This window comes from Ruegeria meonggei, assembly GCF_900172215.1.
GTDB classification, from domain to species: Bacteria; Pseudomonadota; Alphaproteobacteria; order Rhodobacterales; family Rhodobacteraceae; genus Ruegeria; species Ruegeria meonggei.
Genome location: NZ_FWFP01000003.1, coordinates 337,981 through 395,651, shown reverse-complemented (window position 1 = coordinate 395,651; position 57,671 = coordinate 337,981). Strand labels below are relative to the sequence as shown.

The 57,671-nt window shown below is 55.0% G+C and carries 49 protein-coding genes and 4 pseudogenes (1 of these 53 running past the window's edge); 38 read left to right on the top strand and 15 right to left on the bottom strand.

The window, feature by feature from the left end; translation table 11 throughout:
- Positions 1 to 209: the 5' portion of an IS110 family transposase gene (locus tag RUM8411_RS22950; protein WP_234995150.1), read on the bottom strand. 118 nt of this gene lie to the left of the window's left edge; the window shows 209 of its 327 coding nt (coding positions 1-209); its start codon is at positions 207 to 209; its stop codon lies off the left edge, out of view.
- Positions 210 to 408: 199 nt separating this feature from the next.
- Between RUM8411_RS22950 and RUM8411_RS07070 the strand changes: the two genes are divergently transcribed.
- The gene (locus RUM8411_RS07070; RefSeq protein ID WP_159453860.1) at positions 409 to 1,335 is read left to right on the top strand and encodes a DMT family transporter; all 927 of its coding nucleotides are present in this window, start codon (positions 409 to 411) and stop codon (positions 1,333 to 1,335) included.
- Between the two features lie 99 nt (positions 1,336 to 1,434).
- Here the strand turns inward: RUM8411_RS07070 and RUM8411_RS07065 are convergent, their stop codons facing one another.
- Positions 1,435 to 3,933, bottom strand: a complete 2,499-nt coding sequence (locus tag RUM8411_RS07065; protein WP_085821967.1) for a phosphotransferase — start codon at positions 3,931 to 3,933, stop codon at positions 1,435 to 1,437.
- Between the two features lie 658 nt (positions 3,934 to 4,591).
- Between RUM8411_RS07065 and RUM8411_RS07060 the strand changes: the two genes are divergently transcribed.
- The 4 genes from RUM8411_RS07060 to RUM8411_RS07045 all read left to right on the top strand — a co-directional run bounded on the left by RUM8411_RS07060 (position 4,592) and on the right by RUM8411_RS07045 (position 7,228).
- Complete coding sequence (locus RUM8411_RS07060; protein WP_085821966.1) at positions 4,592 to 4,918, top strand: PepSY domain-containing protein; 327 nt, start codon at positions 4,592 to 4,594, stop codon at positions 4,916 to 4,918.
- Between the two features lie 83 nt (positions 4,919 to 5,001).
- Positions 5,002 to 5,685, top strand: a complete 684-nt coding sequence (locus RUM8411_RS07055; RefSeq protein ID WP_085821965.1) for a winged helix-turn-helix domain-containing protein — start codon at positions 5,002 to 5,004, stop codon at positions 5,683 to 5,685.
- Positions 5,669 to 6,940: a sensor histidine kinase gene (locus RUM8411_RS07050; protein WP_085821964.1), complete on the top strand. Its 1,272-nt coding sequence runs from the start codon at positions 5,669 to 5,671 to the stop codon at positions 6,938 to 6,940. The genes RUM8411_RS07055 and RUM8411_RS07050 overlap by 17 nt, the downstream gene beginning before the upstream one ends.
- Before the next feature lie 78 nt (positions 6,941 to 7,018).
- Positions 7,019 to 7,228: a hypothetical protein gene (locus tag RUM8411_RS07045; RefSeq protein WP_143534844.1), complete on the top strand. Its 210-nt coding sequence runs from the start codon at positions 7,019 to 7,021 to the stop codon at positions 7,226 to 7,228.
- A 143-nt stretch (positions 7,229 to 7,371) separates the two neighbouring features.
- Here RUM8411_RS07045 and RUM8411_RS07040 read toward each other — a convergent pair whose 3' ends face one another.
- Positions 7,372 to 8,298, bottom strand: a complete 927-nt coding sequence (locus RUM8411_RS07040) for a DMT family transporter (protein WP_085821962.1) — start codon at positions 8,296 to 8,298, stop codon at positions 7,372 to 7,374.
- Between the two features lie 333 nt (positions 8,299 to 8,631).
- Between RUM8411_RS07040 and RUM8411_RS07035 the strand changes: the two genes are divergently transcribed.
- Together RUM8411_RS07035 and RUM8411_RS22945 are read left to right on the top strand one after the other, a co-directional pair.
- Complete coding sequence (locus RUM8411_RS07035) at positions 8,632 to 9,360, top strand: IS6 family transposase (RefSeq protein ID WP_085822030.1); 729 nt, start codon at positions 8,632 to 8,634, stop codon at positions 9,358 to 9,360.
- 33 nt (positions 9,361 to 9,393) lie between these two features.
- Positions 9,394 to 9,486: pseudogene (locus RUM8411_RS22945) on the top strand (integrase); the annotation flags it as partial.
- A 114-nt stretch (positions 9,487 to 9,600) separates the two neighbouring features.
- Here the strand turns inward: RUM8411_RS22945 and RUM8411_RS07030 are convergent.
- A complete protein-coding gene (locus RUM8411_RS07030) occupies positions 9,601 to 10,293 on the bottom strand; it encodes a helix-turn-helix transcriptional regulator (RefSeq protein WP_085821961.1) in 693 nt (230 codons plus the stop codon).
- 100 nt (positions 10,294 to 10,393) lie between these two features.
- Here RUM8411_RS07030 and RUM8411_RS07025 point away from each other — a divergent pair, with 100 nt between their 5' ends.
- The 3 genes and pseudogenes from RUM8411_RS07025 to RUM8411_RS07015 form a co-directional block, all read left to right on the top strand.
- Complete coding sequence (locus RUM8411_RS07025; RefSeq protein WP_085821960.1) at positions 10,394 to 10,849, top strand: SRPBCC family protein; 456 nt, start codon at positions 10,394 to 10,396, stop codon at positions 10,847 to 10,849.
- Between the two features lie 211 nt (positions 10,850 to 11,060).
- On the top strand, positions 11,061 to 11,516 hold the full coding sequence (locus RUM8411_RS07020; protein ID WP_143534843.1) for a hypothetical protein: 456 nt from the start codon (positions 11,061 to 11,063) through the stop codon (positions 11,514 to 11,516).
- Between the two features lie 185 nt (positions 11,517 to 11,701).
- Positions 11,702 to 12,397, top strand: a pseudogene (locus tag RUM8411_RS07015) (IS6 family transposase); the annotation flags it as partial.
- 120 nt (positions 12,398 to 12,517) lie between these two features.
- On the opposite strand, the gene RUM8411_RS07010 reads toward RUM8411_RS07015, so the two are convergent.
- The 6 genes from RUM8411_RS07010 to RUM8411_RS06980 all read right to left on the bottom strand — a co-directional run bounded on the left by RUM8411_RS07010 (position 12,518) and on the right by RUM8411_RS06980 (position 23,020).
- Positions 12,518 to 12,970 (bottom strand): DUF1348 family protein, encoded by a 453-nt coding sequence (locus tag RUM8411_RS07010; RefSeq protein WP_268808318.1) that lies wholly within the window; start codon positions 12,968 to 12,970, stop codon positions 12,518 to 12,520.
- Between the two features lie 368 nt (positions 12,971 to 13,338).
- Positions 13,339 to 15,075, bottom strand: a complete 1,737-nt coding sequence (locus RUM8411_RS07000) for a Mur ligase family protein (RefSeq protein ID WP_085821957.1) — start codon at positions 15,073 to 15,075, stop codon at positions 13,339 to 13,341.
- Between the two features lie 14 nt (positions 15,076 to 15,089).
- Entirely contained in the window at positions 15,090 to 17,885 is a 2,796-nt protein-coding gene (gene cphA, locus RUM8411_RS06995; RefSeq protein ID WP_085821956.1) for a cyanophycin synthetase, read from the bottom strand.
- A 54-nt stretch (positions 17,886 to 17,939) separates the two neighbouring features.
- Complete coding sequence (locus RUM8411_RS06990; RefSeq protein WP_085821955.1) at positions 17,940 to 18,794, bottom strand: cyanophycinase; 855 nt, start codon at positions 18,792 to 18,794, stop codon at positions 17,940 to 17,942.
- Between the two features lie 54 nt (positions 18,795 to 18,848).
- Positions 18,849 to 20,015, bottom strand: a complete 1,167-nt coding sequence (iadA, locus tag RUM8411_RS06985) for a beta-aspartyl-peptidase (protein ID WP_085821954.1) — start codon at positions 20,013 to 20,015, stop codon at positions 18,849 to 18,851.
- Positions 20,016 to 20,374: 359 nt separating this feature from the next.
- Entirely contained in the window at positions 20,375 to 23,020 is a 2,646-nt protein-coding gene (locus tag RUM8411_RS06980) for an AsmA family protein (protein ID WP_085821953.1), read from the bottom strand.
- Between the two features lie 289 nt (positions 23,021 to 23,309).
- On the opposite strand from RUM8411_RS06980, the pseudogene RUM8411_RS06975 reads away from it, so the two are divergent.
- From RUM8411_RS06975 to RUM8411_RS22940, 3 genes and pseudogenes are all read left to right on the top strand, one after another.
- Positions 23,310 to 24,013 (top strand): annotated as a pseudogene (locus RUM8411_RS06975) (IS6 family transposase).
- A gap of 689 nt (positions 24,014 to 24,702) precedes the next feature.
- Entirely contained in the window at positions 24,703 to 25,020 is a 318-nt protein-coding gene (locus RUM8411_RS06970; RefSeq protein ID WP_085821952.1) for a bactofilin family protein, read from the top strand.
- 240 nt (positions 25,021 to 25,260) lie between these two features.
- Positions 25,261 to 25,371: pseudogene (locus RUM8411_RS22940) on the top strand (IS6 family transposase); the annotation flags it as partial.
- 179 nt (positions 25,372 to 25,550) lie between these two features.
- Here the strand turns inward: RUM8411_RS22940 and RUM8411_RS06960 are convergent.
- Positions 25,551 to 26,198, bottom strand: coding sequence for a TetR family transcriptional regulator C-terminal domain-containing protein (locus RUM8411_RS06960; protein ID WP_085821951.1), 648 nt, complete (start codon positions 26,196 to 26,198; stop codon positions 25,551 to 25,553).
- A 123-nt stretch (positions 26,199 to 26,321) separates the two neighbouring features.
- On the opposite strand from RUM8411_RS06960, the gene RUM8411_RS06955 reads away from it, so the two are divergent.
- The 12 genes from RUM8411_RS06955 to RUM8411_RS06900 all read left to right on the top strand — a co-directional run bounded on the left by RUM8411_RS06955 (position 26,322) and on the right by RUM8411_RS06900 (position 38,984).
- Positions 26,322 to 27,179, top strand: a complete 858-nt coding sequence (locus RUM8411_RS06955; RefSeq protein WP_085821950.1) for an ABC transporter permease — start codon at positions 26,322 to 26,324, stop codon at positions 27,177 to 27,179.
- The gene (locus RUM8411_RS06950; RefSeq protein WP_085821949.1) at positions 27,176 to 27,964 is read left to right on the top strand and encodes an ABC transporter permease; all 789 of its coding nucleotides are present in this window, start codon (positions 27,176 to 27,178) and stop codon (positions 27,962 to 27,964) included. Before RUM8411_RS06955 ends, RUM8411_RS06950 begins: the two co-directional genes overlap by 4 nt.
- Positions 27,961 to 29,058 carry an ABC transporter ATP-binding protein gene (locus tag RUM8411_RS06945; protein ID WP_085821948.1) on the top strand — a complete coding sequence of 366 codons (1,098 nt, stop codon included), beginning with the start codon at positions 27,961 to 27,963 and terminating at the stop codon, positions 29,056 to 29,058. The genes RUM8411_RS06950 and RUM8411_RS06945 overlap by 4 nt, the downstream gene beginning before the upstream one ends.
- Before the next feature lie 17 nt (positions 29,059 to 29,075).
- A complete protein-coding gene (locus RUM8411_RS06940; protein ID WP_085821947.1) occupies positions 29,076 to 30,137 on the top strand; it encodes an ABC transporter substrate-binding protein in 1,062 nt (353 codons plus the stop codon).
- A 60-nt stretch (positions 30,138 to 30,197) separates the two neighbouring features.
- Positions 30,198 to 32,264, top strand: coding sequence for an oxidoreductase (locus RUM8411_RS06935; RefSeq protein WP_085821946.1), 2,067 nt, complete (start codon positions 30,198 to 30,200; stop codon positions 32,262 to 32,264).
- The gene (locus RUM8411_RS06930; RefSeq protein WP_085821945.1) at positions 32,261 to 33,838 is read left to right on the top strand and encodes a trimethylamine methyltransferase family protein; all 1,578 of its coding nucleotides are present in this window, start codon (positions 32,261 to 32,263) and stop codon (positions 33,836 to 33,838) included. Before RUM8411_RS06935 ends, RUM8411_RS06930 begins: the two co-directional genes overlap by 4 nt.
- Entirely contained in the window at positions 33,831 to 35,177 is a 1,347-nt protein-coding gene (locus RUM8411_RS06925; protein WP_085821944.1) for an aminotransferase, read from the top strand. The genes RUM8411_RS06930 and RUM8411_RS06925 overlap by 8 nt, the downstream gene beginning before the upstream one ends.
- Before the next feature lie 149 nt (positions 35,178 to 35,326).
- Entirely contained in the window at positions 35,327 to 35,917 is a 591-nt protein-coding gene (locus RUM8411_RS06920; RefSeq protein WP_159453859.1) for a TetR/AcrR family transcriptional regulator, read from the top strand.
- Positions 35,914 to 36,177, top strand: coding sequence for a hypothetical protein (locus RUM8411_RS06915; RefSeq protein WP_085821942.1), 264 nt, complete (start codon positions 35,914 to 35,916; stop codon positions 36,175 to 36,177). Before RUM8411_RS06920 ends, RUM8411_RS06915 begins: the two co-directional genes overlap by 4 nt.
- Positions 36,178 to 36,186: 9 nt before the next feature.
- Positions 36,187 to 37,350 (top strand): aromatic ring-hydroxylating oxygenase subunit alpha, encoded by a 1,164-nt coding sequence (locus tag RUM8411_RS06910; protein WP_143534842.1) that lies wholly within the window; start codon positions 36,187 to 36,189, stop codon positions 37,348 to 37,350.
- Between the two features lie 82 nt (positions 37,351 to 37,432).
- Positions 37,433 to 37,918: a hypothetical protein gene (locus RUM8411_RS06905; protein ID WP_085821940.1), complete on the top strand. Its 486-nt coding sequence runs from the start codon at positions 37,433 to 37,435 to the stop codon at positions 37,916 to 37,918.
- Positions 37,919 to 37,994: 76 nt separating this feature from the next.
- Entirely contained in the window at positions 37,995 to 38,984 is a 990-nt protein-coding gene (locus RUM8411_RS06900) for a ferredoxin--NADP reductase (RefSeq protein WP_234995149.1), read from the top strand.
- Positions 38,985 to 39,262: 278 nt separating this feature from the next.
- Here the strand turns inward: RUM8411_RS06900 and RUM8411_RS06895 are convergent, their stop codons facing one another.
- Together RUM8411_RS06895 and RUM8411_RS06890 are read right to left on the bottom strand one after the other, a co-directional pair.
- On the bottom strand, positions 39,263 to 40,948 hold the full coding sequence (locus tag RUM8411_RS06895) for a tryptophan halogenase family protein (protein ID WP_085821938.1): 1,686 nt from the start codon (positions 40,946 to 40,948) through the stop codon (positions 39,263 to 39,265).
- 236 nt (positions 40,949 to 41,184) lie between these two features.
- On the bottom strand, positions 41,185 to 42,030 hold the full coding sequence (locus RUM8411_RS06890; protein WP_234995148.1) for a helix-turn-helix domain-containing protein: 846 nt from the start codon (positions 42,028 to 42,030) through the stop codon (positions 41,185 to 41,187).
- A gap of 361 nt (positions 42,031 to 42,391) precedes the next feature.
- On the opposite strand from RUM8411_RS06890, the gene RUM8411_RS06885 reads away from it, so the two are divergent.
- The 3 genes from RUM8411_RS06885 to RUM8411_RS06875 all read left to right on the top strand — a co-directional run bounded on the left by RUM8411_RS06885 (position 42,392) and on the right by RUM8411_RS06875 (position 45,416).
- Positions 42,392 to 43,171, top strand: coding sequence for a sterol desaturase family protein (locus RUM8411_RS06885; RefSeq protein ID WP_085821936.1), 780 nt, complete (start codon positions 42,392 to 42,394; stop codon positions 43,169 to 43,171).
- Positions 43,172 to 43,589: 418 nt separating this feature from the next.
- Positions 43,590 to 44,873 (top strand): NADH:flavin oxidoreductase/NADH oxidase family protein, encoded by a 1,284-nt coding sequence (locus RUM8411_RS06880; RefSeq protein ID WP_085821935.1) that lies wholly within the window; start codon positions 43,590 to 43,592, stop codon positions 44,871 to 44,873.
- Between the two features lie 12 nt (positions 44,874 to 44,885).
- On the top strand, positions 44,886 to 45,416 hold the full coding sequence (locus RUM8411_RS06875) for a GNAT family N-acetyltransferase (protein ID WP_085821934.1): 531 nt from the start codon (positions 44,886 to 44,888) through the stop codon (positions 45,414 to 45,416).
- A 7-nt stretch (positions 45,417 to 45,423) separates the two neighbouring features.
- Here the strand turns inward: RUM8411_RS06875 and RUM8411_RS06870 are convergent, their stop codons facing one another.
- Together RUM8411_RS06870 and RUM8411_RS06865 are read right to left on the bottom strand one after the other, a co-directional pair.
- A complete protein-coding gene (locus tag RUM8411_RS06870; RefSeq protein ID WP_085821933.1) occupies positions 45,424 to 45,873 on the bottom strand; it encodes a lipocalin-like domain-containing protein in 450 nt (149 codons plus the stop codon).
- Between the two features lie 37 nt (positions 45,874 to 45,910).
- Positions 45,911 to 46,513 (bottom strand): GNAT family N-acetyltransferase, encoded by a 603-nt coding sequence (locus RUM8411_RS06865; protein ID WP_085821932.1) that lies wholly within the window; start codon positions 46,511 to 46,513, stop codon positions 45,911 to 45,913.
- 660 nt (positions 46,514 to 47,173) lie between these two features.
- Here RUM8411_RS06865 and RUM8411_RS06860 point away from each other — a divergent pair.
- The 10 genes from RUM8411_RS06860 (at position 47,174) to RUM8411_RS06815 (ending at position 57,664) form a co-directional block, all read left to right on the top strand.
- Complete coding sequence (locus RUM8411_RS06860) at positions 47,174 to 48,493, top strand: ABC transporter substrate-binding protein (RefSeq protein WP_085821931.1); 1,320 nt, start codon at positions 47,174 to 47,176, stop codon at positions 48,491 to 48,493.
- A gap of 81 nt (positions 48,494 to 48,574) precedes the next feature.
- Positions 48,575 to 49,522, top strand: coding sequence for a carbohydrate ABC transporter permease (locus tag RUM8411_RS06855; protein WP_085821930.1), 948 nt, complete (start codon positions 48,575 to 48,577; stop codon positions 49,520 to 49,522).
- The gene (locus tag RUM8411_RS06850; RefSeq protein ID WP_085821929.1) at positions 49,519 to 50,457 is read left to right on the top strand and encodes a carbohydrate ABC transporter permease; all 939 of its coding nucleotides are present in this window, start codon (positions 49,519 to 49,521) and stop codon (positions 50,455 to 50,457) included. The genes RUM8411_RS06855 and RUM8411_RS06850 overlap by 4 nt, the downstream gene beginning before the upstream one ends.
- A complete protein-coding gene (locus tag RUM8411_RS06845; RefSeq protein WP_085821928.1) occupies positions 50,454 to 50,642 on the top strand; it encodes a hypothetical protein in 189 nt (62 codons plus the stop codon). Before RUM8411_RS06850 ends, RUM8411_RS06845 begins: the two co-directional genes overlap by 4 nt.
- Before the next feature lie 2 nt (positions 50,643 to 50,644).
- The gene (locus RUM8411_RS06840) at positions 50,645 to 51,742 is read left to right on the top strand and encodes an ABC transporter ATP-binding protein (protein ID WP_085821927.1); all 1,098 of its coding nucleotides are present in this window, start codon (positions 50,645 to 50,647) and stop codon (positions 51,740 to 51,742) included.
- The gene (locus tag RUM8411_RS06835) at positions 51,735 to 52,727 is read left to right on the top strand and encodes an ABC transporter ATP-binding protein (protein WP_085821926.1); all 993 of its coding nucleotides are present in this window, start codon (positions 51,735 to 51,737) and stop codon (positions 52,725 to 52,727) included. Before RUM8411_RS06840 ends, RUM8411_RS06835 begins: the two co-directional genes overlap by 8 nt.
- 11 nt (positions 52,728 to 52,738) lie before the next feature.
- The gene (locus RUM8411_RS06830) at positions 52,739 to 54,361 is read left to right on the top strand and encodes a dihydroxyacetone kinase subunit DhaK (RefSeq protein ID WP_085821925.1); all 1,623 of its coding nucleotides are present in this window, start codon (positions 52,739 to 52,741) and stop codon (positions 54,359 to 54,361) included.
- A 7-nt stretch (positions 54,362 to 54,368) separates the two neighbouring features.
- On the top strand, positions 54,369 to 55,427 hold the full coding sequence (locus RUM8411_RS06825; RefSeq protein ID WP_085821924.1) for a LacI family DNA-binding transcriptional regulator: 1,059 nt from the start codon (positions 54,369 to 54,371) through the stop codon (positions 55,425 to 55,427).
- Positions 55,428 to 55,454: 27 nt separating this feature from the next.
- Entirely contained in the window at positions 55,455 to 56,510 is a 1,056-nt protein-coding gene (locus RUM8411_RS06820) for a sugar phosphate isomerase/epimerase family protein (RefSeq protein WP_085821923.1), read from the top strand.
- Positions 56,510 to 57,664 (top strand): Gfo/Idh/MocA family protein, encoded by a 1,155-nt coding sequence (locus RUM8411_RS06815; protein ID WP_085821922.1) that lies wholly within the window; start codon positions 56,510 to 56,512, stop codon positions 57,662 to 57,664. The genes RUM8411_RS06820 and RUM8411_RS06815 overlap by 1 nt, the downstream gene beginning before the upstream one ends.
- Positions 57,665 to 57,671: the final 7 nt, after the last annotated feature.

Here is a 57,671-nt window from a genome sequence, read left to right as displayed (position 1 = left end):
TCATTCGTTAAGCCAAAAAACAGATGCTGACTCATCGTGCCCGCCTCGAACCCGATCCTAACAACAGGACGCCCGAAGCTCTTCAAAAAAGCGGTGATCTCATCAACATTGCAAACCAACTCGCGCTCAAGAACGGTGGCGCCTTTGCTATCCACAATACATAACGCACATGATCGCAGCGATACATCCAGTCCGGCAAAAAATTCCATCGTATTTCTCCCTTGTTCACAGATCTCCCGTGATCCTATCGGGAGCTCGACCTCAGAACAGGGTCAGCCCAATTACGCATGCTTGGGGCCGACTTTAACGACGAGGTTGACGCGATCTAAGCGTCACCCGGCGGTATACACGTAAGAGCCACATCGATTGATGCTATGTTTAAAAAGCCGGTCATGCTCTGATGCAATCATGAAAGTGAATAAACCTGCGTTGGCCTACGGAGCTTTGTTACTTGCAATGTTGATCAGTGCCGGGAACTTCTTGTGCGGTAATCTGGCCGTCAATGAAGTTCATCCGGTTGCACTGACATTTTGGCGCTGCCTGATTGCAGCAATATTTGTGTTGCCGCTTGTTCTGAGGGGACAGGGCCACCCGTTCCAGCATTTCAAGGGCAGTTGGCTCCGTATTACAGCCCTTGCTTGCATTGGCGTGGTCGCCACACCTTGGTTTGTTTATTCTGCGCTCCGCTCAAATGATCTCATAGATCTTGGGGCCGGTTACACCAGCGTACCCTTACTGACGATATTGTTTTCGGCACTATTGCTCGGTGAGCGGTTGCTGCTTGTTCAGTATCTGGGTGTTGTGATCGCCCTCGTTGGCGCACTGGTTTTTGCATTTCGCGGTGAATTCTCAAACCTAATCAATTTCGACCCGCATCTCGCCTTCCTGTTGATGATCGCCTCCAATGCCTGCCGAGGGTTCTACTTAGTTCTTCTTAAGAAATGGAACATGCACCCTAAGCCTGATGAAGGCTTGTTCGTTATATTCGTTGTTGGCATTATCGTCCTACTGCCGTTTGTTGTGATTCACGAAGTAGGCAAACTTCAACCATTAGACTACTCTTGGCAGGTCTGGGGCTCTATTCTCTTTATTGGAGTTGGCATGGGTGCCATCTACCTCCACATGCTCAATTTCGGTACAAACGAAGTTGGTGCGTCGACGGCTTCCTTGTTTGCATATCTCGTGCCGATACTCGTTACGGTCGAAGCCGTGGCCCTAAGGGGCATGAACCTTCAGCTCTATCAAGTCGTCGGCGGCGTGCTGATTATCGGTGGAGTTCTGATCGCAACCCAGTTGCATCTTCGACCAACCGCTGCGGACCATCCGCCTCATTGATGCACATGTTGCCAGAGACTAGGGGATTGGCATCGATTTGGATGGCGCGTTTTGAATTGAAATACCCAGCCGCGCTGCACAAACTGCCAGAGACGATAATCAATCCGGCAAGCCAGCTTTCTGAAGATCACTGACAAACCTGTCAAGATCACGTTGTTGAAAGTTCTCGAATGCCAGGCGGACGCGCGAACATGTCATGGCGGGGTAAATCTCTTTGCTCTGATAGACTATCTGCCTTGCCCCTTCTATGCGGTGTTGTCGTATCATAATTACCGCCAATACATAGTGCCCGAATGGGCCAACGGATCTACCTTCCAATGCTGTTCTTGCGCAGGCTTCAGCTTGTTCCAGATTATCAAGGAGGTAGAGGCACATGGCTTTTGATAACAATTTGACCTTGAAGTACGGTCCGGACGGTCCAAACCGGGTTGCCGTCTCAAAATGCGACAGTGCCCGTTTCGCCTGTCCATTTACAAGCTGAGTGTACCCAAGAACCAGGTGAGCGTTTGCTGCGCTTGGGTTGAGACTGACTGCAAGTTCTGCCTCTGCGATTGCAGCATCGTATCGGTTGTACACAGTATATGCCCGGGCGAGGGTGGCATGGGCAAAACTACTGTGTTCATCCAGGGCAACAGCGCGCTCTGCGTGATAGAGTGCACGTTCCTTTGCCCCTTTGCGGTCATCAACCTGGGTGAAAAACAGCTTTCGAAGCTCGGCATTTGCCATGACGGCATGCGCAAGCGCATAGTCCGGCGTCATGTCGATAGTCTTGGATAAAATGTCATTTGCCTTTTGAGTATCTTCGTCGGTGAACTTGAACAGATGCCACAGAGCTTTTTGAACCCTATCCCATACATTGACCTCACCACGTTTCAGACGGGCTTGCTCTCGCAAGTCGAACCGCAGTTCCCAGTCGATATGCCCGACGACGGCCGCGGCGATTTCCTCTTGCAAGGAAAAGACATCCTCAATTTTGTGATCCAGGCGATCGGCCCAAAGGTCATGCCCATTCGACGTATCTACCAGATGGGCGGTAACGCGAACGCGCTGGTCGTCATGGCGCACACTACCCTCTACCAAATAATGTGCCCCGACGCGTTGCGCGATTTCTTCGCCGGATAATGAAGCATCCTTGAGTAGTTTTGTCGAAGTAGGTGAAACCACCGACAGCCAATCCACCTTCGCAAGTTCGGTAACAAGCTCCTGGTTGATGCCAGCCACAAAGCCATTGCCATCGCCTTGTCGACTGAGGTCGTCGAACGGCAATACTGCAATTACGGGTTTTTGCGGTGCCGGAAGTTGAGTGACCATACGATCGAACAGACGTTCTTTTTCGGCTGGCAGTTCAGTCTTTGGTGCAAGCGTTTCGGTTTCAGTTTGAAAACCGGACAAAGATTCATGCGTTGTCGGGAAGTGGAACACCGGTCCGTGCCGCGGCCAATCAACATTGTTGAGCGTCATATAGTCTTTGAGATTGTGTGCTGCATATAGGAAAGCGTGGCCACGAGCACCATCGCCGATCTGCTTGTTTGCGAAGTTAAGGCCCACTGCGACGCGGGCCAACAAATATTGGCTTTCCATAAAACTTAGCCGATGGCTTTCGTGGCGTTCAACCCAGCTCATCACCCCACGCCGCAGAGTTCTGACGAACTCTACGATCCCAACGTCATCCTGCCAAAGTCCCAACGTGTGGTGTTTTGAGTGAAAGAGCCCGAGATCATCAAGGATGGCATCCCATTGAGCTGGCACGCAGTTTCCGCGTCTCGCCAACAAGTAAGCCAACTCGAAATACGCGTGATCATAAAACAGGAACTGATTATCTTCGTACAGCGCCAGATCAATCAGATAATATTCTGGGTCACTGCTTTGATGTGATCGTACCAGGACATTGTAACCGTGAAGATCTCCATGCAGTCGGCCTTTGGCCGCTCGGATGCTTAGGCGGCTTGGCAAGTCCTCGTTGCAGGCAAATGTCAATGGGTTTGGGTACCAATGTCCTTCAAACATAAGGCAACGCTCGTTCGGATCATGGCCGCAAACATCGGACAGGAACCGGTGTAATCGACTTTCCTCAGGATCCAGTCTGTAACCTAGCCAACCGGAAAGCATTTCCCGAGGCGACTGCATTCCCGGTGCCATCTGGTAGTCAGAATTCCAGTCATCAAGTAGGCTTCGCGAGAGCCGTTGGAGAACGTTCAAGGCCAGTTCGTAGCCACAGTCGTTCCAAGGAAGAGAATACTCAAGTCCTTGCGCCACGACCGTTGAAAGGATCGCGATCTTGCCTTCATGTTCCAGCGAGTTGACGATGCGAGCCAGGTGTTTGGATCCGAATACTGGTATTGCTTCGAACGCCTCGAGGTGTCTTTGGTTTTCGGTCTTTTCTTGCCATTCTGGATCGGGAAGGGCGTCAAGTTTGAGAATGGCCTGACCACTGAAGGCATCGCATGTAATGTCTACTATAAAGACAAGAGCGCCAGACTTGCCTGCACTTAGCCGTTGGTGAAAGTAAATTTCACCTTTTACCGACCAGCGGTCAGTTATCAGTGGTAGAAGCTCTTTGTAGGCTTCCGGCCAAGAGAGATCATCGATGGCGGACATTAACAACACTCCGCAGAAGTACCGCCAAGGACTGTGTAATTCTGCGCGGCGGAACTGTTCTTTTGCATGATACACAAGCAAACGTGTGAACCAAGTTGTTTGGATCCACCGGTCAGATCTTTCTGCGCGACAGCTTGACCTTCCCAGTAAGAGCCCGAAGTTCGCGCTTGCAGCGAATGACGGCAAAGCGAGCGGCGACCGCAGCATCTTGAAGGTAAGGCCAAGGTCCACAATGGGCCGTCCTCGATATGCCATGGCGGCATGAGTTTGTGGATGCTGCGCCGACCCCGAGGTCGGCTCAGAGCCCACTTTGACCGATGCTGCGCGACGCCCCAATGACAGCAACGCGCAGAAAGCTGACTTTGCAAACTTTAGCGGGCGGCCCAGAGCCAACTTGAAGCGCCTGGGCACATATCCGCAGTCGCAGCCTGTTTCCAAGAAGTTCGCTGCAACGTGAAAAATTCGCCAAAACTCAGGATTGGAAAACGAATATGTGGCTCGCCCGCTAGATATCGACCTAATGTTGGATAGTAATGCGCGGGATCGTCAGCTTACAAAATTGTAAACTTCGCCGCATTTTCCAGCAAAGCGCGGCTCCCATGTTGATCTCATCGGAAGGCAATAAAGCCTTCTAACAACTAAACTATGGAGAGAAAACATGGACAAGAAAAACGCAGCGCTCGGCGCACTGGCAGGTCTGGTTCTTACAGGAGCTGCCGTCGGTTCGGTTTCGGCACAAAGCACTACAGAGGCGACGGGACTCACTATGCAGCAGGCCATTGAAATCGCGCTTCAGGAAGTGTCCGGTGAGGTCCAAGAAGCGGAACTCGAAAACGAAGGCGGGACGAAGATCTATGAGGTTGAGATCCTCGATGCTAACGGTCAAGAGTTCGAAATCGAGATTGCCGCCGACACCGGTGCAGTGATTGAGGTTGAGGCTGAAGATGAAGGCGACGATGACGATGACGATGACGATGAAACATAGGTCGCGGCCAAGCTGCGAATGAATGGCCAATGCGGAGGTCGCTCACTAGAGTGGCCTCTGAATGCGTGACGGTAAGGGTCCACATGCGAATTTTGTTTCTGGAAGATGACAGCCAACTTGGGTCTTGGGTTACCAACGGCCTGCGCGAAGAAGGTCATGTCATCGACCATTTCGAGGATGGCAAAGACGCTTTGATGGCGGCTATGGCTCAGGAGTACGATCTTCTAATTCTGGACCGCATGGTCCCGGGCCTCGATGGGTTGGCGGTTTTGAAGTCCTTGCGCGCGTCGAAGAATACCACGCCCGCGCTTTTTCTAACGGCTGTGGGTGAGGTCGACGCCCGCGTCGAAGGCTTTGATGCTGGCGGCGATGATTATCTTACGAAACCTTTCGCCTTTGCCGAACTCTCTGCCCGCGTGGGCGCTTTGGGCCGCCGTCGTGAAGGCCTAGAGGCGAGACAAGCAGAAGCCACGGTCTTGCGCCATGGGGATTTGAGCCTCGACCTTCTAGCACGGACCTGCAAACGCCAGGATCAACAGATTGAGCTATTGGCCAAGGAGTTTAAACTTCTGGAATACTTGATGCGAAGACCGGGGCGATTGGTGACACGTACGATGCTGCTGGAACAGGTCTGGGATATGAGTTTTGACCCGACCACAAGTGTCGTAGAAACCCACATCAGCCGGTTGCGCACCAAAATCGACAAGCCGTTTGATACACCGCTGATCCGAACACGTCGTGGGGAAGGCTATGTCTTTGGACGGTAATCTGACCTGGCTTCGCCGCTCCTCGACCTTGCGGCTAGCGTTGATATTGTCAGCCATCTTCGCGCTTTGCATGGCTACCGCAGCCTATATCACGATTAAGGTTGGCTCGGATGTGTTCGAACGCCGTGTCGATACGACGCTGGATGCGTTGGCAAAGGCCTCAGCCCTTGAGGGTGCGCGCGGCGACCGGTTTGGCGTCATCTTGCGTCACCCAAATGATCTCGAAGACCTGCCAATTGCTTTGCAGCGTGTGGTTGCGCGCGGCGGGGGGACGGTGGAGCTGTCCCATGATTTTCGGGAATCCGAAGCCTGGCGCGTTCTTGTAGATACCGACAGTCAAGGCGCACCGGTCATGGCGGCTGTTCCGCTTGATGACGCGGAGGATGCGTTTGAACTCTTAGGCGGTGTTCTATGGACCACGATGTTGACAATGATTGTTCTGACATTGGTGGTTGGGTTTGCCACCGGTATCTTCGCCCAGCGACGTCTCAAGCGGATTAACAGCACGCTTTCGGCGTTGGCCTCTGGCGACCTCAGCGCGCGCACGGAGATCACGCGGAACAAGGATGACCTCGACGACATGGCACGCCAGGTGGATTTGACTGCTGCCGAGTTGGAGCGGTTGGTCGCCCAGACCCGCCATCTCAGCGCGAATTTGGCGCATGACCTGCGCACCCCGCTGGCCCGCCTGCGGTCTCGACTTGAAAGCTTGCCTGAAGGAGAGGAACGCGGTGCAGCCTTGGAAGAGTCAGAGCGGTTGTCTGGCATTTTCGATACGATCATGCGGGTCGCTCGGATTGAAGCCACCCACGGCACAGATGGTTTCGAAAGGGTTGATCTGGCGAACTTGATGACCGACCTGTCTTTGACCTTTGGCCCAGTGATTGAGGACACAGGCAAAGTGCTGAAATTTGATGCGAGCGACGCTGAAGCGGTTTTCGCTGATCGTCAGATGCTTGTTCAGGCAGTTGCAAATCTCATACAGAACGCAATGCGCTATGGCGGGGACAAGATCAATCTCGCAGCACGTGGTCGCACCATTAGCGTCGCCGACAACGGCCCCGGTGTGGCATCAGAGAAATACGCCGAGATCATCAAACCCATGGTTCGTCTTGACGCAACACGGCAAAGCGAGGGTACGGGTTTAGGTCTAGCCCTCGTCCGTGCGGTTGCAGATCGCCATGGTGCAGATCTGATCTTATCGCAAACCGATCCTCACGGGCTGACTGTGACGCTGAAGTTTGCAGATTTGTAAGTTTTGAATCAGGCGGACGTAAAGCCCGAACCACATATCAGTTTCATCAACTCAACAAATGAAGCTGGAGTTAAAGACATGAAAACGTACCTGAACAAAGTGACCTCTACTGCTGCTGGCGTGGGCCTCTTTCTTGTGGCCTGTGTCGTAGCGAGCCTCGGGCTGTCCATTATGGTCTTTTTGGCGATGTTTGCACTGGCCATTGTCGGCCTAGGGATCTTGGCTACACCCCTTCTGGCGTTGCTTCAATTCTCAGAACGCAAGGAAGTCGAGGGGGTTACCGCGTAATCCCGATTGCCTGCGGATGCGCCCGATTGGGGGCACAAAGTGCCGTGCGCTGTTCATTGGGGCTTTCAAGTTGGACATGTCCGCTTTGGGCTGCCACCAGTCTATCAAACTGACTGTAGAAAATGGTAAATCTGAGCCCGGTACTACTGCTTCGGCGATTTCGCGAGAACGGCAGATACTGTGCGTGTCTTGCGGCTTCTAGTGATCGCGATTGCACCCAGAACTAACGCACATGCCAAGGCTTGAGGTAAAGTAATGGTTTCGCCAAAGGCTAGAAATCCAACAGCAAACATCGTGGGTAACTCTATGCTTCCGACCACGGCAGTTTGGGAAGCCCCAATTACAGGCGAGCAGATCGTGTAGATAAGTTGGGGCACGAACGCGGTGACAAGTCCAATACCAACAATGAGAAGCCAATCGGATTGTTCCCCTGGGAGCAACTCTCCAACTTCAGCGCCAAGGATGAGCGGCGCAAGACCCAGTACAGACCCCAGAGAGACTGACGCGATGCGTGCCAACGGCGCAATCCGTGACAACCTGTGTACGAGCACGCAGATTCCGAAGCCAAACCCAAATGGGGCAGCAAGGGATAGCAGCAGAGTTGGTAGATGCTCCGCAGGCACTGATGCGGGCGAGCCAGCAATGACGGCTGCCACCACAATCAGACCAGCGGCCAACAATGCGCGCCTCGTTGGTGCATCAGCGAACACGGCCCAGGCAATGACCAGAGTGAATACTGGATAGGTCATGTAAAGCACACCCACTGTCGATGCGGGCAACTTCTCCAGCGCCGTTACATACCCGATCCACCCAAGCCCCATTACGGCTCCAACTGAAAGGCCCCAAGTGATCTCTCGCCATTCTTTTCGGTGCAAAATGAGAACAGGAAGCAGAAGAATCGCCGCAACAATGTAGCGGTAGAATGCGACTGCATAGGGTGCGACGCCCTGTTCGGTCAGGCTGCGGCTGAAATAGGGAACAAGTCCGAAACAGATTGAAGCAAAAAGAACACCAAAAACTGCAAATGCGTAAGGGATGGACGGTCGATTTCGCGCAGATGTCGTTGCCATAATCTGGAGCTATCACGCATTTGCTATTTCGTCTTTAGAGATTCGAAGAACGACAGCTTTGTCCCGCAATCTGTGGGTTTGCCCATCTCAAAACTTTGCACATGCGGCGAATGTCGGCAATGCGGACTGCGATCGCAGCATCTCAATACCCAGTCGAGTGACCGGTTTGGGCCGTTTTTAACGACCCAATTGTGATTGGGAATGCACTAACGTATGCAATGACATACTACATTAGTTGGATTGATTTAGTCTCTGGGCCGGGCAAGATGATTGAAGGGTCTTGTCAGAGGAACTTGGCTTGAGCGGTGCAGGGTGGTTGCGTAGTCATTGAGAATAACCAAACCTACCTCTTTCAAGTACTTCAAAACCAGTCCCGAGATCATCCGCCTTGCGGTGATGCCGTACATCAGATTTACGCTCTCGCTTCGGAATGTCGAGGATCTGTTGCATGAACGCGGGATCGATGTCAGCCATGAAACTGTCCGATATTGGTGGAACAGGTTTGGTCCAGTGTTCGCTGCAGAGATCCGCAGAAAACGCGTCCAGCAACTCCGCGCATTCTCAAAGTGGAAGTGGCACGTGGATGAGGTATTTGTGAAGGTCAATGGCAAGAGACACTACCTCTGGCGGGCCGTTGATCACGAAGGGGAGGTCCTTGAAGCCGTCGTCACCAAGCGCCGGAACAAACGGGCAGCATTGAAATTCCTCAAGAAACTGATGAAGCGACACGGCCAGGCGGAGGAAATAGTCACAGACTGCTTGGCGTCTTACCGTGCCGCGTTGAGAGAGCTCGGCGTGCTGGAAAAGCAACTGACAGGTAGGTGGTTGAACAACCGCGTCGAGAATTCGCATCTTCCGTTTCGACGAAGGGAACGTGCGATGCAACGTTTTAGGCGCATGCGAAGTTTACAGAAATTCGCCTCCGTCCATTCCTCCGTCTACAACCATTTTAACCAGGAAAGATCTCTTTCAAATCGAGACACCTTCAAGATGACGCGAAGCGCCGCTCTCGCCGAGTGGCGCGAACTTGGTGCGGCATACAGGGCAGCTATACTGGCCTAGCTGAGACTGGTTCGAATTTGTCTGACAGCACCTCTGCTCGGACACACAAAGGTTGACAGCACTGTCAGATACCTTGGCGTCGAACTTGAAGATGCACTGAGCATCGCCGAGCAAATCGACCTTTGAACCATTTTGGCGGGCGGCACTTGTCGTTCGCCAATTCGGGCCGGACCTATGTTTGCGCCGCAGCGGTGGTTTGAATCGAGCCCATTTTATCAGATGCAGCACAACCCACTAACGTCAGCTTTGCATCCGTTTCGCTGTCGCTTCTTCCCATCCCTTGAGCAACGCCGCCCGCCGTCCCGGGTACTTCTGGCCCAGTACTTTCAGCTCTTCGACCCTTTCTGTTTTGAAGTGCCGATAGTCGTCTTTGGTCTCGCACCATCCCACGAGGTATCGTGTTCGATCCAAGAATGCGATCAATAGCGGCCAGACAACCCTGTCAGTCGTGCTGCCATCACGGTCCGTATAAAGGAGTTGCAATCTGTACCTCTCCCGAATGGCATAGCGCAGCAGAGCGCTATCGAAACGTTCGGTCACCCTGGCGCGCGTCTGAATAGGCTTTGTGCTGCTGCCCAGCACCACCGGGCGCAGTTCCTTCGGGATGGCCAAAGAGAGCTTTGACACCAAATCCCGCGCGGCCCGGGCAAGCGAGGGATCGGCCTCAGATGCCACCCACGCGGCACCAAGGGCTGCCGCCTCTAACTCATCTGCTGTGAGCATCAGGGGCGGCATGTCGTAACCATCGTCAAGCACGTATCCGATCCCCGCCTCGCCCGCAATTGGGATACGCTGTGCATGAAGCTCGGCCATATCGCGGTAGAGCGTGCTAAGAGATATCTCCAATTCATCTGCCAACTCCCGTCCTGTGATTGGCGACTGGGTAGACCGCAGTATTTGGATAATCTGGAACAGACGTTCAGTGCGACGCATTTTTTCATCCTCCTCTCACACTACTGTCATAACGGTGAGAGGAGCGTAGTTCTAGGACAGGATCAGAAACCGACTGACATGCAAACAAACGGAGCTGAAAATGATCCACCATGAACGCAACCTAACAATCGACGCAGCCCCAGAATCCGTTTGGGCAGTGTTGAGCCAATACATGCATATCGACGCATTCGCACCGCAGATCACATCCGTTGATGCCTTAACCTACGGTGAAGTTGGAAAGGGCTCAAAGCGCCGCAACCACTTCGCGAACGGCACGTCTGTGGTTGAAGAGGTGACTGCATGGAAGCCGGGCAGCGGCTATACGGTCAAGCTATCTGAGATGGCCGCGATGCCGCTGCACGAAGCCAGTTCCGAAATCCGCATCACGCCAATCGGCGGCAAATCCAAAGTGACTTGGACCTTCAATTATCGCGTGAAATACGGGCCGATCGGATGGCTGATGGGACAAACCATGATGAAAATGATGATGGGCAAGATTATCGTTGCAAACCTTCAAGGGCTCTCAGAGAAGGTTCGCTTAGGGCGGTCTGAGTGAGAGTTTGACAGCATGCTGCTCGGCCTCTGATGCCTGCAGTGAACCCATGGCGGACCTTTTTTCCCTTACGACCACCGGCAATAGATATGGTCGGAAGCGCTCGTTCATTGCACCAATCATTCCAGCGTGCCATCTGTTGGTGACGCGACGATTTCGGATGGCCTCTGCTTACGGTCTGTCGCTTCATAGTTTTGCAAGTGCAGGAGTGATCATGACGTTTTATGACCGCAAAGACGCCGCCGCCGTCTTTATCCTGCGCATAGGGCTCGTGTGGTTCATGTTTCTCTGGGCCGTCCACAAGATCATTACGCCCCAGCAATATCAAAACCTGGCCAAGAATATCGACGGGATCGAGATGTCCTTTGCCCAGATATACGCTGTGGGCGGCGTTCAAATTGCACTTTGTGTGCTGGCAGCTTTGGGCGTTTTTCGCGTTTTCAGCTATGGCGGTCTTGCGGCGATGCATTTCTTTACCATCACCCGACAATGGGAGCGTTACCTAGATCCCTTTGCTCTGAACGACCGCGGCTTTCCAATCAACCGAAACCCAGTGATCGCTCTTGCGGCGATGGCCGCATTCGTCGCGCTTCTGCTCCTGATTCACCGCGATCACTTCAGCATCGGAGGCTGGCTGCGGCGCCACGCAGGCGCCCGTTGGTGGTATTAGGATCTGTCTTCTAGAAAAGGTAACCGCCCAATAGACCATCCATTTGGCGAGATTGAGGGCATGCCGAGATCGGCTTTGTCCGCAGATCGCGAGTCAGTGGGTAGCAAAATCATACATCCGCAGCGAATGATCTTGTCAGAAGAACTTTGCTTGAGCGGGGCAGGGCGCTCTCGTAGCCTTCGCGCATGATTAAACAATCGCCATTCAAGTACTTCAAGACCAGTCCCGAGATCATTCGTCTGGCGGTCATGCTGTACGTTCGGTTCCCACTATAACTTTGAACGTGGAAGACCTATTGCATGAGCGTGGTATTGAGGTGAGCCATAAAACCGTCCGCTATTGGTGGAACAGGTTCGGCCCGATGTTTGCCTCCGAGATCAGACAAAAAACGTGTCCAGCAACTGCGTGCCTTCTCGAAATGGAAGTGGCACGTGGATGAGGTTTTCTTGAAGGTGAATGGCAAGCGGCATTATCTTTGGCGGGCTGATGATCACGAAGGCAAGGTGCGGGAAGCGATTGTCACCAAGCGTCGAAACAGGCAGGCGGCATTGAAAATCCTCAAGAAATTGATGAAGCGACACGGTAAAGCGGAAAACGTCGTCACGGATCGCTTCGCATCGTATCGGGCTGCTCTCAAGGAGCTTGATGCTACCGAAAGACAGCAAACGGGCAGGTGGCTCAACAACCGCGTTGAGTATTCCCACCTGCCATTCCGACGAAGCGAACGCGCCATACAACGTTTCAGGCGCTTGCGAAGCCTACAGAAATTTACCTCCGTCCATTCCTCCGTCTGCAACCACTTCAACCAGGAAAGATCACTAGCCAGCCGAGGCACCTTCAAGCTTACACGCACCGCCGCTCTCGCCGAGTGGCGTCAGCTTTGTTCCGGAAAAGTTCGCGCGTGTCGCAGCAAACTGAGGCTGGTTCGAATTTGTCTGACAGCACTTCTCCGACACCGTAGACGATCGCCCGCACGGGCCGTGCCCCCTTGGCAGCGATCATCATTCGCCAGCAACCTGGCGTTCATAATCGGCGTTGTCATACCAACCCAGCGACTTGATCACCTTGAGATCGTCGTCCAGATCCCATTCCTCCCAACCTGAGAACTTCACATGGCTGCCCGTGTCTTTGTGGTGGCCCTCAAAGGTCCACGCATAGACCATATGGTGATCGGCAACCAAAACACTGTCGAGCTTGAGGATGAGATCGGGAAAATTGGCCATAAAACCCGCAGCCATTTCGGCGATTTCGGCTTGGCTTGTCATCGGGTCGCTGCGGTTCATACCCATGGTCGTGTTATATGCGTAGCGGCTTGCCACGGCCTCTGGATTTCGTTCGGTCCAAGCGTCGCAATGCGCTTTCGCCATTCTGTGCGCAGTCTCAAAATCAGGTATCAAAATATCCCCCAGAAAGCAGCAATTGCGTTTCAGCGAAGTTAGCGGCGGATGAACCACCAGGCCATCCGAAACTTAACGGTCAGGATTGTTGAGCGGCAGCTCCGCGCTTGTTGAGAGTGCTCGTCCGGCACCGGCGTTCGCAAACGCAGCGAATGACCGTAAAGCGGGCTGCGACCGCAGAATTAGACAGCTGCGCTGAGAGGTCGGAATGGCCCGCTACCGATCCGGTGTTGCAAAAAAAGCGGGTCCGCGCACGTGCTTTTGCCCTGGAGAAGCCCAGGTTTGTTTGCCAGCTGATCATTACCGATGAATTGGAACTCTACCTTTCAATCGGTGTCTGAAGCCGAATTGGATATCTGCGTTGCGTTTGCTGGTATTGCCTCGTGTTGACTGTAACTCTGTGAATTCGGCAGCCGGCTTTGTTTTTAACTGTCAAGCATCGCTAGAACGGCTTCGCGATCGGATAGCACAAGCAGCAAAGCAATATCACCGGGCTCCAGCATTTCAAGTATCAGTGAAGCAGCCTGTGAGGGCGAAGTAGCTCTGAGTATTTGTTTCGCATCATACCCATGTTCCAACGCCGTTCGTTCGATCAGATCAGAAATTTCTCCTAATTCGCGACCTCTTAAATACCCTTCTAACTCGGTTGCGACAACTATGTCGGGCTGGAATTTCAGCGCTGTCGCAGTTACCTCGCGGATATCTTGATCCGATCTGTCCCCAGCGTGGCTAAGCATTATGAAACGCCGTTTTGCATGCAGGCTCGATAACGCATCGCAAACTGCCGAAATCGAATGCGGATTATGTGCAAAATCCACGAAAACCCGGGCCCCGTTGTGCTGAAACTCGTTGCAACGACCTGGGTTATCTTTGGCGTCTGGCTTGAAACCGGCCAATCCATCCCGAGCCGCCTGAACGGGCAAATTCAGTGCCAAGGCTAGGCACAAGGCCGCCAGCGCGTTCAGGATATTGTACTTCGCAGCGCCGCCCATGGTCAGGGGGACATCGGAAACTGCGATCACCACCTGTTCCGCTGCGCCGTCGAAAAAGACGATATCTCCCTGCCGTACATACGCGCAGCACTTGCCCGCGTCACGAGCCTGCCGGATCAGGTCATTCTGTGAGTCCAGCGAAAACCACCAGATATTCGCAGATGTATTCTCCGATTCGGCGCGGACATAGTTGTCATCGGCATTCAGGGCCAGCACGCCACCCTCGGCCAGTGTGCGATGTACGGCGAACTTGGCCTGAGCCAGTTCTGGCACCGTGTTAACCCCGTATTGCCCAAGATGGTCGTTCGCCACATTGGTGACCGCCGCCGCTGTGGCCGCGCGAGTCGGTAGACCTCGACGCAGAATGCCTCCCCGTGCGACTTCAAGACAGGCGACCTCCAGCCGTTTGTCGCGCAGCAACATCCGCCCGCCGCCGGGGCCTGAGTAATCGCCACGGTCCAGAATATCGTCACCCACGCGCACAAATTCGGTCGAGGTCAGCCCGGCGACCTTGCCCGAAGCGCGTGCGATCGCCTCAAGCAACCGGGTTGTGGTGGTTTTGCCGTTGGTTCCGGTGATGAACGCGACCGGGATATTGTGCAGAGCAGACCAGTCTACTTCATCAGAGGCTGGCAGCGCATCGACCGGCCAGGTTTGACTGCCCGTCCCATGCCCGATCGATACGTCATCATCATCGCAGAGGATATCCACACCTTGCACTTCTGCTGCCGCGATCCAGGCGATCAGCGCAGGGTTGGCTTCTTTCTCCATCACGCCTTTTACATCCACAACCATCTGATCGAAATCTCCGGGCTCGGATGCCAACAGTTCGGCGGCACAAAAATGCCAGGCGGTTTGCGCCGCGAAGATCGCGGAATAGAGCTGATCCATTGGCGCCGAGATCGCCAAATTGACGCCACCCGTAAAGATGCGGTGGGTCAGGTCCTGATCCTGCCACCCAAGCGCGTCCAGCACACGACGCGCGTGGTTCTCCCACAAGGCGGTGACCTGCTTGGCATCAATATCGGTGAAAAACACGTCTATCACCGCGCCGGGTCGGTCCCAAAGCAGGCCCGGCCCAGTCAGGCGCCGGGCGTCATCAACCTGAATATGGTCGACAGTCGCGCTTGCAATTGTCAGCGCGGTCTCAAGCTCTTCAATCCGGTCCATTTCCGAGCCTCCGCTCAATCCGCGTCTTCACTGATGTCACGGGCCAGACGCACACCACGCTCGTCCCGGATCAGGTTCTGGTCGCCTTCGAACATGTCTTCGAATGCGGGCTCGGTGGGGCTTGCCATCGGCGCGGCCTCGGGTGCTTCACCATCAGAGTTGAAATAAATGATCTGTTTCCAGCAACGCGTTGTGTCGTCACCAAAGATTACTAGCAGATCGCCCTGTGCAGCCTGCTCCAACGCGGCGCTCACGGCTTCGACCTCGTCCGGGATGATCGTGATCGCTGCAGCGTCCACACCGTTTTCGATCATGGCCTGACGCATCAACTGCGGCACCTCGTCATGCCCGCGACCGCGGCGGCGGTCATCCGCTTTGCAGATGTAATGATCAAAGTGTCCGGCCAACGCGGCGGCCCCGTCTACAATGTCTTCATCGCGCCGGTCGCCGGGCATCGCGACAACACACAATCTGCGGCCCTTGACCTCCAACTGATCGGCCAGCGCCGCCATCGCCTTCAACGCGGCTGGATTGTGGCCATAGTCCAGGATCACCTTGAAGGGATGTTCATCATAGACATTCATCCGCCCAGGTGCCTGGAAATAGCTGGTGTCGAACGTGCGCAGCCCGTGGCGGATATTGTCAAGATCCACTCCGAAACTATAGGCCATCGCGGTGGCGAACATCGCGTTCTGGACGTTGAAAATCGCTTTTCCTTCCAACGTCGCCGGGATCAGATGTGCCCACAGAACCGGGATATGAAGCCCGTTGTCGTAAATGGTCAGCATGTCACCATTCATGCCCTTTTCAAGCACGATGGCCTTGCCGCCTGCCTTGATATGTTCTTTGACCAGACTGTGCCCCGGATTGATGGTCACATAGAAGATCTGATCCGCTCCGGCGTAGTCAGCCATTTTCAGACAATTGATGTCATCGGCATTCAGCACGGCCGTATCCGTAGAGCTCTCTACCACCACGCGCTTGACGACGGCCAGTTCCTCGACCGTGTTGATGCCGCCAAGACCCAAATGATCTGCCGAAACATTCAGACATGCTGCCACGTTTGAGCGCTGATAACCCAGACCTGACCGAACAAGACCGCCGCGTGCGGTTTCCATCACGGCAAAATCAACCGCCGGATCGCGCAGGACGATCTGCGCGGATTTGGGCCCTGTCATGTCGCCCTTCACGCTCAGCTTGCCGTCCACATAAACGCCGTCGGTCGAGGTCATACCAACGGTCTTGCCGCTGGTTTTCATGATATGACCCAGCATCCGTGACGTCGTTGTCTTGCCGTTGGTACCTGTGATCGCCGCAATCGGGATGCGGGTTTCCTCGTTGGTCGGGAACAGCATGTCGATCACTTTCCCGGCCACATCGCGCGGCTGACCTTCGGACGGGGCTACGTGCATCCGAAAGCCAGGGGCTGCGTTCACTTCGACGATTGCGCCACCGATATCCTTGTAGGATTTGGTGATATCGTCGATCAGAAAGTCCACACCGCCCACATCCAGCCCCACGGCCATGATCGCGCGTTCGGCCATATCACGGTTGTCGGGATGCACCACATCCGTCAGGTCGATTGCGGTGCCGCCAGTGGACAGGTTCGCCGTCGACCGGAGATAGAAAATCTCGCCATCCGGCAACACGGTCTCTGTACTCACGCCCGCATTCTCCATCAGGCGTGTGGCCTGATTATCGATTTCGAGCATGGTCAGCACTTTTTCGTGCCCGATGCCTCGGCGCGGATCCTGGTTCACGATGTCGACCAGTTCGGCAATCGTGTGCGTGCCGTCGCCAATGACATGCCCGGGAACCCGCTTGGCCACCGCGACCAGCTTGTTGTCCACAACCAGCATCCTGTGATCAAAGCCGGTGATAAAGCTCTCCACCAGGATAGCACGGCTGCGGGAATGCTCTTTGGCTTCGGCAAAGCCGGCCTCGACCTCTTCGTCCGAGTTCAAGTTGATTGAAACACCGCGCCCGTGATTGGCGTCCAAAGGCTTGACGACCACCGGGTGTCCAATTCGTCCGGCAGCGCGTACCGCTTCGCCCGGGGAATAGACCATGCGCTGCTGTGGTACCGGCAGGCCAAGATCGTTCAGCAGGTTGTGGGTGTCTTCCTTATCGCAGGAAATCTCGACCGAGATATGTTTGGTCTCTGATGTGATGGTTGCCTGAATGCGTTTCTGGTACTTCCCATGCCCGAACTGCACCAGCGAGCCTGAATTCAGCCTGATCCACGGGATGTCGCGCCCTTGCGCGGCCTTGACCAGCGACCCGGTTGACGGGCCAAATTCTTTGCGCTGCGCCCGCAGCACAAAGCTGCGCAGTTCATCGTCCCAGTTAAAGTCCGGGTCGAAATCGTAATCCACCTGTTCCTTGAGGGATTGCGGCAAAAGATGCATCAGCAGACGCATTGCCAACTTGCCTGCATCTAGACCGACATCGCGCTGGCGGTATTCATAAACCATATTGTACCGGCCGGGTTCGCCTGTGCTGCGCGTTCGGCCAAAGGTTACATCCGAACCGGCCACATTCTGAACCTCTATCGCACAATGTTCCAGCACATGACCCAGCCAGGTGCCCTCATCTTCGCGCAAGCGGCGGATGAAGCCCCCGGGTTCGCGAAAAGAACAGCCATGTTCAGCCAGACCAGGAAGCGCCTTGATCAAGGCGTCGATAAACTCGGGTCCAATTTTTGCCGAGGGCCACTCTTCCAGAACACCCAGATCGATGACGTGGCGAATGACCGGAAAACTGGCCCAGACATTCGGGCCGACAAAGACATTGGTCGAGATTATTTTCATGAGGCTCCCCGTTGGTTAGCTATTCATCCCCCCGCTGGCGGCCTCATCCCCGGACTAATCCGGCAATGTGCAGAACGCCATATGCTCATCCGGCGGAAAAGCCTGGCGAGCCGTCAGATCATAACGGCACCCTTCGCCCAGAACGTCAAGCCGAAGACCAAGAAGGCTCAGTGCTTCGCCCCGGCGCGCATCCCACATTGATGAATGGGTCAACTCGCTGGCATCCACCACGGTCACCGAACCGCTGCCGATCACTTCAAAGACATTGTCGGGACCGATGAAGGCAGCCGTGTCTTCGTCAATTCCCAACCCAATCAAGAAAGGGTTGAAAGATGAGGCCGTTAGCAGGCGCCCAAGCCTGTTTCGCTGCGTGAAATGCTGATCGATGATGACGGCATTGGTCAGACCCATACCAGGTGCAAGTGTGATGTTGCCTTCAGCCGGGGCTGAGTTGCTGCTGCCGCCCGCAACCATATGCTCGGACATGATCGAGGCACCTGCCGAAGTACCTGCAACCGGTACACCGATCGCATTCCGGCGGCGTATTTTTTGGGCGACTAGAGTCCCTCCAAGAATCGCTGACAGGCGCAACTGGTTCCCACCGGTCAAAAAAATCCCGGTCGCGCGGTCCAGCATCTCGGCAAAATCAGGGTTGTCGCAATCGGCCCTGCGTGAGATCGGCAGGAATTCAACCTTGCCTGCGCCCAGCTCGGAAAAGATACGGTTATAGTCTGGCCCTGTTTCTTCCAGCATCGAGGCTGTTGGAATCACGACAATATCGGCTTCGGCACCGCCGGACAGTTCCACAAACTTTCGGTGAATCTGCATTTCCTTAGCGCGGTCTTCACCGCCGCCAATCGGAATAATGTACCCGCGCGGGGTCTCTGCATCTACGGGTGCAGGGCACATGTCTCAACTACCTTCCGGTGCTATAGCGGGCAGCCACCGGGACCGCGCGGACGCTCAAACTTGTTCATACATACCGCGCTGGACTATCTGGCCATCGCGGACATGCCATTCCCCCCGGGCCATCACATGCCGTACAGCCGTGTATTCGTCAAGAACCACCAGATCCGCGTCCATGCCAACTTTCAGACGCCCTTTTCGGGGTAACTTCAGTAGATCGGCGACATTCGAGGTCAACGGAGCCAGCGCTTCGGACAGGGATACTCCCCGATCTGTAAGGTCGCGCAGGGTTTCGGGCAAAGTGTCCGACAATCCCACACCGAACCGTGTCAAATTGCCATCACGGTCAAAGGCAGGCAGGCAACCGCCACCGTCAGAGCTGATCGTAAACCGGTCCGCATTACCACCTAAATCGCGAAATTGGATGTAGGCCTCGGAGGCAGAGATGCCCGGTTCGATATGCTCACAGGGGAACGCGGTAGCGTCGATGTAGCATCCGTGCCGCGCCAGCGCGACGGCCTGTTCGAAAAGTGGCTTATTGCGATTGACATGGGTTGGATTGAAGACGCGTGCGGGAATTTCGCAAGTCGCGATAGCTTTCTCCAACATTGACAACCCCCGCTCGCCATCTCCCATATGGCAATGCACAATCCCCGCTTTTCCAGTCATCAATCCCGCGACATGCGCCTCGCTTGCAATCCGAAGAAACTCATCCAATGTCGGTTGGCTCGACCGATGATCACTGATCGCTAATTCCCCAACGCCGATGACCGGATCTAGGAACACGATATCTCCGCGGGCTGAACCGGTGAGAGTGGTTAGCGGGACATGATAGCCACCGGTGTGACACCAGGCCGAAAGCCCCTCGGCCCGCAGCCCATAGGCCTGCTGCACCAGCGTCTGCGTATTGCGGGTCAGATCGTCGGTGCCCAGGACTCCAATGACCGAAGTGACACCGGCACGTGTGAAAGAGGACAGGACCATCGGCGGCACCCGACTGGCTGGTCCGGTTTCACCGCCGCCGCCCGTGATGTGCGCGTGTCCGTCAATCAATCCCGGAACAACCGCTGCACCGTCGACGTCAATGACCTCGGCCTGAAGCTGATCCGGCAATTCGGGCGCTACGCTACCGACGTAAATGATGCGTTCACCTGCGGTGAGAATATGGCCCAAACCAAAAGGTGCAGGCGAATAGAGGTGCGCATTCTTGATAAGTCTCAACACGTTTCATATCCGTCAGTAAGAGCGGCGACATCCTGTCTTGCACCAAAAGACAGTAAAAGAACCATCCCCTATTTCGGAGAAAGCACGAATGTCGGACTCTAAGCCCTAGCGGATATTGAGGAAAATGATGGAAGACTTTTTGCGATCGCCTAGCCTTGCTTCTTGCTGTTCCAGCGAATGGCGGCTTTGCGGATTGCGACCGCGGCAATTCTAAAGGGTGTTGAGAGTCCGGTTTGGGGCCGCGATCGACGCTCACACCGCCAGGACATTCTGAATTGTTGATCGGAACTTGAACAGAGCCAGATGACCATGTCTATCGGCCATTCGCATGTGGTCGAGTTTGAAACTGAGCTCTGAAACTACTGTCTCAATTGGTCAATATCTGGAATGCAGGATTTTCTGGTAAGAGGCAGCTTCGTCGCGCCGTCCGCGCGTTTCTGGAAGATATTGTGATGAAGAAGTTTGATTTTCGGATGCGTCAGCGTTCCTACGACTTCGAAAGGCCAGGCGCTGCGTGACAGCGGCCTGCCAAGCTTTCGGGCTTCTGCGTGGATTGAAATCGAGTTCTTTTTCCAATCCAGCTCGCCACGGGCAACTAGTTGAACTTTTTTGGTCTCGGCGACAAACGAGCTGAAAGAGACGTTGCCTGCATCGACTTTAATAGGCACGGCAAGGCATGTGATCTTACTGTATCCTTTTCTGAGTTCTTCAGAAAACAACCATGGAAATATACCAAGGCCGGACAGTTCGAGAAGACTGGTTGCAATCCCACCATTTGACATCAGAATCGAAGCAGAACCCTTCATAGAGTTCAAGTACACGTCTAGTGAACGCCTGTTTCCGACAAACTCGAAACTCCCATGGAGCCGCCCCTCAGCCGCGTATTTGACCTTGAATGCATCCAGGACGTCTGCCAGATTCCAGTCTTTCGTTGTGCCTTGAATTGAAAGAAGCTGGGGTGTCTTTGCCACGTTCATCTTCGCCGTGCCGGAGAAATGACCACCATCATAGGCTACGTCGACCGGCCCAAGTTGTGCGATGCCGTCCTTGGCCGTGAGTTGGCTGGACAAGCTGGTTATCGCCCGTTGGCCTTCAATTTTTTTGATATCAATGGTTACATCAACATCCTGATCGAGCAGAAAATCCTCTACTTCTATCAGATCAGAAGCCTTGGCTTTCGACCTAGCGGATTTTGCTTCTTCGGTACCGCGCTGTCGGAAGCTTGCTCCAATTCGCGAAACGATGGAAATAGCATTTTTGACATCCTGAAGCACGATACTCTGGCTGGAAACCTTGCCTTGCGTTTTGGGTCGCGCGCCAGCTACGGATGTCTCCAACTTGGCATTCAGCTTCGACTTTCCGGTTAACAGCGCGATGACACTTGAGAACTTCTCTTTTTTTCCATTTGCGGACAGGCTGAACTTCAACGGCCCGGCATTGATCTTTTTCAGGTTAAGGGCGCTCAGGAACAAAGCACTGTCTTTGACATCTAGGTTGAAATCAAAGGACAGATTCTCAAAATCATCTACATTTCCAAGCTTTGCCTGAGTTTTCAGCTCCCATACGTCGGTATCTACTGTCTGCGCATCAAACTCGTTGAGACTGAGGAACCCTTGCAAATCATCGAAAGAAAAATTGCCCTCTATGCTGCCAAGCGTTTTTGCGTCTTTCTCGTCTTGGTCTCGAAAGACCACCGAAGCTGGTATCGACATAGTGCCGCCAAAGTCGATGTCCTTCAGCCGCAGCAGGTCTTTGATGTTCCCTTGAGCGGTAACGTATGGCCGATCCTGCGGCCCGGCCTGCAACGCGATGTCTTCAAGCATCAGATTGCCCTCATTAGCCCGAAATACGCGACCAATACTGACTGGGCCGACCCGCTTTAATTCATTGTCGAATGCGTTTGTTGTTAAAATCAGATCCTGAAACTCCAATGCGCCATCCGTACCAACAATATGAGTTGATAAGTCGGTCAGCTTCAAATCCTTCAGATCCGTGGCTGTTTCAGGTGGGTTTCCCTCAGGATAAAAGCGTCCGTCGACAGTCAGATCTATACCCGCAAAATCTAACAAATCTCCGACAGAACCCTCCGCTGTCAGCTTTTGACCTTTAGAAAGGTTTAAAGCTGTTGTGATATCTGTAATTTTCAGTTGTGGGTTCTGGCTGCGTATCTCTGCTGCCAAGGTTGCTTGCCCCTCAAGATCACGGTCGAGCCTCAGCACTTCGAGTAAGTCGCCAATTTCGCCTGTGTCCAACGTCAGTTTGCCATCGAAACCGCCACCATTCTGCGATGTGATCGGAGCCCCGTTGAAATCAAGCTTCATCGCACCGAAGTTTGCAGTTGTCGTGAATGGTTGACCTCTTGGATAATCGCCTTTGATTTGGAAGTCCTGACCGTTCACGGTTCCGTGGCTTGTAACGGTAACACCCGCATCATCATCCACTTGATCCAAGTGTAGATTTGTTAGGTTGAAATCGAATTCAAAGCCTGTCGTATTATTTTCGACGATCAGCGCAACCGAAGTGAATGCGGCTGTTTTATCGCTCAAGAAGTCAAGAATGCCGTCAGTGTCATTCTGCAGCCCCGACGTCGTCAAACTGACCTCAGGTCGATTGTTTGCTGTCCAACTGTGCGTCCCGTTCTTGTTAGTCAGCATTCTGACTTTCAAGCCGTCTACAATCAAGTTGTCGATATCAACCTGGCCTTTGATCAACGCCGGCAGGTTCAGTTCTAGCTTAAGGTCCTTCAGCGTCGCCAAACTCACATTGGCAATTGTCTCGCTTGGGACTTCAACTGCGGTTGCATGGATGTGGCTTGTTGCACCCAGAACGATGCTGACATCTCCTCGTATAAACAACGTTTGACCGATTTGGTCTGAAAGCACCCTCTCTAAAATTGGAACCCGAAGCTCCGAGAAGAAAGGCAACGCCAATACAGACCAACCAAGCGCTATCATAAGAGCACAGAACAGAACGGCACGTCCGGCTATTCGTAAAATCACCTTCATAACGCCCAATCTTCTTCGCTGCACATCGCCGACGCTTGTTCAGAAACGCCTGTACCGGGATCGTACAGAACGGTGGTGCTAGAAGAAACAAAATTGAAACGGGCATAGAAAGTGCCACTCAGTGGGTGAATGCTGATCAGCCAAAAATGTTTGCTAACAAGATTTGCTAAAACGTCGCACTGAGGCAGTCGGGGAGATGCTATTTGTTTCAGGCAGATAAAATCAGCCGGGTCTTGTCAGAAGAACTTTGCTTGAGCGGGGCAGGGCGCTCTCGTAGCCTTCGCGCACGATTAAACAATCGCCATTCAAATACTTTAAAACCAGTCCAGAGGTCATTCGTCTGGCAGTCATGCTGTACATTCGGTTCCCACTATCGCTTAGAAACGTGGAAGATTTGCTGCATGAAAGCGGGATCGATGTCAGCCACGAAACCGTCCGCTATTGGCGGAACAGGTTCGGCCCGTTGTTTGCCGCTGAGATCAGACGGAAGCGTGTCCAGCAACTGCGCGCGTTCTCCAAATGGAAGTGGCACGTGGATGAGGTATTCTTGAAGGTGAATGGCAAGCGGCATTATCTTTGGCGGGCTGTTGATCACGAAGGCAAGGTGCTGGAAACAGTCGTACCAAACGTCGAAACAAGCAGGCGGCATTGAAATTCCTCACGAAATTGATGAAGCGACACGGTAAAGCGGAAAACGTCGTCACGGATCGCTTCGCATCGTATCGGGCCGCTCTCAAGGAGCTTGATGCTACCGCAAGACAGCAGACGGGCAAGTAGCTCAACAACCGCGTTGAGAATTCCCACCTGCCATTCCGACGAAGCGAACGCGCCATACAACGTTTCAGGCGCATGCGAAGCTTACAGAAATTTACCTCCGTCCACTCCTCCGTCTACAACCACTTCAACCAGGAAAGATCACTAGCCAGCAGAGATACATTCAAGCTGACACGCACCGCCGCTCTCGCCGAGTGGCGCGATCTGGGTGCGGCGTAAAGGGCAGCTGTACTGGTCTAGCTAAGACCGGTTCGAATTTGTCTGACAGCACCGTTTCTGGCTCTACCACGGGCGCAACTCCTGTTCCGCAGTTGCCAAGATGCCCAATGCGGCTGTCTCGCCAAGTCATTTTAAAATTGCAGTCGGCCTACGCCGATTTATTCTGTGCCTTTTTGCCAGTTTTAGTTGGCTTCCCTCCATGTTGTCCGGCAGTGCCGTTGAGTGCTTGGTGCCAAGCAGGTTTCTTGACAGGGTTTGCACCTGGGCGCCTTGCCTTGGGCTTTTTGGATTTAGGCATTGGGTGTCCTCTCTCGGTTTCAGGCAGGCATAGAAGGTTTGAGACCGGATTGATACCACCCAGTTCGGGCGTGGACATGACGTTAAGCAAGAGAGACCGAAGCAGTTCAATCGTTCCTCCATGTGAATTCTCATCAAGGTTTGTTTTGCCCCAACAACAAAACCGATCATTTAGGAATGCTGCGTCGTGCATGAACGGCAGCAATGGCGGGCTTCGGTCCAGAATAACTGGGTCCAGCCGATCGACTGCTTTTGGCCTTGCTCAACCAGTTCCAGCATGCGCGCCACGTGGCATCGTACGCCTGCACTCGGTTCAAATTGCCGTCGGCAAAGGTGTTCAAATCCCAATTTCCATTCTAGGGTTGTCATAAACTCAATCAGAGGAATTCAATGTGTCGAGCTCAAGAATTGAAGAAGATCTGACAATCGAAGGCAATGTCAGTTCAAGCGGGGGAGGTGTCGAAGTCAATGGCCGCGTGGTCGGCGATGTCAGCGCTGAGACGATCACGGTTCAGTTGAGCGGGTCGGTTGACGGGGCATTGTCGGCAAAGAAGGTCATGGTTGAAGGCAAGCATAAGGGCCGCTTGAATTGCGATGATCTAAAGCTTGCATCGACCTCACAAGTTCATGCGGATGTCGTGGCCAAGACGATGACAACTGAAAGCGGGGCTAAGGTTGTGGGCAAGGTCAAAATCACGGGTCAGCAATAGACCGCGTGTGGTAAAGCACGTGCAAAAGACACAGGTGTAGTCTTTGCGATTGCCGGATATCTGAATACATGTTGAGCGGCTCGACTATCTACCTGATGGACACAGCCTAGTCCTACCTGCGAGACGTAGAATTGGTCGGTAATTGTCAGAAGAAACCGGCTTGAGACGGGCAGGGCTGTTTCGTAGCTTTGCCCGATGACAAAACGTTCCCCTTTTCGCTATTTCAAAACCAGTCCTTAAATTAATCGCCTAGCTGTGATGATGTATGTCCGTTTTCCGCTTTCGCTTTGTAACGTTAAGGACCTTCTGCACGACCGCGGCATCGACATCAGCCACGAACCAGTTCGGTTTTCCAAGTGGTGCCAGCTTTGCTCCGCCTAAGTTCCGGGATTTGGTGATGAACTGAGACTGGTTCGCATTAGTTTGACAGCACCGCCACTCATCCCCGTTTCAAATCATTTGTGTTTTCTGACATTGAATTGCGCTGCAACTCGCACGTGTTGCAGCGCCTTAGAGAGCCCCGAATTGTGTTAAAAGCACCCTGGGTACAGCCCCCCCAGAAACCTACGGATCAATGCGCCTGCGCCTTCGCGGGAAAAGCTCTGCATATCGGTCAGATAATTCACCCACATACCTTCCAGCAGAGCCAGAGTTCCGCTGGTGGCATCCTCTGCTAGATCCGGATCATACCCATTCTGTTCACCAAGCTCTCTGAAAGCCTCCAGCAAGGTGTCGACAAGTTTGTGATCCTGGGTACTGCTGTAGCGGGCAATGCCTGGATGAGAGCTCGCGATGCCGCGGAAAGCGTGCCAGATTTTTGTACTGCGGGGGTTGAGCAAAACTTCTGACAGATCGGCCCCGACCACTGCCATTATCCGATCTTCCGGCGATGAATGCAGACCCAGGTCGGTCATCCGGTCCATTTCAGCATAGTACTCAGCGCTGAATTGCTGGGCCGCTTCAGTCAGCAGCTTGTCTTTCCCTCCAAAGTGCAAATGGATCATGCCACGCGACAGACCGGAGCGCTCGCAGATGCGGCTGACCGAAGTGTCGGTAATTCCAATATCAGCAATAGTGTCCAGAGTCGCCTTGATCAGCAACTGTCTGTTGGCCTCTGGATCACGCCTTACACCGCGCTTTCTCTCTTTAAGTGTCTTGTCTTTTTTCAATGATTCCATGTGTTTGAGGTCTACTCAGAGGGTCGGTTCACAGGAAGATTGACACGAAAGGCCTTTCTGGCGCAACATTTAATGGACGATCGTCCATTAGTGACTCGTTAAAAAATCGGAAATGGAGGTTGGGTGATCTTTCGTAGCGAAGCGTCCCGGGGCTATACCCTCAGCGCACCAGCCACGGCCTATGTGGGCTTTCTGGTGGCGGCGCCATTGGTGATCTTGGTCGCCTATTCGTTCTGGACCCAATCCTATGTGACGCTCGACAAGACACCGACCCTGAAAAACTATCGCGATGCGTTTGCGGACCCGCTGGTTCGTCACCTGATGTTGCGATCGATCTGGATCGCCGGGGCGGTTACCGCAGTTACCGTCGCACTGGCTTATCCAATCGCATATTTCATCGCGATGAAGGCGCGCAAGAAGACCATCTGGCTTCTGCTCATTACCATTCCGTTCTGGTCCAGCTACCTTCTGCGCGTATTTGCCTGGAAACTCATCCTCGGATTCAACGGTGTGATGAATTCTGCGCTGTTGATGCTGGGTCTGATCGACGAACCGCTCGATTTTCTGCTTTATAATGAATTCGCCGTCGTGCTGACGCTTGCCCACGCCTGGGCACCGTTTGCGATCCTGCCGATCTATGTCTCACTGCAGAAAATCGACCCCAGCCTGTTGGAGGCCGCCACCGATCTGGGCAACGGCCCTATTAGACGTTTCATGCGCGTGACGCTGCCGCTGACAATCCCGGGTATTATTGCCGCCTGCCTGATTATCTTTATCCCGACCGTCGGCGATTACGTGACCCCGGCGCTGGTCGGCGGGTCGGACGGCAAGATGATTGCAAATCTCATTCAGGTTCAGTTCGGGGCTGCCAACAATTGGCCCCTGGGTGCCACGTTGTCACTGATCGCGATGCTCTCGGTCGGATTTGTCGCCATTGTATTTGTCCTTACCGCCACGCGGCTGGGGAGGCGGATCAAATGAGGCGTCCTTCGACCCTGACGGCATATGCTTTTCTGTATCTTGTGTTTCTGTACTTGCCGGTTCTCTTCCTGCCGTTGTTCTCGTTCAACAGCGGCACAATCGTGGCCTTTCCGATAAAGGGCTGGACGCTGGACTGGTACCGAAAGCTGGGCGAGCAGGACACTTTGATCCAAGCCCTTTGGAATTCGCTTGGCGTCGGCACAGTTGTCGCAATTCTATCCACGGCCATGGGTCTTTTTGCCGCCCGGGCCTTTGTTCGGTACCGTTTTCGGGGGCAGCGCGCGGCTGAAGGTCTGGTAATGCTGCCCCTGGTCATCCCTGGCATCATTGTCGCTTCTTCGATGTTGGTTCTGTTTCTGTTTCTTGGCCTCAAACCATCTCTTTTGACCGTTGTACTGGGACATACCTTCCTTGCTCTGCCGTTCTCTGTCTCGATCCTGAAATCAGCTTTCGATGACTTCGACGCGTCATTAGAGGAGGCATCCTATGATCTCGGTGTCGGCGTATTTGAGACTTTCCGCCGCGTGACGCTGCCTGTCGTAACCCCGGGCATCGTGGCCAGCATGCTGGTCACATTCACGGTGAGCTTCGACGAGTTTGTCCTCGCCTTTTTCCTTTCCGGGAACCAGCCAACCTTGCCGGTTTATATCTGGAGCCAGATCCGCTTTCCGGCCAAGCTGCCCAATGTTCTGGCGCTCGGCTCTATCTTGCTGCTTACCTCGGTTCTGCTTTTGGTGCTGGCCGAGTATTTCCGCCGCCGCTCTTCCGCTTCAGAGGTCCGATGACAGACAGAAACATCATAGAACTCAGGGGCGTTGAAAAGCGCTACGGCACGTTTGTAGCCGCTGCCGGGATCAACCTCGATCTCAAGGAAGGCGAATTTTTCTCTCTCCTCGGCCCTTCTGGGTGCGGCAAGACCACGGTTTTGAGGATGATCGCTGGCTTTCAGGAACCAACCAAAGGCTCTGTTCTGATTGATGGTCAGGATATGGAAGGTGTGCCTGCAAACAACCGACCAACGAACATGGTTTTTCAGAGCTACGCCATCTTCCCGCACCTGAATGTCGGAAACAACGTGGCCTATGGCTTGCGGGGCAAGGCGCCCAAGGCCGAGATCGACCAGCGCGTGGCCGAAGCCTTGGAAATGGTCGAGCTGGGCGGTCTTCAGGACCGCGGCGCAGGCGAGTTATCCGGTGGGCAGCGGCAAAGGGTGGCTCTTGCCCGGGCGTTGATCATGCGACCTAAGGTGTTGCTGCTGGACGAGCCCTTGTCGGCACTTGATAAGAAACTGCGAGAGCAGATGCAGTTTGAAATGCGCAATCTGCAGCAATCGCTTGGTATCACCTTCGTGATGGTTACCCACGACCAATATGAAGCGATGACAATGTCTGATCGTATTGGCGTGATGTTCAATGGGCGGCTCAAACAAGTGGACACTCCAACCACGCTTTATGCCCGCCCCTGCGATCAGCAGGTAGCCAGCTTTATCGGCGAGATGAACATTTTGCCCGCCCAACTGCTGGACGAGACTGGCGATACGCTTTCAATCAATGCAGCCGCTTTTGGGCGTATGGAGATTGAGAGAAATCCCAATGTCGCGACCAGCGACAGGAACATGAACATCGGTATTCGACCGGAACAACTAGAGATCGCCGCTGAAAAGCCCGAGGACTATCCATCTACGGTACAGGGCACCGTCAGCAACGTCGCCTTTTATGGTGAGAACATTCACTACCATATTCAGGTTGCGGGAACCGAGACACCAATCTCGGTGTCGGTTCCGAACTATTTTCACACAGTCGATTTCAATCGCGGCGATGCGGTTTGGCTGGGGCTTCAGGGCGCCAGCGTGATCGATCTTGGTCAAAGTACAGAATAAAACAGTGGGAGGATAAAATGAAACTTCAAGGAATTGCGGCCTTCGCGTGTGCGACTGCAGTAAGTACAGGAAGCACCTTTGCAGGTGGTGCTGATCTGACGGTTTTTGACTGGTCGGGATATGAAGATCCCGGCTTCTTTGCCAGCTATATGGAAAAATACGGGAATGAGGCGCCAAGCTATTCCTATTTCGGAAGTCAGGAAGAAGCCTTTACGAAACTCAGTTCGGGTTTCGCCGCAGATCTGGCGCATCCCTGTTCGGACGCGGTCCGAAAATGGGTCGCAGCTGATCTGATCCAGCCACTTGATGAAAGCAAGTTGACCAACTGGGCCGATGTGCTGCCCGAGATCAAGGAAGTGGATGCCATCGTTCTGGACGGCCAGCTATACATGTTGCCGTTCGAGTGGGGGAATACGGGCCTAATTTATCGCACCGACAAGATATCGGGAGATGATGTTTCACTGCAGTTGCTGGCTGACCCGGCTTATGCTGGCAAGATCGCCGTCCCGGATGCCGCGTCGTCCGCATATGCGTTGGCGGCGTTGGCCACCGGAAATGCTGATGACTACACTAACCTGAGCGATGAACAGTTCAAGGAAGTCTCGGATTTTCTGCGTTCGATCCACCCGAACGTGCGCTTTTACTGGTCTGATGCGGGTCAGTTTGACCAGGCGATGACCAGCGGTGAAATCGAATTGGGTTGGGCCTGGAACCAGTCGGAGTTGAACCTGATCTGGAACGAGGTTCCTGCCGCAATGATGCGTGACGTCGACAAAGGCATCGCGACATGGGCGTGTGGTTACGTGCATCTGAAATCTTCCACGACACCGGTCGATCAGGTCTATGATCTGTTGAACGCGCTCACTGACCCTGCCAGCGGTCAGTACATCATCGACAATTGGGGCTACCCGCATTCCAACGCAAAAGCGTTTGAAGTCGCCGATCAGGCCAACATCGAAGCCTATGGTTTTGCGGATCCAAAAAGCTTCTTCGAGGGCAGTTTGTTCTTTGATGCAGTTAACCCCGGACTCGAAGCAAAAATGCTGGCGGAGTTTGAACGGATCAAAGCCGGCTTCTAACACAACCACTTTTCCGGGGCCTTACGGCTCCGGATCCCAGATACAGGAAAACGCGTGAACATGTCGAACGCGAACCCATATGCTCTGCTTTTCGAACCGATTCAGATCGGCCCGGTCACAGCCAGGAACCGCTTTTATCAGGTGCCGCATTGTACTGGGTTGGGGCACGTCCGACCCCGAGCCGACGCCGCAGTGCGTGGAATGAAGGCTGAAGGTGGTTGGGCGGTGGTTTCCAATCAGGAGACCGAGATCCATCCGACCTCAGATCTGTCCCCCTTTGCTGAGGGGCGGTTATGGGACGGACGCGATATTCCCGCGTTGCGGCTGATGACGGATGCGGTACATGCGCATGGGGCGCTGGCAGCCATCCAGCTGGTGCACAATGGCAACCATGCGCAGAACCTGCTGACCCGGGCTCCGGTTCTTGCACCTTCTGAGATGTCCGTCGATACGACACATCCCAAGCAGGCACAGGCCATGGATAAGGCGGATATTCGGGAATTCCGCCGCTGGCATCGCGACGCTGCTCTTCGCGCGAAAGACGCCGGGTTTGATATCATCTATGTCTACGCCGGGCACAACATGACTCTGGCCCACCATTTCATGCTTCCGCATATGAACCAACGTTGCGACGAATATGGTGGATCACTTGAAAACCGCGTGCGCCTGACCCGCGAACTGCTTGAAGACACACATGAGGCCGTGGGCGACAGTTGCGCTGTTGCGTTTCGTTTTGCCATAGACGAGGTAATCGGCGCAGACGGCATGCAGGCATCAGAAGAAGGCCGCGCTGTGGTCGAGCTTTTGTCGGACCTCCCTGATCTGTGGGATGTAAATGTGGCCGACTGGTCGAATGACAGCGCGACCACTCGTTTTCAGCCAGAGGATGGGTACCAAAACGCGTTTTTGTCCCACGTAAAGCAGATAACCCGGAAACCCGTGGTTGGCGTTGGTCGCCTAACTTCTCCTGACATGATGTTGTCGATGGTCAAAAAAGGTATTGTCGACCTTATTGGTGCTGCGCGACCTTCGATTGCGGATCCTTTCATACCCAACAAAATCGAGGAAGGGCGGGTTGACGAAATCCGCGAATGCATCGGGTGCAACATCTGTGTGTCATCTGACAATCTGGGTATCCCAATCCGCTGCACCCAAAATCCGACTATGGGTGAAGAATGGCGACGCGGTTGGCACCCTGAAATCATCGCCCCGAAAACCAGCGAGGCGAACACGCTGGTTATCGGCGGCGGCCCGGCCGGTCTTGAATGTGCAATGCAACTGGCGCGGCGCGGGTATCAGGTGACTCTGGCTGAGGCGTCATCCGAACTTGGCGGGCGCGTCGCAAAGGAATGCGGACTTCCCGGACTAAGCGCGTGGTCGCGGGTAAAGGATTACCGCGTGAACGATCTTAAACAGCGCGGCAACGTCCAGTTGTTCACCGACAGCAGGCTTGATGGAGAACAGGTGGCAGAACTTGGTATCGAGCACGTTTTTGTCGCCACCGGCAGCCGTTGGCGCTCCGATGGAATGGGCCGCAGTACGCAACGCCATTTGCCGACGATTGCGTCAGGTGCCGAAGTGCTGACGCCCGATGACATCATGAACGGCAAACTGCCTTTCGGCGGTCCGGTCGTGATCTATGATGATGACCACATATATCTGGCAGGCGTGATAGCCGAAAAACTGGCGACCGCCGGATATTCAGTGGTTTTTGTCACGCCGGACAGTCTGGTTTCCGCTTATGCAGTCCACACCTTAGAGCAACCCCGCATTCAGGCCAGACTGATCGAACTTGGTGTCGACATTCGCTGCAATCAGGTGCTGGCGGCGGTTGAAGGTGACATGGCGCGCATCAGGTGCGCCTTCACAGGGCGCGATGCCGAAATTCCGTGCGCCTCAACGGTGCTGGTCACTGAACGCCAGCGCGAGACAGCGCTTTACGACAGCTTGCGAGGGAGCGGGTTGAAAACTCTCGAACTCATTGGCGATGCCGCATCGCCTGGGTTGATCGTCGACGCTGTTTTCGCGGGTCACCGCGCCGCCCGCAATTTTGAACGCCCCAAGGCAGAAGCCGAAAAAGATTGGTTTCGCCGTGAAACAATAGACTTGGCAGAGGAATCGTTATGAACAGCACAACCGAAACACCCCGTTCGCGTCGTCGCGGTGGCGGTGGGCGCGCCGCGCGCATTGCCGTTCAACAGGCGACGACCGGTAACGAGGCCGTACGAGGCGGGCTTAGTGGTGGGCGCTACAAGCCTCTTACACAGCGCGATATGGAAAACATCCACAACGCCGCGCTCAACGTTTTGGAAAACACAGGTGTCACAGATCATTTCCCCGAGCTTCTCGATCTTGTGCTGCCCAAAGGGGCGGTATTGAACGACCATGGCCGCTTGTGTTTTCCCCGTGCATTAATGGAGGACATCCTCGCTGGTGCGGCAAAGGGATTTTATGTCTACGCGCGCGGTGAGCGTGAGGGCAAAGACGACATGCATTGCAAGGCGGAAAGCGTTTACTTCGCCAACTCCGGCACCGCGGTCACGACTTTTGACTATGAAACAAAATCCTATCGCCCGAGCGATCTGCGCGACGTGTATGATTTCACACGGCTGGTGGATCAGCTCGAGAACATCCACATGTTGGGGGACACGGTTCTGGCGACCGATGTCACCGGCGATTTTGCCCATGACATGAACACCATCTACGCGATGCTGGCCGGCAGTCAAAAGCCTGCCTGCCTGACGTTCCGCGATCGCAGCCATATTCCCCACGCCATCCGAATGTTCGATCTGGCCCAAGGCGGCGAGGGCAGTTTCATGAAAAAACCCAGTGTCATTTTTGGCGGATGTCCGATGGTTTCCCCCTTGCGGATTGGCAAGGAAAACATGGAGATTCTGATAGATACGGCCAAACTTGGACTGACCGTCGATCTGGCTGTGCCGCCTCAGGCAGGGGCCACAGCCCCCGCGACACTTGCTGGGACCCTGGTGCAAACCGTTGCAGAAACGCTTGCCTGTGTCGCTATCGTCAACCTCATTACGCCTGGCTGTCCGGTCTGCTTTGCCGCCTGGCCGTTCATCACCGACCTGCGCAGCGGGTCTTTTACCGGTGGCAGCGGCGAACAGGCCCTGATCGGGGCCGCAGCCATTCAGATGGGTAACTTTTATGGCCTGCCAACCTCAGTCGGGGCAGGCATGACCGATGCCAAAATACCCGACGCGCAATACGGATTGGAAAAGGCTCTGACCTTCACGCTCGCCGCTCATGCCGGCGCAAATCGCCTGTGTGAGTTCGGCGGAATGATCGGCAGTCTGATGGGATGCAGCTTTGAGAGCATGGTCATTGATGACGAAGCGGGGGGCATGATCCTGCGATCGCTACGCGGGATCGAGGTCACGGAAGAAACCATGGCCGTAGACGTGATCCATCAATGCGCCATCGATCCCGGTCATTTCCTGGGCAACCCACATACGTTGAGCTACATGAACAGCGAGTTCGTTTACCCCCGGCTCATGGATCGTGAGCGCACAGACACATGGGAGAACGAGGGCAAAACCGACCTTTTGGAACGGGCGCGGGACAAGGCCAACACGATCTTGAACTCCCATTTCCCCAACTACTTTGGCGCAGCAGATGCGCTGGTTCGTGAAGAGTTCGCAATTGTCATGACAGCGCAGGAAATGGCGGTCCCACGTGGATAACACAAATGCGAAGCAATGGGACAACGACCACTTCCTACATCCGTGGGAGGGGATGGACACCCTGGGCAAGAACAACCGAACCCTTGTTGAAGGCGCAAGCGGCATTCACGTTGTGAGCGACGAGGGTAACAAGCTGATCGATGGCCCGGGTGGGATGTGGTGCACACAGATCGGCTATGGTCGCGAAGAAATGGCCGAGGCGATGGCGGATCAGGCGCGACAACTTGCTTATTTCTCGCCGTTCAGCAACACCAACTCGACTGCTGCGCGTTTTGCGCGCGAGATTGTCAAACGCGCGCCAGGTGACCTGAACCAAGTTTTTTTCACCACCGGCGGCTCAACGGCAGTGGATACAGCGCTTCGATTTGTCCAGTTCCGGAACAATCTGCTTGGGCTGCCTGAAAAAAAGATCATCATCTCTCGCCAGAAAGCCTACCATGGCAGCACTTATCTGGCCGCCAGTGTCAGTGGAAAGGAACGTGACCGTCTGTGGTTGGACAAGGCGAACGAGCTCACCCATTTCTTACCTGACGTGAATCCCCTTTATCGTGCCCAGAATCAATCCATCCAGGACTTCTTGAACGAAAAGGTCGCCGATCTGGAAAACGCTATCCAGACGCTTGGCCCGGACAAAGTCGCGGCTTTTATCGCTGAACCGATCCTGGCCTCGGGCGGCGTCATTGTCCCGCCTGAGGGGTATCACAAACGCTGTCTTGAGGTCTGCCGGCGCAACGACGTTCTCTACATTTCAGACGAGGTCGTCACCGCGTTTGGCCGTCTGGGTCACTGGTTCGCATCCAAAGAGGTTTTCGGCATAGAGCCTGACATCATTACGTGCGCCAAGGGTTTGACCTCGGGTTATTCGCCAATGGGTGCGGCTATTATATCGGACCGGTTGATCGAAGATGTGGCTGGACAGGATGCTACATTTTCCAATGGATACACCTATTCCGGCCACCCGGTCAGCGCAGCAGCTGGTCTGAAAAGCATGGAGATCATCGAACAAGAAAGCCTTCTTGAGCACGTGCAGCTAATGACACCGATCTTTCAGAACCGTTTACGGGAACTCTCTGAGATCAGCCTTGTCACCGATACCCGAGGAATGGGGTTGATGGGATGTGTGCAATGCTCAGAGACCGGCGATGCGCAGGATGATCTCAAACGAGATTACCAGCTTGGAGCGATGATCGATGCAGAATGCCAAAAGCGCGGGCTAATATTGCGTCCCATCGTGAACATGTGCGTCTTTTCACCGCCGTTGATCATAAATGAAGCAGAAATCCATCGAATGTTTGACATCCTGAAAGCCGGGCTTCTGGCCGTATTGAAGGCCAATTGAATGGGCTCAATGATTTAACACTCAGCCTTGTTATCCAAACTTGACCAACTGCGGGTAGTAAGTGTTCGCTGTCTGAATTTATTTATTGTCATAGTTGACAATTAACTTTAGGCGGTTATTTGTCAACTATGACAATAAACGAGAGCGCCATGTCCCGCCCCAGTTTGAAAGACCAAAGATCAGAACAAATCCTTGATGCATATCTTACCTGCGTGGCCCGCTTCGGGTTGGAGGGGGCAACACAGGAACGCATCGCAGCCGAAGCTGGGGTCAAACGACCCATCCTGCGTCACTACTTGGGCAACAAGGATCAGATGACAGGGGCCCTCATAGGGTATGTCGTGGATCGGTTCGCTGAGGCGACCCATGCCTTGCAAGACGCGTTGGAACCAACGGGCACCCCGACCGATCTGATCGATCTGCTGTTTGACAAGTCCACCCCTAATGATCCGCGCGTGATGCTGGCCTACCAGTCCCTTGTCACATCCGTTGCCGATCACCCGGAGATGCGACACCCCCTTGTGGAAAGCCTGGAACATTTTCTTGGGATAATCGAAGTGGTGTTGAGGCGCGCCGCCCCCAACGCCTCGGCCACACGGGTTCGCGTCGTCTCGCAGGGGATCGCTGCCACCTATGTAAACCTGGATTCATTGACCCCACTCAGCCCGCCCGACGCATGGTGCCAGGAGCTGAAGCAGGCAGCGATGATACTTGCCGCAAGTCTGGAGGCCAACACATGAGCACCTCGCGTACTATCAATTACGTTGCCTTGCCCATTCTTCTGGTTGCCGCGGTTCTGGGGCTCTACTGGGTCTGGGGAGCGCTGTTTCTCTGGTGGTTGGTGCCGTCAATCATGACTGGCCAGACCGCGCTTGTCTTTGACATCACACGCGATCAGGACCCGATCCTGTTTTGGGTTGTGGCGATCCTTTGGGCTGTATTCGGTCTGATGATGATCGCGGCCAGCCTGTTTCCTTCCTATGCCATCTGGCTTGTTTAAGAGGTTGCCATGACCCGGATGTACCACCACCTTCCCGTTGATGCCTATACGTCTCAGGACTGGTTCGACCGCGAACAGCGGCTGATCTTCTCGCGTACCTGGCGTTATGCCGGGCTGGCAGAGGACGTGCCGGAGCCCGGACATTTTATCTCGGTACAGGCCGGGCTGAACAACATCTTTATCGTAATGGGCCGCGATCATCGATTGCGCGCGTTTCATAACATTTGCCGCCATCGCGGCACACAGCTGATCCGGGCGGTTGGGAAAACACAAAAAGCACTGACATGTCCGTATCACGACTGGACATACGATCTGGAAGGTAACCTGATTTCGGTTCCGGATGAGGCAAAGGAATATCCCAATGGTATCGACAAATCCTGTTTGGGACTGAAACCCGCCAGTGTCGATATCTGGCGTGGAATGCTGTTTGTTCATCCTGATCCAAATCCACCGAGCCTTGCGGATTGGTTTGGTGCGGTTGATCCGCTGTTGGGGCCACACAAACCCGAAGAGCTGGTGGAATACCCCGATGCCCGGCGAAGCTATGAGATCAAGGCCAACTGGAAGATCGTGGTCGAAAACTACATCGACGTCTATCACCTGAGCCATCTGCATTCGAACACGCTGCATATGTATGATCATGCGTGGGCGGAATACGGGTGGAAGGGGCTGCATTATCACTTCTGGGAACCCCCCGCGCCTGAATACGCAAAGAATCTGGAAAAAAACCTACCCACACCGCGGGCGATACCGGAACCCCATATAGGGGCCTGGGTGCCAATGCTGTTTCCCGGTATCGGGCTTGGCGCGGGCGAGGACAGCTGGAACATCTTCATCATCACGCCCTTAGGGCCTGATCTGACGCGCGTGGAAAACCGGACCAAGCTGGCGAACGCCTCAGGGTGGGAGTTTCAAAAACAGGAATGGAGCAGTTGGAGTTTCTGGAAGGATTTCGGCGGCCCGAAGTATCCTGACGGCGACGCCACCGGTGAAGACGATCCCATGGCCTCGGGTGATTTTACAGCCGAGGATATCTATGCCTGTGAGCAACAGCAAAAATCACTGACCAGCCCGTATTTTGAGGTCGGCCCAGCCGCCAATGGTGAAAGCCCGGTTGTCGGGCACCAAAAAGCGATCCTGGGCTTTCTTGAGACACAAGAGACCGGGTCCTAGGCGGTTGCTTTGGAATGACACCGGATCCTTTCCTCAATCAAGTGCAGAAACACCTGCATTTCTTACTCAGGCTGGAAGAACAATGATGCGCATATTTGCAACCCTGATCGGGATGACCCTGGCATCCGGGCTGGTCCTGGCCAACCCGTCAGACGAACCGAAGGACCTGGCGGTTCGCTATCTCGAAGCAACAAATGAACCCGCCATCGCTGCAACATGGAAGGACTGGCACCCGGAGGCGGTGCATACTTTCACAGTCAAATACGGGGCAGGATTGCCGGATGAGCAGTTTTCTTATTCGGTAGCAGACTGGGAGACCCTTCCTGATTGGAGCCAAGACCCGGCATGGGCCGAAGCGATGCAGGGATATACGGAAACCACCCGCGATGCGCCCGAAATCACCTCTGAGATCGCCGAGGGCTGCACGGAAGTCACTGTTGTCACCGGTGTCGGCTACACTTGGGATGATTTTTCCGGAACCATGACCCAGACGGATAAGTTCCTGATCGTCTCGCAAGCAGGCCGGTTGGCTATCCGCACGCTGGACACCACGTTTGACTATCGGTGAGAATGCCATGAATCCCAACTTCTTTTCCCTGCGGATTGCTGAAATCCAGCCCGAGATCAAAGGCAAAGCCACAAGTGTGATCTTTGACCTGCCCGCCAACCTGGCCGAGACCTTTCGCTGGCAGGCAGGGCAGCATGTCACTTTGCGCTTCCACCTCAACGGCACAGAGCAACGCCGCAGCTACACTATTTCCAACCCACCAGGTGCCCCTCTGCGCATCACTGTAAAACGGGTGGTCGATGGGATGGTGTCCAATCATATCGGCGACCACTTAAAGCCCGGCGACATGATCGATGTCATGCCGCCATTTGGTCAGTTTTCACTTTCGCCGGATGCACTGAACCGTCGTACCCATTACTTCTTTGGCGCAGGCAGCGGTATCACGCCGCTTTTTGCAATGATCAATGCTGTGCTTGAAGAAGAGCCTCATTCAGTGGCGCATTTGATCTACGGCAACATCGATGACGGTAGCATCATCTTTCACAATGAACTGGGCAAGTTGACAGCGGAGCATGGCAGCCGATTCACTGTGCGCCATGTCTTGTCCGCTCCGTCGATGTGGCGTTCCATTAGCCCGTGGCGAAAGGGGCGCGTGGATGCAGGTTTGATAAAGGATGCGATCGCCGAAACCCCACCCGTGGCACAAGATGTTCAGTACTGGGTCTGCGGTCCCGGAACAATGAATGCCGACGTGAAGGATGCTCTGATGGCGCTGGATGCACCGGCAAGCCGTATTCACATGGAGAGCTTTGGCGGGGGCGAGGTCGCAGCGCCCAGTGTGATTGGTGTCGCCGCCAAAGCAAAGGTTGAACTGGATGGGGCGGTACACGATGTTTCCGTCGCAGAGAACGAAACCCTGCTCAATGCGGTGCTATCAGCGGGCCTCGCACCCCCTTTCAGTTGCCAATCCGGAGTATGCGGCGCCTGCAAGGCGCGCCTGACAAATGGCCAGGTTCACATGCGCGCCAGAATGGCTCTTGAAGATAGCGACATTGCACGAGGAGAAATACTATCCTGTCAGAGTGTTGCTGCGTCGGATGAATTGAGCATTAGCTTCGACAAGTAAGTGCAGGATTTTGGCGTTATGCTGGATCTCTAAAATTAAAAAGAACTGGCTTCGAATTAGTTTGTCGTCCTGCGATCAAAGGCCCGCTGCCGGCTAGGCCAATGCAAAGAGGCGGCGCGCCTGCCACCCTTTCGTCGCGGTTCCGCTGCAATCCTTGTAGGCAAAAACGGCTCTCTGACCAAACGCTCCTGGCCAATGGCCTCTTTGAGGGCAGAGGTTTAACGCTCTACACCTCAATTGATCCAAGAAGAGCCTTTCGCGCAGGGCGCCAAAAATATCTAGAACAGCTGCAAGTCCTTCGCGCCGCTTTGGATTTCGGCAAAATCCGGCATGTTCTGGATCGTCACGGGTGCTGGTGTCACGCCCGGCATCGCCACTGTCGGTTTCACCGCCGCCGCCTTGCCAAAGGCTGGTTTCTCCAACTCTCCTCGGATATCGCGCAGCAGCGTTTTGTGATCCGGCATCGTTTTGATTATCTGCGCAAGATCTGCTTTCGCGCGCTTCATGCCCTGGAACCAAACCGGCTTCTTCAACGGCCGCAGACGATCACGGATGCCAGTGCCATAACCTGTATCATAGGCCTGTTTGCCCAACAGAACTGTCTGATATACGCGATGGTCAAATAGTGTGGCGAACTCGATATCGTGGTCCATCGGCAGACGGTGTTGCCACAATTCCAGGTTCTCGGCCAACCGATCGGGTAACTTCATCTCTGTTCGCGCATCGATCCAATACTGGTCATCGGTGCGGTTGCCCAATCGATAGTGGAGGCAGATGAATTCCAGAACCTCATCGTAGAGCTTGTTCATCTGCCGATTGTATCTTGTCCGCAACGATGGCTCGATGTCGCGCGTCGGCAAGTGTTCTGCGAACCAGCGCACCGCATGATCCACCATATGGATCGCGGTACTCTCTAACGGTTCAATAAACCCGCCTGATAGACCGATCGCGACACAGTTCTTGACCCAGGCATTGCGCACACGCCCGATGCGCATTGGGATTACGCGCGGCGTCGCACCCTTGCCGCTGTCCCCCAGCCATTCGAGGTATTCATCCGCCGCCTGATCATCCGTACGATGCGCCGATGAAAACACATAGCCTGTGCCCACACGGTTGAAGAGCGGCACCCGCCATGTCCAACCTGCGCCAAGTGCCGTAGACCGAGTGAGGCTTTCGATCTTATCTGGATCGGGATGTTCGATCTGCAACGCCAGGGCGCGATCGTTGGGCAGGTAATCCGAATAATCCATAAACGGCTCACCAAGGGCTTGATTGATTATCAACCCGCGAAATCCGGTGCAATCCACAACCATTTCGATGTCATGGCGGCCGGCGCGCTCCAACATCAGATGGCTGACGTTGCCCTGTTCATCCAGCTCAACCGCTTTTACCTCATCCTGGATGTGCTCCACGCCGCGATTGGTGCAAACCTTGGTGAGCATACCTGCAAACTTCACCGCGTCCAGATGATACGCATAGCCAAACCGTTGTTCAAATTCGGGCTGGCCCAACTGCCGCGCGCCTTTGCACAGGCGGCCGAGATGATCGTGCGGCGAGATTGACTGCGTAAAGTCCCGATCTCCGTTGCCAAAGCGCAAGAAATACTCGGCAGCTTCCAACCCTTCCACCATCTGGCCGTGGGCAAAGGGGTTCACAAAATCGATGCGATTACCCTTGGCGTCCTTGTTCCAGTTGCAAAACTTGACACCCAGTTTGAACGACGCGTTGGTTTCGCGGAAAAATTCCCGCTCTGAAATACCCGCCTGACGGAGCGTGACCGGCATGCGCGGCACAGTGGCCTCACCCACGCCCACGGTGGCTATGTTGGGGCTTTCGATCAGGCAGATGCGCGGACGATCCTTGGGTGCTGAGGTGCGGGAAAGCACCATATCCAGAAGCAGCGCGGTCATCCAACCTGCCGTGCCGCCACCTACAATGGTGACCTTTCGCAAACGATTATTCATGTTAGTTCGTCCCTGTTGGCTTGTGGGATTTTACAGCTGCCTTCCGCTTTTTATTTTGGGCGTTGTTTGGCAGCTTTCCCTTTTGGCTTGAGGGAAACTATAACAGCTTTCCTGCACCTCGCTAGGGGGGAGTCTGTCAGATAAACTATGCCAGACACGGTGTGGTGCGCTGGGCAGCGTCCACGCACGATCAAGTGGTATGCGTTCGGTTCCTGCCGTTGTTTCAGTGGCGAGCATTAGGCCACAGGGCGTGAGGCCGCGGGTGAAACACAAGCATTTCGATACGCGGTTGGGGATTGATCGTGTATCTGGCGAAACGCCCTGTTAAACGGCCCGATCGAAGCAAAACCAACATCGTAGGCGATTGTCAGAACCGGCGTATCGGCGCAGGTCGGATCGGACAACACCTCACACGCGGCTTCGATCCTGAACTTGTTGATGTATTGCGCAAAATTGCGGTAGCCGAGCCCTTTGTTGATTGCGGTACGAACTCTGTGTTCGGGCGCCGCTGTTGCCGCTGCGAGCTGCGCGATTGTAAGGCCTTCGGTGCGCCAGATGCCATCACCCATCGCGGTCTCGACCCGGTGCAACACTGCAGCATCAGCGCCTGACAGGGGCATGGCAGTCTTTGCCTTGACCGCTTGCTGCGGGGGCCAGACGCCGGGGGCAACTCGAACCGCCCAAAGCAGGAACAGAAGTGTCAGCACCAGAAATCCTGCGGCATGCAGGGGGTACATCCAAGGCGGCAGGTTGCTATCAAGTCTCAGTAACTCAATCCCTGAAATCCCTAGCCCCATCAGGGCCATGAGCGCCACAAACCACCTGCGGAACCGGCGACGGGTTTCGACCAGATCACCCGGGGCAGTGGATACGGCAATGCCGAGTAATCCAGCATACAGTAAGATGACGAGAGCGCCGCGGACCGTTGCAGCGACGGGCAGAAAGGGTGCAAGCCACGTACTGACCACGACCAGGGCCGCCACCACGCCATGCCACGGCCGGAACGCCGGACGGTCAATGAATACTTCGGCACCGGCCCAGACCGACAATACAGGCACAAGGCCGGCACCCAGGATCAGCACCGTCTCGGCTCTCTCAAGTCCCAGGTTCGGCGACGACACGAGAAGGTAAGCGATAAGTCCTATGCAGAGGGCTGGCACCGACAGACCTCGGGGCCAATGGGCACGGTGCGCCAAAAAGACTAATGCGCAAATTGCCAGCGCGGTTACCGCCCCGCCCCTCAGAAGCAGATCTAATCTTGTTGCGACATCTTCCATTTCCCGAGCGAAGCCGAGACCCGTGATCCAGTCAACCGGCCCGGGCACGCCGATTTTGGAAAAGCCGCGCCGATTTCCGATATCACTTGGCAGTTTCCAACTTCAGCGAGAGGGACACATGGATCCCCGTCAATGTCTCGTCCTGTAATTCCAATCGGAGGCAACCATGGAAAATCACTGCATTATTCGCCACCTTGCCGAGACATTCTCTGGCGTTCTGACAATTGACCTGCTGCGCTATCTTGTTGGGGCGGGTGGAGTATTTCTGATCGTGAATCTGGCGCTGGCTGCGCGGCTTTACACGCGCAAGATACGGCCAGACACACCGCCGCTCAGCCAGATACGCCGCGAGATTCTTGTTAGTCTGCGCACTGTTCTGGTCTTTACCCTGACCGGAACTCTGATCGCATTGGGGGCGGAGGCGGGGATCATCCCGATCTATACTGAAATCGGCAGTTACGGATGGACGTATCTGGTCTTCAGTACGGTGGTTCTGATCGTTGCCCATGATGCGTGGTTCTACTGGTCCCACCGGATGTTGCACTACCCACCGCTATTCCGGCGCTTTCACCGGCTGCATCACAGATCATACAATCCGACGCCCTTCACCTCGTATAGTTTCGATCTGGGTGAAGCGGTGACGAACGCAATTTACCTGCCACTGATCCTGCTTGTCGTGCCAGCGCATCCGGTGGCGATCCTGATTTTCGTCACTCATATGATGCTGCGTAACGCGATCGGTCATTCCGGGTACGAGCTGTTTCCGGCAAACCGGCACGGCAAGCCGTTGTTTGGCTGGATGACGACAGTCACCCATCATGACCTGCATCACGCCCATTCGGGTTATAACCTTGGCCTATACTTTTCCTGGTGGGACCGAGTGATGGGAACGGAACATCCCGATTACCACACCGAGTTTCGCAAGGTCGCACATGCAACCCCCTGACGCCGGGGTCCTGTTCGATCCCTGTGTGCGCGTGCCCCGTGCGATCAAAGACCCAACGGCTTCAATCCCGGAAATGGCAACAAACGATCCGCGCCCGTTCGCGCCGAGAAAGGGCAGATCGGCCTTGGCTAATCGCATTGGGGCCAAGACCATCATCCCGTAACCATCATACCAGGTGCCTTTGGCCAGTGGGAGACGCAGCCCGGGGGCACCTTTTATCTCTGGGGCAGGGCCCTTGGCAGTGATGGGGATGGCCTTACTGCGTTTCAAGCAGCTGCGGATCACTTGGGCCCTAAGTTCGGGCGTGCCATTGGACAGTCTGGGTCGTTTTAATGTTTGCCAGAACAGCCCCAGTTCGGGCACCTTGTACCAATGCTCGAAAACGGGATTTGGTTCCAAGCGATTGTGGGGAAAGAAAATGCGCAGATTCGATTTATCGAAACCTCTGGATCTGCCGTGTGGTGTCCGCTTGAAGAACCGCTTTTCCAGAAGCGCGATGACCGAGGCGCTGGCTGGTTCCGATGATGCCCCCAACGAGGCCCATCAGACATTATACAAACGGTGGTCCAGCGGCGGTATGGCCATTCAGATGACCGGCAACGTCATGGTCGACCGGCGTTATCTTGAACGACCTGGAAATGTGGTTGTCGAGGACGATACCGTATTGGCGGCGCTGCAACTCTGGGCCTCGGCTGCCAAGTCGGGAGGTAGCCAGATCTGGATGCAGATCAGCCATCCGGGCCGCCAATGCCCTATCGTCGTCAATATGCGCCCGCTGTCTCCGTCCGATGAAAAACTGCGTATTCTGGGTCTTTTCGGCAAACCAAAAGCGATGACGCCTGACGATATCGAGGATGCGATCCGGCGGTACGCAAACACCGCAAGGATCGCGTGTCAGGCCGGGTTTGATGGTGTTCAGATCCATGCGGCACATGGTTACCTGGTCAGTCAATTTCTGTCTCCGATCACCAATCAACGAACGGACGAATGGGGCGGTTCTCTGGAAAACCGGGCGCGGTTTCTGCGGCGGGTGTACGTAGCGATCCGGGCCGAAGTGGGGCCGGATTTCCCGGTTGCAGTAAAGCTCAACTCTGCCGATTTCCAGAAAGGTGGCTTTACGATCGAGGAAAGTTGCCGCGTCGCGCAAATGCTTGAGCTGGACGGGATTGATCTGATCGAGCTGTCTGGTGGTACGTATGAGCAGATGAGTTTCGTCAACGGCACGCAAGAGAAACAACGCGATAGCACCATCAGGCGCGAGGCCTATTTCCTGGAATATGCCCGCGAGGTCCGCAAGGCGGTTTCTGTCCCGCTTATGGTCACCGGCGGCTTTCGCAGTGCCGCGGCGATGGAGCGGGCCATCTCTGAGGACGGCATCGACATGATCGGTCTTGCGCGCCCCTTATGTGTTCAGCCGGACGCCGTGGCCGAGATGCTGGATGGCAAGGTCGAACGCATTGGTATCGAAGAAGACGGGCTGGTTATCGGCAAAGGTCGGTTTGGGGTGAACGCCCGGAACTGGCTGATCAATCTGGTTAACACTGTGTCCCGGGTTGAATATTATGCCTGGCAGATGACGCGCATGTCGCGCGGCGAACAGCCCCAAACCGAAGCGCGCAATAATGCGATCGGGTATTTCCTGTGGTACCTCAACCGCACAACGCTTTTGGGTTTGCGCCGTCAGTTTGTACGCCGCAGCTAGGGAAAATACACGATGTCCTACGAGATTTCATTTGTGTCTACTGTGGCCAACCTGGTGGAGTTTGAATCGTTGTTGTTCGAGTATTACTCGGACGTTTTGCAAACGGCTGCTGCGGCCGGTTTGCCAAAGCTTGCGCCGGAAGACTTGGTGCGGTCTTCGCTGGAAAACCTGGATCAGATGCTGCCACCGGACGGGCGGCTAGTGTTGGCTCAATCTGAAAATGGACGCCTTCTTGGCTGCGCCACATTGCGCCGGATACGACCTGACGCGGCCGAGATGAAGCGCATGTTCGTTCGCCCCGAAGCGCGGCGCATGGGGATGGCGCGGCGTCTGTTTGAAATGCGCCTGGAAGAGGCAAAAAGGATGGGCTGCACTGCGGTCTATGCAGATACAGTCAAGGGCAACCGACCGATGCTGTCGATGTACGAAAAATTCGGGTTTCAATACATCGATCGGTACCCGGAAAACGCAAACCCAATCGAGTTTGAGCCCTACCTTGTCTACCTTGAGTACCGTTTTGAAGGTAGAGACTCGTCTTCGTAAATGCCTGCTATTCGGCCCGTTTCCAAATCACATAAGCAGTGACCCGCTCTCCTTGAAAAACGGCACCGGCCGCGCTTAGCGTCATTTGAGGGCCGTCAAATCTGATATCGCGAATTTGGTCAGTGCCGACCCAATTTGGGCACGACGCATGTGTGACGTGGTGCGTGACCTGATCACCGCTGACCCTGTATCGCCCGGCATAGCTGATCTGAGATTTCATCGCAGCTGAATCCTCTGCCTCTGATCCGCCAAACGGGTCGTTAATGTGGTAAAGCTGGCGATCTGCGGCCATCAAATGGACGAAGACATGTCCGTCGCTCGAATAGCTGATGTATCCGGTCGCGTTCTGCCCCAGGGGATAGTGCTTTTGACCGGTTTCGTCCTGATTGTACCAATCCAGCATCTCCCATGTGCCGATAAGGGGATTGTCGGTCGCGGCGGTGTTAATAGTGTCCATTAATGTGCCCTCGCTGTTGTGATCCGTGCAACGCTGATCACAGTGGCAGAACCATGTGCAGGTGCGTTCCTACGCCATGCTGATTAGCAAGTTGAGGAACTCGCGTTTCGACCGCAACTTGCATTCCGATCCGTTTATAGAACTGCACCGCATCATTATCCGCCGCAACATCCAGGCAAACGCGGACACAACCAGCAGCCTTTGCTTTTGCGATTGCGGCGTCGATTAGGTTGCGCCTAATACCCTGGTGACGAGCGTCCGCAGATACGGCCAGGTCGAACACAAAATACGACCCATCCAACCCGTGCGGGAAAAGCTGCGTCATCAGATCGAAGGCGATGTCGAGGTGTTTTCTGAATGCGGGCCCTTCGGTTTCACCTTGTCGCCTTCGTGTTTGTACAAAATGCGCATCAAACTCTTCGAGCGTGTGCGAGACGAGGACGCCAGCAACCTTCTGACCTTGCATCGCAAGGCATGTTTGTTTGTGGCACACGATGCCAGAGGTTTCCGACCAGTCGTAGGCAAAGACCCGGTGCCAGCGGTCCTTGGTTCCGAATAGGAACATCATCAACGGAATATCGACGGTCCAGATCAGGTCGGCGATTGGCCCGGGGCGGTGTATCGGCGCGCGCTTCGACAACAGACGTTTGCATGATGAACGGTCCTAACAAAATCGGTGTCAGCCGACCCTAGCCGAATACTGCGCTTGATGGCCATGAATTACGGAATGTGTTCGGGCTGAGGATTCTCACCCTGGTAACTCCTAGCTGTCCAACGATGCAGTCCGTATTTGTGAAAGGCGAACCCAACGGGTTTTGCCGAATTCAGCCTGCAAGTTCGAAAACCCCAAGCGGTTCGCGATTGTCGAATGTACTGCGCTTCTGGGGGGTGTCGCAGGGCAGGGGATCATTGAACAGGACCAAGGTGCCGTCAGTCACGGTGGTAGGTAGAAACCGTTTGAGCTTGCCCATCCGTCATTGGCTGGCAATGGTGCGGCGTTCGCCTGAGCAATACCAGTGCTCATTTGGGGGTCTTTGACGGTTGTGACAACCGGGTGCCGCACTGATGGGCTTTCATCGGCGTTTCAAGTTCCTGACCACTCTTTCGAAAGCGAAGAGCAGTCGAGTTCTAATTAAATTATTAAAAACAATTGGTTGTCTTATTTTTTTGCAATTTTAGATGGCGCCATGAGGTACGAACCTCAGAAATATCTGGACTTGAGGTGCGTACCTCAAATAGCCTTGGACCCATGCCGCGATTCGCACATCCTCGATTGACGGCGCTAAAAAGGGAGGAATGGATGACTTACTCAAAACTGGCCTCGGCCAGCGCAATAGTCCTTGCCGCTACTACTCTTTCTACAACGGCAAAAGCCGATGATTTGACGTTGTGTTGGGCGGCCTGGGACCCGGCCAATGCGCTTGTCGAACTGTCCAAGGAATTCGAAGCCGAATCCGGCCACACAATGAATTTTGAGTTCGTGCCGTGGCCGAACTTTGCAGACCGGATGCTGAACGAGCTGAACTCGGGCGGTAAGCTGTGTGATCTGCTGATTGGCGACAGCCAGTGGATTGGCGGTGGTGCTGAAAACGGCCATTATGTCCAGCTGAACGAGTTCTTTGATGCTGAAAGCATCAGTATGGATGATTTTGCGCCAGCCACTGTCTATGCCTATTCGACCTGGCCCAAAGGCACCCCAAATTACTACGCGCTGCCAGCAATGGGCGATGCCAACGGATGGTTCTATCGCAAGGACTGGTTCGACGATCCCGAGATACAAGCCGCCTACAAAGACGCCACCGGGCAGGACCTGCGCGAGCCGGAATCCCAGAAAGAACTGCTGCAGATCGCACAGTTTTTCCAGGGACGCGAAATTGACGGCAAGACAGTCTATGGAGCTGCGATCTTTACCGAGCGTGGTTCGGAAGGCATCACAATGGGTGTGACCGGCGCGCTGTACCCATGGGGATTCAAATATGAAAATACCCCGGGGTCTTACGACATGGAAGGCGCGGTGAATTCGCCAGAGGCGGTTGAAGCACTGGAATTCTACAAAGAGTTCTACAAGACAGCGACACCTCCGGGATACACGAACTCTTACATGGGTGAGAGCCTGGACGCCTTTAAGTCGGGTCAGGTCGCCATGGCGATGAACTGGTTTGCGTTCTTCCCGGGCCTTTACGCCGACCCCAATACCGGCGGTGACAAGATCGACTTCTTTGTGAATCCACCGCAGAATGTCGCCGGATCAACGCTTGGCGGGCAGGGCATTTCGGTTGTCAGCTATTCCGAAAAACAGGATGCGGCGCTGGAATACATCAAGTGGTTCGCGCAGCCTGCGGTACAGGCCAAGTGGTGGGAGCTGGGCGGATATTCCGCGCATAACTCAGTGCTGCAGGATCCGGGGTTTGTTGATAGCGCCCCATTTGCCGGTGATTTCCTGTTGGCTATGAATGACGTTCAGGATTTCTGGCAAGAGCCGGCCTATGCAGAACTGCTGCTGGCGATGCAAAAGCGTATTCACGACTATGTCGTGGCCGATCAAGGCACGGCACAAGAAGCGCTGGATCTGCTGATCGAGGATTGGACCGAGACCTTCCAGGACGAAGGCAAGCTGTAATCCGGAAACAGGACAGGAGCGGGCTCTGACCCGCTCCTGCTTTTCCCTCAGAGTCTGCAACCGACAAGAACTGGCAAAGAGATGTCTGACAGGACCGTAGATCGCGTTGCGCAGGCAACGCCCGTGCGAGTTGCGCGAAAAATTCGGGGACTATCTGATCGGGCGATAGCCTGGATCTTTATCTCCCCCACGATCTTCTTGCTGCTTGCGATCAATATCTTTCCGCTGATTTGGACCATCCAGCTGAGCTTTACCAATTTCAAAGCCAACCGGATCGGGCGCGAGGTAAAGGATGTCGGGTTCAGGAATTATGAACGCATCCTGACGGATTCTGATACCTGGCTGAACATGCAGGCGACCGCGCATTTTCTGTTCTGGACGATCTTCTTTCAAGTCCTGATCGGGTTCACGCTGGCATGGCTGCTGAACAAGAAATTCAGGGGCAATGACCTTTGGACGACGATCATCGTGTTGCCGATGATGCTGTCTCCGGCGGTGGTCGGGAATTTCTGGAAGTTCCTCTATCAACCGCAGATCGGTCTGTTCAATTACATCGTGTCCTGGTTCACCGGTAAAGACCCATCCAGCTTTGAGATGTTGGGATCGGTCCAGTTGGCACCCTGGGCGATTGTGATCGTGGACACCTGGATGTGGACGCCGTTTGTGATGCTGATCTGCCTGGCCGGGCTGCGCAGCATCCCCGATTACATCTATGAGGCCGCAGAAGTCGACCGGGCCAGCAAGCTGCGGCAGTTCTTTACCATTACTATCCCGATGGTGCTGCCCTTCCTGATGCTGGCAGTTCTTTTCCGCGGGATCGAAAACTTTAAGATGTTTGATCTTGTGGTCCAGCTGACTGGCGGCGGGCCGGGTTCGACGACCGAATTGACGTCGATCAATCTGAAACGCGAAGCGTTCGAGAAATGGCGGACGGGCTATGCCTCGGCCTACGCAATCATCTTGTTTGTCACGGTGTTTGGGTTGGCGTCCATTTACGTGAAAGCCTTGAACAAGGTGAAACAACGATGAGCAGTTTTTCAGTCACCGAACCCTCAAAACGGTCCAAGTGGGTCGCAGGTACTTTGGTCATCACCTATGCGCTTATCACTATGATCCCGCTGGTCTGGATTCTGTTAACTGGCTTCAAATCACCTGCAGATGCCATCAGTTATCCCCCCAAGGTCGTGTTCGACCCGACACTTGAGGGATACGTGAACCTCTTCACGACCCGCACCCGGCAAACGCAGGAGTTTCTAAACGCGAACCCGCCACAGAACTGGGCAGATGAGATTGTCAGGCAGTATGATATGGTGATTGTCGGACCGTCCAAGTTTGGCGAGCGTTTTATGAATTCGGTGATCATCGGGTTCGGATCTACCTTCCTGAGCATCTTCCTGGGCACGCTGGCGGCTTATGCGTTCAGCCGGTTCAAAGTGCCGCTTAAGGATGATTTGCTGTTCTTTATCCTCAGCACGCGGATGATGCCCCCGGTGGCCGTGGCCATTCCAATCTTCCTGATGTTCAGAAACCTTGGGCTCAGCGATACGCATCTGGGGATGATCCTGCTGTACACGGGCGTGAATATCTCACTCGCGGTTTGGCTGTTGAAGGGGTTCATCGACGAAATCCCGCGCGAGTATGAAGAGGCGGCGCTGATCGACGGTTACACCCGGTTCCAGGCATTCTACAAAGTGGTCCTGCCACAGGCCGCCACTGGCATCGCATCGACTGCTATTTTCTGCCTTATCTTTGCGTGGAACGAATACGCCTTCGCCGTGTTGCTGACCTCGGCCACCGCGCAGACCGCGCCTCCTTTCATCCCGACCATCATCGGTGTTGGCGGGTTGGATTGGCCTGCTGTTGCGGCGGGCGCGACGATATTCCTGATCCCGGTGATGATTTTCACCATTCTGATGCGCAAACACCTGCTGCGTGGAATTACCTTTGGAGCGGTACGCAAATGAGTGATTTTCTGTCAGGTCTGATGCGATTTCGTCGTGGCCCATGGGAAATGGTTGCAACGATCCTGATTGCGATTGGTGTCTTTATGCTGATGCAACCGTTTGTCCTTTGGGCGTTCACATACTCATTCATCGTCACGCTGATCGGAACGGTTATGTTCATCGTCGTCAGCCATTTTCCGGAGTAGAAATGGCCCAGATCGTAGTTAAAAACGTCAAGAAGATGTTCGGCGATTTTACCGCTGTCCGCGAAAGCTCGTTCACGATTGAAGATGGTGAGTTCTTTATGCTGCTGGGTCCCTCCGGCTGTGGAAAGACCACAACATTGCGGATGATCGCGGGACTTGAACTTCCGACCTCTGGTGAGATTTTCCTGGACGGAGAGGAAATCAGTCAACGGCCCCCGTCCGAGCGGGATATCGCCTTTGTTTTTCAGATGTTCGCCCTGTACCCGCATATGAACGTGCGCAAGAACATCAGCTATCCGCTGATCTCTCAGGGCATGCCGCGGGCGGCAGTGAAGGCCAAAGTTGCCGAAGTTGCGGGTATTTTGGGTATCCAAGACATTTTGGACAAGCCTGTGGGTGGCTTGTCCGGTGGTGACCGGCAGCGTGTCGCACTTGGGCGCGCCATCGTACGCGAACCAAAGGCTTTCATGATGGACGAGCCTCTTGGCGCGCTGGATGCCGAGTTTCGCGAACACATGGCCGAAGAGCTGCGCGGGCTGCATGATCGCATGGGCGCCACGACGGTATACGTTACCCATGATCAGCTGGAAGCCATGCAAATGGGCGACAAGATCGTTGTGATGAACAACGCGGTGATTGAACAATTCGGAACCCCGCAGGAAATCTATGACAAGCCCGCGACGATGTTTGTCGCCGATTTCATCGGGTCGCCGTCCATGAACTTTCTGAAGTTTCAGGGCAAGGTGGAACCCGGGTCAGACATGGTGCGCTTGAACGGCCATGATGAGACCGTGCCGCAGTCGTTGGAAGCCGCCGAGGGCGAGCTGGTGTTTGGTGTCCGCCCCGAGCATGTGTTTTTGTCCGACAACAGCAGCTATCGCGCCAAGGTATTGGCCGCAGAGTATCTGGGAACCACCCAGATCGTGACGCTGCAAAGCCCAAACGGAGAGTTGAAGGCCCGCATAGATGCGCGCGATACCGTTGGTCCCGGCGAAACCGTCGGGCTGGAGTTCCGGTCCGCGATGGTGACCCTGTTTGACCAGTCCACAGGCCGGGCATTGCGATCTGTCCTGAACGATGAGGTGCTGTCCAATGGCTGAAGTCGTACTGGACCAAATCTCAAAATCTTTCGGCAGCCTGAAGGCGGTTGATAATATCTCGATGACCATCCCGGATGGGGCTTTTGTTGTGCTGCTAGGGCCGACCGGGGCGGGAAAAACAACAACGTTGCGGTTGATTTCGGGGCTTGAAAAGCTGGATTCCGGTTCGATCCGCATTGATGGTCGGGATGTCGGGCTTGAAACGCCAGCCCAACGCGATGTGGCCATGGTGTTTCAGCAATACTCGCTTTACCCGCATATGACCGTGCGCGAAAACCTGTCCTTCCCGCTGCGATCCCCGATCCTCAGGACGCCCGAAGATGAGATCACGCGGAAAGTGGGCGAAGTCGCGGAAATCCTTCAGATTCCGCACAAGCTGGACAACAAGGCAACCGAACTGTCGGGCGGCGAAATGCAGCGCGTCTCAATCGGGCGTGCGCTGGTCCGGGATCCACAGATTTTCCTCATGGACGAACCGCTCAGCTCGTTGGATGCCAAGCTGCGGGCAGATTTGCGGATTGAGTTGAAAAGGATTCAGGCCGATTTGGGCTCTACGCTGTTGTATGTGACGCATGATCAGGTCGAGGCGATGACCATGGCAACGCATATCGGTGTTTTGGAGGATGGCAAGCTTGTCCAATATGGCACCCCTCGGGATATCTATGAAAACCCGGGCAGCGTGTATGTCGCCAGCCGTCTTGGTTTGCCGCGGATCAATATCCTGCCGTCCGAGCTGTTTGGTGGCGATCACAAAGGCCCTCAGATCGGTCTGCGTCCCGAAAATATCGTCGAAGGCGACGGTATTGAGGCCCGTGTGATCCGCGCTGAACATCTGGGTGACCAGACAAGGTTGCATCTTGATCTGAACGGGCACCCGATTGTGACCCTGATTGATGTCCATCAGGACTACCCTGCCGGAAAGACTATTAAAATCAGACCCAACAACCCGTTGTACTTCGACGCGTCCGGCGCGCGCGTGACCTAAGGAGCAAAAGCATGGCCCAGTTCCTCAACACCAAAGAAACCCTCGTGACGGACGCAATAGACGGCCTTTTGGCCTCGTCGGGCGGCACACTGACACGGTTGGACGGGTACCCCCACATCAAGGTGGTCTACCGTTCTGATTGGGACAAGTCCAAGGTTGCGCTGGTGTCTGGCGGTGGGTCGGGCCACGAACCCGCGCATGCAGGGTTTGTCGGGGCTGGAATGCTGACCGCAGCGGTTTGTGGCGAGGTCTTTGCCTCGCCGTCCGTTGAGGCCGTACTGGCGGGAATTCTGGCAGTGACGGGTGAGGCGGGATGCTTGCTGATCGTCAAGAACTATACCGGCGACCGGCTGAACTTTGGATTGGCCGCCGAGCGTGCGCGCGCCTTGGGTCGCAAAGTGGAAATGGTTGTGGTCGATGACGACATTGCTCTGCCGGACCTTCCGCAACCCCGTGGCGTTGCGGGTACGTTGTTTGTTCATAAAATCGCAGGCGCGTTGGCTGAAGGTGGCGCGGATCTGAACGCGGTGACCAATGCGGCCAATACGGTCATTGCAAAAGTTGTCAGCATCGGCATGAGCCTGGATACATGCACCGTTCCGGGTTCGCCGAAAGAAGACAGAATTGCACCGGGAAAAGCGGAATTGGGATTGGGCATCCATGGCGAGCCCGGCGTACAGCAGGTGGATTTTGCAGATGCTGTTACGGCGATGTCCACAGTTGTCGAAAAACTGAAACAACGGGTAGATGGGGGTGAATGCGTGGCGCTGGTGAATAACCTGGGCTCGACAACGCCGCTGGAAATGGCGGTTCTGACCCACGCGCTGTCCGAGACAGGCTTTGCGCGCCACATCATCGGGCCTGCGCCGATGATGACCTCGCTAGATATGCATGGGTTTTCCGTGTCGGTCTTGCCGGTTGGTTCTGATGAGTTGGTGGCCCTCAAAGGCCCGGTCGATCTTGCCGCGTGGCCGGGGATCAATTCTATTGCCCCGGTAAAGATTGCGCCGTTGCCAGATGGGCTGACACCAATCGATCCGATTCCCTCGAACAACTCGGCCACCAAGGACACGATCACCCGACTGTCTGCTCTGTTGATTGGCGCCGAACAAGACCTGAATGCGCTGGATGCCAAATCCGGGGACGGTGACACAGGCAGCACTTTGGCTACCGCGGCCCGGGCTTTGCAAGGCAGCCTGGACCGGATGCCTTTGGCCGATCTGACACAGCTGTTTCCCGCGCTGGGCAATGAATTGAGCCAGACCATGGGTGGCTCGTCCGGCGTGATCCTGGCGATCTTCTTCAACGCGGCAGGGGACGCTTGTGCAAGTGGTGCGTCAGTGCCCAAGTCGCTGGTTGAAGGGTTGAACAGAGTCCGCCAGGTGGGCGGCGCCAAACTGGGTGACCGGACAATGATTGACGCGCTTGAACCCGCGTTGGACGCGTTGCCCGATGGATTGCCCCAGGCCGCGAAGGCCGCGCGAGAAGGTGCTGATAATACGGCAAATATTCACCGTGCCAAGGCGGGCCGGGCAGCCTATGTTCCCGAAGAAAACCTGATTGGACACAACGACCCCGGCGCTGAAGCGGTCGCATTGTTGTTCGAAGGGTTGGCGCAGGAGATTGAGGGCTAGCAGACCAGTGGAAGACCAAAAACAAAAACTGGAATTGGTGAAGAAACCAACGGTGAACGACATCGCGCGGGTGGCTGGCGTCAGCCTGGCAACGGTTGATCGCGTGTTGAACAGGCGGCCCGGCGTTCGGGCGGTGACCGTCCAGAAAGTGCAAAAGGCAATTGATGAGCTGGGCTATGTCCGCGACACCGCCGCAGCAAATCTTGCGCGCAATCGGGTCTATAATTTCCTGTTTGTTCTGCCAGACACGGATAACGAATTTGTCGAGGCGCTCAGCACTCAGATCGGTGAACAGTCGTGGGACCAGTTCATTGAACGGACGCGAATGACGATCAAAAAGGTCGCTCCGTTTGATCCGCAGGACATTGTTGAAATCCTGGACGGTGTCGATGGGCGTGATGTTGACGGTGTCGCCGTTTTTGGCCCGGAAACGCCATCTGTCCGGGACGCAGTGAAAAGGGTTCGGGACAAGGGCGTGCCGGTTGTTGCGTTGGTGTCTGACCTTCCTAGCTCGGATCGGGATCATTTCGTCGGAATTGACAACGTATCCGCTGGACGCACGGCGGCCCAGTTGATGGGGCGGTTTGTGCACCGGCCCGGCAAGGTTCTGGTTCTGACCGGTTCCCGCCTGGCACGGGACCATCTTGAGCGGCGTCAGGGCTTTGATCTGGTCGTCGCCGAAGAGTTTCCACATCTCGAAGTTGTCGCATCCGTCGAAGGCCGCGATGATCCGGATCTGATCTACAAGATGATGCCCGAGATTTTTGAGACCTATCCTGATCTGGTCGGAATATATTCTTCTGCCGCAGGCAATGCCGGGCTTGTCCAGTTCCTGTCTGAAAGCAAGATCAGTAAAGGCCTGGCGATTATCGCCCACGAACTGACACCACTGAGCCGCGAGGCGCTGTGCCGTGGCACGTTCGACGCACTGATCTCACAGGATTCGGGACATATCGTTCGGTCTGCCGTGCGTCTTCTGCGCGCGACATCCGACAAGGTTCCGTTCAACAGGGCGCAGGAACGCATTCGCATCGACATCTACCTTAAGGAAAATTTGCCGCCATAGAGGCATAGGTTTTGGGGAGGAAACGCTATGAAAACGATTAAAGGCCCGGCTCTGTTCTTGGCCCAGTTCGCTGGGGACGATGCTCCGTTCAACTCATGGGATGCGATCACGCGATGGGCCGCTGATTGTGGGTACAGGGGCGTTCAGGTGCCCAGCTGGGATGGCCGGTTGTTCGATCTTGAGGCAGCGGCCTCCAGTGTCGATTACTGCGATGAATTCAAAGGCAAAGCTAAGGAAAATGGCGTTGAAGTGACCGAGCTGTCGACACACTTGCAGGGGCAGTTGGTTGCCGTCCATCCGGCCTATGATACGGCTTTTGACGGGTTTGCGGCCGAAAGCGTTCGGGGAAACCCCAAGGCCCGGCAGGAATGGGCGGTGGATCAGGTCAAAAAGGCTCTTTCAGCATCCCGGAACATGGGTATTTCAGCGCATGCGACGTTTTCCGGTGCTTTGGCGTGGCCGTATATCTACCCATGGCCGCAACGCCCCACTGGTCTGATCGAAACGGCATTTGATGAGCTGGCGCGGCGTTGGAAGCCTATTCTGGATCACGCGGAAGATTGCGGTGTGGATGTCTGTTACGAGATCCATCCGGGCGAGGATCTGCATGATGGTGTGACCTACGAGATGTTTCTTGAGAGGACGGGCAACCATGCGCGTGCCTGTATGCTGTACGATCCATCACACTACGTGCTGCAATGCCTTGATTACCTAGACAATATCGACATCTACAAAGATCGGATCCGGATGTTCCACGTCAAAGACGCCGAGTTCAATCCAACTGGTCGGCAGGGCGTGTATTCCGGGTATCAAAGCTGGGTTGATCGGGCCGGGCGGTTTCGGTCTCTTGGCGATGGTCAGGTGGATTTCGGGGCGGTCTTTTCGAAAATGGCGGCCAATGATTTTGACGGCTGGGCTGTGGTCGAATGGGAGTGCTGTCTGAAACACCCCGAGGATGGCGCGCGCGAGGGTGCTCAGTTCGTTTCGGACCATATCATTCGTGTGACCGAAAGGGCCTTTGATGACTTTGCGGATGGCGGGGCAGACGAAGCTGCCAACCGAAAAATGCTGGGGATTGACTGATGGTTACAGGGCGCAGCGAAGACAATTCGGGGCGTATTCGCCTGGGTATGGTTGGAGGTGGAAATGACGCCTTTATCGGAGGGGTGCATCGCATCGCGGCGCGGCTGGACGACAAGTTCGAACTGGTCGCCGGGGCCTTGTCCTCAACGCCTGAAAAGTCCCGCGAAAGCGGTGAGGCGCTGGCGCTTGCGCGGGTCTATGACGACTTCAAGCAGATGGCGATACGCGAAGCGCGGCTCAAATCCGGGATCGAGGCGGTGTCGATCGTCACCCCCAATCACATGCATTATGCGGCGGCACGTGAGTTTCTGAAACGCGGCATTCACGTCATTTGCGACAAACCGCTGACTTCGACGCTGAGGGATGCAAAGAAACTGGTCAAGGCAGCCGAAAGCGCGGACGCCTTGTTCATCCTGACCCACAATTACACGGGTTATCCGATGGTTCGGCAAGCGCGCGAGATGATTGCCAATGGTAAGATCGGGAAAATCCGTGTGGTTCAGGTTGAGTATCCACAGGACTGGCTGACCGAACAGCAAGATTTCAAGCAGGCCGAGTGGCGAACCGATCCCGTACGCTCAGGCGCGGGGGGCTCGACCGGAGATATCGGTACCCATGCCTACAACCTTGCCTGTTTCGTCACGGGGCTGCAGGCCGAAAGCCTCGCTGCTGATCTACAGGCCTTTGTCCCCGGTCGTCAGGTTGACGACAATGCCCATGTCCTGCTGCGGTTCGATGGTGGGGCACGTGGGATGCTGTGGTCCTCGCAGGTTGCGCCGGGCAATGAAAACGCCCTCCGACTGCGTGTGTATGGGGAAAAGGGCGGATTGGAATGGGAGCAGGAAGATCCGAACTATCTATGGTTTACGCCTTACGGTGAACCCAAGCGGTTGATCACTCGCAATGGGTCTGGTGCCGGAGAGGCGGCCAACCGGCTAAGCCGCGTACCACCTGGTCATCCAGAGGGGTATCTGGAAGGGTTTGCAAATATCTACAGCGAGGCCGCAGAAGCGATCCGTGCGTTCAGAACCAGTGCGTCGCCCGAGACGGCAGTGATGTATCCGACCATTCAGGATGGCCTCAACGGTGTGAAATTCGTCGCGGCATGTGTGCAAAGCTCGGCGCGTGACGCAGCTTGGGTCACGCTCGACTAGTATTCTC

Bases quoted from the DNA above. Each gene is read 5' to 3' on its own strand.
- RUM8411_RS06895 (WP_085821938.1), bottom strand. From the start codon at position 40,948: ATGAATAATCGTTTGCGAAAGGTCACCATTGTAGGTGGCGGCACGGCA.
- RUM8411_RS07055 (WP_085821965.1), top strand. From the start codon at position 5,002: ATGCGAATTTTGTTTCTGGAAGATGACAGCCAACTTGGGTCTTGGGTT.
- RUM8411_RS06930 (WP_085821945.1), top strand. From the start codon at position 32,261: ATGAACAGCACAACCGAAACACCCCGTTCGCGTCGTCGCGGTGGCGGT.
- RUM8411_RS06870 (WP_085821933.1), bottom strand. From the start codon at position 45,873: ATGGACACTATTAACACCGCCGCGACCGACAATCCCCTTATCGGCACA.
- RUM8411_RS07065 (WP_085821967.1), bottom strand. From the start codon at position 3,933: ATGTCCGCCATCGATGATCTCTCTTGGCCGGAAGCCTACAAAGAGCTT.
- RUM8411_RS06960 (WP_085821951.1), bottom strand. From the start codon at position 26,198: ATGGAATCATTGAAAAAAGACAAGACACTTAAAGAGAGAAAGCGCGGT.
- RUM8411_RS07030 (WP_085821961.1), bottom strand. From the start codon at position 10,293: ATGCGTCGCACTGAACGTCTGTTCCAGATTATCCAAATACTGCGGTCT.
- RUM8411_RS07020 (WP_143534843.1), top strand. From the start codon at position 11,061: ATGACGTTTTATGACCGCAAAGACGCCGCCGCCGTCTTTATCCTGCGC.
- RUM8411_RS06945 (WP_085821948.1), top strand. From the start codon at position 27,961: ATGACAGACAGAAACATCATAGAACTCAGGGGCGTTGAAAAGCGCTAC.
- RUM8411_RS06990 (WP_085821955.1), bottom strand. From the start codon at position 18,794: ATGTGCCCTGCACCCGTAGATGCAGAGACCCCGCGCGGGTACATTATT.
- RUM8411_RS06920 (WP_159453859.1), top strand. From the start codon at position 35,327: ATGTCCCGCCCCAGTTTGAAAGACCAAAGATCAGAACAAATCCTTGAT.
- RUM8411_RS06850 (WP_085821929.1), top strand. From the start codon at position 49,519: ATGAGCAGTTTTTCAGTCACCGAACCCTCAAAACGGTCCAAGTGGGTC.
- RUM8411_RS06980 (WP_085821953.1), bottom strand. From the start codon at position 23,020: ATGAAGGTGATTTTACGAATAGCCGGACGTGCCGTTCTGTTCTGTGCT.
- RUM8411_RS06840 (WP_085821927.1), top strand. From the start codon at position 50,645: ATGGCCCAGATCGTAGTTAAAAACGTCAAGAAGATGTTCGGCGATTTT.
- RUM8411_RS06880 (WP_085821935.1), top strand. From the start codon at position 43,590: ATGCGCAGATTCGATTTATCGAAACCTCTGGATCTGCCGTGTGGTGTC.
- RUM8411_RS07050 (WP_085821964.1), top strand. From the start codon at position 5,669: ATGTCTTTGGACGGTAATCTGACCTGGCTTCGCCGCTCCTCGACCTTG.
- RUM8411_RS07060 (WP_085821966.1), top strand. From the start codon at position 4,592: ATGGACAAGAAAAACGCAGCGCTCGGCGCACTGGCAGGTCTGGTTCTT.
- RUM8411_RS07070 (WP_159453860.1), top strand. From the start codon at position 409: ATGAAAGTGAATAAACCTGCGTTGGCCTACGGAGCTTTGTTACTTGCA.
- RUM8411_RS07000 (WP_085821957.1), bottom strand. From the start codon at position 15,075: ATGGACCGGATTGAAGAGCTTGAGACCGCGCTGACAATTGCAAGCGCG.
- RUM8411_RS06910 (WP_143534842.1), top strand. From the start codon at position 36,187: ATGACCCGGATGTACCACCACCTTCCCGTTGATGCCTATACGTCTCAG.
- RUM8411_RS06905 (WP_085821940.1), top strand. From the start codon at position 37,433: ATGATGCGCATATTTGCAACCCTGATCGGGATGACCCTGGCATCCGGG.
- RUM8411_RS06835 (WP_085821926.1), top strand. From the start codon at position 51,735: ATGGCTGAAGTCGTACTGGACCAAATCTCAAAATCTTTCGGCAGCCTG.
- RUM8411_RS07045 (WP_143534844.1), top strand. From the start codon at position 7,019: ATGAAAACGTACCTGAACAAAGTGACCTCTACTGCTGCTGGCGTGGGC.
- RUM8411_RS06915 (WP_085821942.1), top strand. From the start codon at position 35,914: ATGAGCACCTCGCGTACTATCAATTACGTTGCCTTGCCCATTCTTCTG.
- RUM8411_RS06815 (WP_085821922.1), top strand. From the start codon at position 56,510: ATGGTTACAGGGCGCAGCGAAGACAATTCGGGGCGTATTCGCCTGGGT.
- RUM8411_RS07040 (WP_085821962.1), bottom strand. From the start codon at position 8,298: ATGGCAACGACATCTGCGCGAAATCGACCGTCCATCCCTTACGCATTT.
- RUM8411_RS06845 (WP_085821928.1), top strand. From the start codon at position 50,454: ATGAGTGATTTTCTGTCAGGTCTGATGCGATTTCGTCGTGGCCCATGG.
- RUM8411_RS07025 (WP_085821960.1), top strand. From the start codon at position 10,394: ATGATCCACCATGAACGCAACCTAACAATCGACGCAGCCCCAGAATCC.
- RUM8411_RS06875 (WP_085821934.1), top strand. From the start codon at position 44,886: ATGTCCTACGAGATTTCATTTGTGTCTACTGTGGCCAACCTGGTGGAG.
- cphA (WP_085821956.1), bottom strand. From the start codon at position 17,885: ATGAAAATAATCTCGACCAATGTCTTTGTCGGCCCGAATGTCTGGGCC.
- RUM8411_RS06855 (WP_085821930.1), top strand. From the start codon at position 48,575: ATGTCTGACAGGACCGTAGATCGCGTTGCGCAGGCAACGCCCGTGCGA.
- RUM8411_RS06830 (WP_085821925.1), top strand. From the start codon at position 52,739: ATGGCCCAGTTCCTCAACACCAAAGAAACCCTCGTGACGGACGCAATA.
- RUM8411_RS06820 (WP_085821923.1), top strand. From the start codon at position 55,455: ATGAAAACGATTAAAGGCCCGGCTCTGTTCTTGGCCCAGTTCGCTGGG.
- RUM8411_RS06885 (WP_085821936.1), top strand. From the start codon at position 42,392: ATGGAAAATCACTGCATTATTCGCCACCTTGCCGAGACATTCTCTGGC.
- RUM8411_RS06940 (WP_085821947.1), top strand. From the start codon at position 29,076: ATGAAACTTCAAGGAATTGCGGCCTTCGCGTGTGCGACTGCAGTAAGT.
- RUM8411_RS06950 (WP_085821949.1), top strand. From the start codon at position 27,176: ATGAGGCGTCCTTCGACCCTGACGGCATATGCTTTTCTGTATCTTGTG.
- RUM8411_RS06935 (WP_085821946.1), top strand. From the start codon at position 30,198: ATGTCGAACGCGAACCCATATGCTCTGCTTTTCGAACCGATTCAGATC.
- RUM8411_RS06860 (WP_085821931.1), top strand. From the start codon at position 47,174: ATGACTTACTCAAAACTGGCCTCGGCCAGCGCAATAGTCCTTGCCGCT.